General features: G+C 44.1%; 59 protein-coding genes, 6 pseudogenes and 1 riboswitch (1 of these 66 only partly in view). Of the genes and pseudogenes, 19 read left to right on the forward strand and 46 right to left on the reverse strand.

What is annotated here, in order from left to right; all coding sequences use genetic code 11:
* Positions 1-336 precede the first annotated feature (336 nt).
* Together ACZYR9_RS20185 and ACZYR9_RS20190 are read right to left on the reverse strand one after the other, a co-directional pair.
* Positions 337-2,118 (reverse strand): recombinase family protein, encoded by a 1,782-nt coding sequence (locus ACZYR9_RS20185; protein ID WP_488980268.1) that lies wholly within the window; start codon positions 2,116-2,118, stop codon positions 337-339.
* A gap of 71 nt (positions 2,119-2,189) precedes the next feature.
* Positions 2,190-2,336, reverse strand: a complete 147-nt coding sequence (locus tag ACZYR9_RS20190) for a hypothetical protein (RefSeq protein WP_036628241.1) — start codon at positions 2,334-2,336, stop codon at positions 2,190-2,192.
* Here ACZYR9_RS20190 and ACZYR9_RS20195 point away from each other — a divergent pair.
* Entirely contained in the window at positions 2,328-2,633 is a 306-nt protein-coding gene (locus tag ACZYR9_RS20195) for a hypothetical protein (RefSeq protein WP_430031112.1), read from the forward strand. The genes ACZYR9_RS20190 and ACZYR9_RS20195 overlap by 9 nt on opposite strands.
* A 239-nt stretch (positions 2,634-2,872) precedes the next feature.
* On the opposite strand, the gene ACZYR9_RS20200 is transcribed toward ACZYR9_RS20195, so the two are convergent.
* The 3 genes and pseudogenes from ACZYR9_RS20200 to ACZYR9_RS20210 form a co-directional block, all read right to left on the reverse strand.
* Positions 2,873-3,235 (reverse strand): IS66 family transposase, encoded by a 363-nt coding sequence (locus tag ACZYR9_RS20200; protein WP_488980330.1) that lies wholly within the window; start codon positions 3,233-3,235, stop codon positions 2,873-2,875.
* Between the two features lie 61 nt (positions 3,236-3,296).
* Positions 3,297-4,325 carry an Ogr/Delta-like zinc finger protein gene (locus tag ACZYR9_RS20205; protein ID WP_488980269.1) on the reverse strand — a complete coding sequence of 343 codons (1,029 nt, stop codon included), beginning with the start codon at positions 4,323-4,325 and terminating at the stop codon, positions 3,297-3,299.
* A 251-nt stretch (positions 4,326-4,576) separates the two neighbouring features.
* Positions 4,577-5,418 (reverse strand): annotated as a pseudogene (locus ACZYR9_RS20210) (transposase family protein); the annotation flags it as partial.
* A 315-nt stretch (positions 5,419-5,733) separates the two neighbouring features.
* On the opposite strand from ACZYR9_RS20210, the gene ACZYR9_RS20215 reads away from it, so the two are divergent.
* From ACZYR9_RS20215 to ACZYR9_RS20230, 4 genes are all read left to right on the forward strand, one after another.
* Complete coding sequence (locus tag ACZYR9_RS20215; RefSeq protein WP_488980270.1) at positions 5,734-7,269, forward strand: NADH dehydrogenase subunit 5; 1,536 nt, start codon at positions 5,734-5,736, stop codon at positions 7,267-7,269.
* Complete coding sequence (locus ACZYR9_RS20220; protein WP_488980271.1) at positions 7,266-9,914, forward strand: DUF2309 domain-containing protein; 2,649 nt, start codon at positions 7,266-7,268, stop codon at positions 9,912-9,914. Before ACZYR9_RS20215 ends, ACZYR9_RS20220 begins: the two co-directional genes overlap by 4 nt.
* Positions 9,915-9,964: 50 nt before the next feature.
* Positions 9,965-10,330: a Na-translocating system protein MpsC family protein gene (locus tag ACZYR9_RS20225; protein ID WP_488980272.1), complete on the forward strand. Its 366-nt coding sequence runs from the start codon at positions 9,965-9,967 to the stop codon at positions 10,328-10,330.
* Between the two features lie 104 nt (positions 10,331-10,434).
* On the forward strand, positions 10,435-10,944 hold the full coding sequence (locus ACZYR9_RS20230) for a carbonic anhydrase (protein WP_488980273.1): 510 nt from the start codon (positions 10,435-10,437) through the stop codon (positions 10,942-10,944).
* Between the two features lie 270 nt (positions 10,945-11,214).
* Here the strand turns inward: ACZYR9_RS20230 and ACZYR9_RS20235 are convergent, their stop codons facing one another.
* From ACZYR9_RS20235 to ACZYR9_RS20245, 3 genes and pseudogenes are all read right to left on the reverse strand, one after another.
* Positions 11,215-12,432 carry an IS256 family transposase gene (locus ACZYR9_RS20235; protein ID WP_488980274.1) on the reverse strand — a complete coding sequence of 406 codons (1,218 nt, stop codon included), beginning with the start codon at positions 12,430-12,432 and terminating at the stop codon, positions 11,215-11,217.
* Positions 12,433-12,458: 26 nt separating this feature from the next.
* Entirely contained in the window at positions 12,459-12,641 is a 183-nt protein-coding gene (locus tag ACZYR9_RS20240; protein ID WP_488980275.1) for a hypothetical protein, read from the reverse strand.
* A 631-nt stretch (positions 12,642-13,272) separates the two neighbouring features.
* Positions 13,273-14,573, reverse strand: a pseudogene (locus ACZYR9_RS20245) (IS1380 family transposase).
* Between the two features lie 454 nt (positions 14,574-15,027).
* A riboswitch (Fluoride riboswitch) is annotated at positions 15,028-15,090 on the forward strand.
* A gap of 66 nt (positions 15,091-15,156) precedes the next feature.
* On the opposite strand from ACZYR9_RS20245, the gene crcB reads away from it, so the two are divergent.
* From crcB to tnpC, 6 genes are all read left to right on the forward strand, one after another.
* The gene (crcB, locus tag ACZYR9_RS20250) at positions 15,157-15,546 is read left to right on the forward strand and encodes a fluoride efflux transporter CrcB (RefSeq protein ID WP_488980331.1); all 390 of its coding nucleotides are present in this window, start codon (positions 15,157-15,159) and stop codon (positions 15,544-15,546) included.
* 6 nt (positions 15,547-15,552) lie between these two features.
* Entirely contained in the window at positions 15,553-15,912 is a 360-nt protein-coding gene (locus ACZYR9_RS20255) for a fluoride efflux transporter FluC (protein ID WP_488980276.1), read from the forward strand.
* A gap of 24 nt (positions 15,913-15,936) precedes the next feature.
* Positions 15,937-16,131 carry a hypothetical protein gene (locus ACZYR9_RS20260; RefSeq protein ID WP_488980277.1) on the forward strand — a complete coding sequence of 65 codons (195 nt, stop codon included), beginning with the start codon at positions 15,937-15,939 and terminating at the stop codon, positions 16,129-16,131.
* A gap of 103 nt (positions 16,132-16,234) precedes the next feature.
* A complete protein-coding gene (gene tnpA, locus ACZYR9_RS20265; protein ID WP_488980278.1) occupies positions 16,235-16,606 on the forward strand; it encodes an IS66 family insertion sequence element accessory protein TnpA in 372 nt (123 codons plus the stop codon).
* The gene (gene tnpB, locus ACZYR9_RS20270; RefSeq protein WP_488980279.1) at positions 16,596-16,952 is read left to right on the forward strand and encodes an IS66 family insertion sequence element accessory protein TnpB; all 357 of its coding nucleotides are present in this window, start codon (positions 16,596-16,598) and stop codon (positions 16,950-16,952) included. Before tnpA ends, tnpB begins: the two co-directional genes overlap by 11 nt.
* 96 nt (positions 16,953-17,048) lie before the next feature.
* Positions 17,049-18,584 (forward strand): IS66 family transposase, encoded by a 1,536-nt coding sequence (gene tnpC, locus ACZYR9_RS20275; protein ID WP_488980280.1) that lies wholly within the window; start codon positions 17,049-17,051, stop codon positions 18,582-18,584.
* A gap of 638 nt (positions 18,585-19,222) precedes the next feature.
* Here tnpC and ACZYR9_RS20280 read toward each other — a convergent pair.
* On the reverse strand, positions 19,223-20,548 hold the full coding sequence (locus tag ACZYR9_RS20280; protein ID WP_488980281.1) for an IS91 family transposase: 1,326 nt from the start codon (positions 20,546-20,548) through the stop codon (positions 19,223-19,225).
* 274 nt (positions 20,549-20,822) lie between these two features.
* On the opposite strand from ACZYR9_RS20280, the gene ACZYR9_RS20285 reads away from it, so the two are divergent.
* Positions 20,823-22,124: an IS1380 family transposase gene (locus ACZYR9_RS20285; protein ID WP_488980282.1), complete on the forward strand. Its 1,302-nt coding sequence runs from the start codon at positions 20,823-20,825 to the stop codon at positions 22,122-22,124.
* Positions 22,125-22,242: 118 nt separating this feature from the next.
* On the opposite strand, the gene ACZYR9_RS20290 is transcribed toward ACZYR9_RS20285, so the two are convergent.
* The 4 genes from ACZYR9_RS20290 to ACZYR9_RS20305 form a co-directional block, all read right to left on the reverse strand.
* On the reverse strand, positions 22,243-23,664 hold the full coding sequence (locus ACZYR9_RS20290; RefSeq protein ID WP_488980283.1) for a fused MFS/spermidine synthase: 1,422 nt from the start codon (positions 23,662-23,664) through the stop codon (positions 22,243-22,245).
* A gap of 192 nt (positions 23,665-23,856) precedes the next feature.
* Complete coding sequence (locus tag ACZYR9_RS20295; RefSeq protein ID WP_488980284.1) at positions 23,857-24,585, reverse strand: prolipoprotein diacylglyceryl transferase family protein; 729 nt, start codon at positions 24,583-24,585, stop codon at positions 23,857-23,859.
* Positions 24,586-24,607: 22 nt separating this feature from the next.
* Complete coding sequence (locus ACZYR9_RS20300; protein WP_488980285.1) at positions 24,608-25,120, reverse strand: TlpA family protein disulfide reductase; 513 nt, start codon at positions 25,118-25,120, stop codon at positions 24,608-24,610.
* A gap of 20 nt (positions 25,121-25,140) precedes the next feature.
* Entirely contained in the window at positions 25,141-25,881 is a 741-nt protein-coding gene (locus ACZYR9_RS20305; RefSeq protein WP_488980286.1) for an urease accessory protein UreH domain-containing protein, read from the reverse strand.
* A 618-nt stretch (positions 25,882-26,499) separates the two neighbouring features.
* On the opposite strand from ACZYR9_RS20305, the gene ACZYR9_RS20310 reads away from it, so the two are divergent.
* From ACZYR9_RS20310 to ACZYR9_RS20320, 3 genes are all read left to right on the forward strand, one after another.
* Positions 26,500-27,180 carry a C39 family peptidase gene (locus ACZYR9_RS20310; RefSeq protein ID WP_488980287.1) on the forward strand — a complete coding sequence of 227 codons (681 nt, stop codon included), beginning with the start codon at positions 26,500-26,502 and terminating at the stop codon, positions 27,178-27,180.
* Complete coding sequence (locus ACZYR9_RS20315) at positions 27,084-27,338, forward strand: C39 family peptidase (protein WP_488980288.1); 255 nt, start codon at positions 27,084-27,086, stop codon at positions 27,336-27,338. Before ACZYR9_RS20310 ends, ACZYR9_RS20315 begins: the two co-directional genes overlap by 97 nt.
* A gap of 336 nt (positions 27,339-27,674) precedes the next feature.
* The gene (locus ACZYR9_RS20320) at positions 27,675-28,517 is read left to right on the forward strand and encodes a C40 family peptidase (RefSeq protein WP_488980289.1); all 843 of its coding nucleotides are present in this window, start codon (positions 27,675-27,677) and stop codon (positions 28,515-28,517) included.
* Between the two features lie 102 nt (positions 28,518-28,619).
* On the opposite strand, the gene ACZYR9_RS20325 is transcribed toward ACZYR9_RS20320, so the two are convergent.
* The 7 genes from ACZYR9_RS20325 to ACZYR9_RS20355 form a co-directional block, all read right to left on the reverse strand.
* A complete protein-coding gene (locus tag ACZYR9_RS20325) occupies positions 28,620-29,477 on the reverse strand; it encodes a M56 family metallopeptidase (RefSeq protein WP_488980290.1) in 858 nt (285 codons plus the stop codon).
* A complete protein-coding gene (locus ACZYR9_RS20330) occupies positions 29,474-29,908 on the reverse strand; it encodes a BlaI/MecI/CopY family transcriptional regulator (protein ID WP_488980332.1) in 435 nt (144 codons plus the stop codon). The genes ACZYR9_RS20325 and ACZYR9_RS20330 overlap by 4 nt, the downstream gene beginning before the upstream one ends.
* A 147-nt stretch (positions 29,909-30,055) precedes the next feature.
* Positions 30,056-30,625 (reverse strand): TVP38/TMEM64 family protein, encoded by a 570-nt coding sequence (locus tag ACZYR9_RS20335; RefSeq protein ID WP_488980291.1) that lies wholly within the window; start codon positions 30,623-30,625, stop codon positions 30,056-30,058.
* A gap of 4 nt (positions 30,626-30,629) precedes the next feature.
* Positions 30,630-31,997: a peptidoglycan DD-metalloendopeptidase family protein gene (locus ACZYR9_RS20340; RefSeq protein ID WP_488980292.1), complete on the reverse strand. Its 1,368-nt coding sequence runs from the start codon at positions 31,995-31,997 to the stop codon at positions 30,630-30,632.
* 138 nt (positions 31,998-32,135) lie between these two features.
* A complete protein-coding gene (locus ACZYR9_RS20345; RefSeq protein ID WP_488980293.1) occupies positions 32,136-32,843 on the reverse strand; it encodes a cytochrome c biogenesis CcdA family protein in 708 nt (235 codons plus the stop codon).
* A gap of 541 nt (positions 32,844-33,384) precedes the next feature.
* Positions 33,385-34,842, reverse strand: coding sequence for a spermidine synthase family protein (locus ACZYR9_RS20350; RefSeq protein WP_488980294.1), 1,458 nt, complete (start codon positions 34,840-34,842; stop codon positions 33,385-33,387).
* Between the two features lie 569 nt (positions 34,843-35,411).
* Positions 35,412-36,692, reverse strand: a complete 1,281-nt coding sequence (locus tag ACZYR9_RS20355) for a cell wall-binding repeat-containing protein (RefSeq protein WP_488980295.1) — start codon at positions 36,690-36,692, stop codon at positions 35,412-35,414.
* Positions 36,693-37,180: 488 nt separating this feature from the next.
* Here ACZYR9_RS20355 and ACZYR9_RS20360 point away from each other — a divergent pair.
* A pseudogene (locus tag ACZYR9_RS20360) lies at positions 37,181-37,624 on the forward strand (C40 family peptidase); the annotation flags it as partial.
* Positions 37,625-37,734: 110 nt separating this feature from the next.
* Here the strand turns inward: ACZYR9_RS20360 and ACZYR9_RS20365 are convergent.
* Positions 37,735-38,007 (reverse strand): DUF2933 domain-containing protein, encoded by a 273-nt coding sequence (locus ACZYR9_RS20365; RefSeq protein WP_488980296.1) that lies wholly within the window; start codon positions 38,005-38,007, stop codon positions 37,735-37,737.
* Positions 38,008-38,030: 23 nt separating this feature from the next.
* Entirely contained in the window at positions 38,031-38,225 is a 195-nt protein-coding gene (locus tag ACZYR9_RS20370) for a hypothetical protein (RefSeq protein WP_488980297.1), read from the reverse strand.
* 310 nt (positions 38,226-38,535) lie between these two features.
* On the opposite strand from ACZYR9_RS20370, the gene ACZYR9_RS20375 reads away from it, so the two are divergent.
* Positions 38,536-39,162, forward strand: a complete 627-nt coding sequence (locus tag ACZYR9_RS20375) for a TraX family protein (protein ID WP_488980333.1) — start codon at positions 38,536-38,538, stop codon at positions 39,160-39,162.
* Positions 39,163-39,208: 46 nt separating this feature from the next.
* On the opposite strand, the gene ACZYR9_RS20380 is transcribed toward ACZYR9_RS20375, so the two are convergent.
* The 6 genes from ACZYR9_RS20380 to ACZYR9_RS20405 form a co-directional block, all read right to left on the reverse strand.
* On the reverse strand, positions 39,209-39,880 hold the full coding sequence (locus ACZYR9_RS20380; protein WP_488980298.1) for a DedA family protein: 672 nt from the start codon (positions 39,878-39,880) through the stop codon (positions 39,209-39,211).
* A 34-nt stretch (positions 39,881-39,914) separates the two neighbouring features.
* Complete coding sequence (locus ACZYR9_RS20385; protein ID WP_488980299.1) at positions 39,915-40,508, reverse strand: class I SAM-dependent methyltransferase; 594 nt, start codon at positions 40,506-40,508, stop codon at positions 39,915-39,917.
* Between the two features lie 154 nt (positions 40,509-40,662).
* The gene (locus tag ACZYR9_RS20390; RefSeq protein WP_488980300.1) at positions 40,663-41,283 is read right to left on the reverse strand and encodes a hypothetical protein; all 621 of its coding nucleotides are present in this window, start codon (positions 41,281-41,283) and stop codon (positions 40,663-40,665) included.
* Between the two features lie 158 nt (positions 41,284-41,441).
* Positions 41,442-42,656, reverse strand: a complete 1,215-nt coding sequence (locus ACZYR9_RS20395) for an MFS transporter (protein WP_488980334.1) — start codon at positions 42,654-42,656, stop codon at positions 41,442-41,444.
* A gap of 72 nt (positions 42,657-42,728) precedes the next feature.
* On the reverse strand, positions 42,729-43,457 hold the full coding sequence (locus ACZYR9_RS20400) for an MBL fold metallo-hydrolase (protein WP_488980301.1): 729 nt from the start codon (positions 43,455-43,457) through the stop codon (positions 42,729-42,731).
* A gap of 18 nt (positions 43,458-43,475) precedes the next feature.
* Positions 43,476-44,135: an ArsR/SmtB family transcription factor gene (locus tag ACZYR9_RS20405; protein ID WP_488980302.1), complete on the reverse strand. Its 660-nt coding sequence runs from the start codon at positions 44,133-44,135 to the stop codon at positions 43,476-43,478.
* A 188-nt stretch (positions 44,136-44,323) separates the two neighbouring features.
* Between ACZYR9_RS20405 and ACZYR9_RS20410 the strand changes: the two are divergent.
* A pseudogene (locus ACZYR9_RS20410) lies at positions 44,324-44,443 on the forward strand (YnfA family protein); the annotation flags it as partial.
* Here ACZYR9_RS20410 and ACZYR9_RS20415 read toward each other — a convergent pair.
* The 18 genes and pseudogenes from ACZYR9_RS20415 to ACZYR9_RS20500 form a co-directional block, all read right to left on the reverse strand.
* Positions 44,444-44,692, reverse strand: a pseudogene (locus ACZYR9_RS20415) (arsenate reductase/protein-tyrosine-phosphatase family protein); the annotation flags it as partial.
* Between the two features lie 412 nt (positions 44,693-45,104).
* A pseudogene (locus ACZYR9_RS20420) lies at positions 45,105-46,401 on the reverse strand (IS110 family RNA-guided transposase).
* A gap of 219 nt (positions 46,402-46,620) precedes the next feature.
* A complete protein-coding gene (locus tag ACZYR9_RS20425) occupies positions 46,621-47,004 on the reverse strand; it encodes a DUF302 domain-containing protein (RefSeq protein WP_488980303.1) in 384 nt (127 codons plus the stop codon).
* Positions 47,005-47,037: 33 nt separating this feature from the next.
* Positions 47,038-47,607, reverse strand: a complete 570-nt coding sequence (locus ACZYR9_RS20430) for a class I SAM-dependent methyltransferase (RefSeq protein ID WP_488980304.1) — start codon at positions 47,605-47,607, stop codon at positions 47,038-47,040.
* Positions 47,608-47,746: 139 nt separating this feature from the next.
* Positions 47,747-48,133, reverse strand: a complete 387-nt coding sequence (locus tag ACZYR9_RS20435; protein ID WP_488980305.1) for a rhodanese-like domain-containing protein — start codon at positions 48,131-48,133, stop codon at positions 47,747-47,749.
* A 50-nt stretch (positions 48,134-48,183) separates the two neighbouring features.
* Positions 48,184-48,447, reverse strand: coding sequence for a metal-sensitive transcriptional regulator (locus ACZYR9_RS20440; protein ID WP_488980306.1), 264 nt, complete (start codon positions 48,445-48,447; stop codon positions 48,184-48,186).
* Between the two features lie 230 nt (positions 48,448-48,677).
* Entirely contained in the window at positions 48,678-49,157 is a 480-nt protein-coding gene (locus ACZYR9_RS20445) for a DsrE/DsrF/DrsH-like family protein (protein WP_488980307.1), read from the reverse strand.
* A gap of 255 nt (positions 49,158-49,412) precedes the next feature.
* Entirely contained in the window at positions 49,413-49,640 is a 228-nt protein-coding gene (locus ACZYR9_RS20450; protein WP_488980308.1) for a sulfurtransferase TusA family protein, read from the reverse strand.
* Positions 49,641-49,653: 13 nt separating this feature from the next.
* Positions 49,654-50,802 (reverse strand): MBL fold metallo-hydrolase, encoded by a 1,149-nt coding sequence (locus ACZYR9_RS20455; protein ID WP_488980309.1) that lies wholly within the window; start codon positions 50,800-50,802, stop codon positions 49,654-49,656.
* A 19-nt stretch (positions 50,803-50,821) separates the two neighbouring features.
* Positions 50,822-51,217 (reverse strand): DsrE/DsrF/DrsH-like family protein, encoded by a 396-nt coding sequence (locus ACZYR9_RS20460; RefSeq protein ID WP_488980310.1) that lies wholly within the window; start codon positions 51,215-51,217, stop codon positions 50,822-50,824.
* 30 nt (positions 51,218-51,247) lie between these two features.
* Positions 51,248-51,832, reverse strand: a complete 585-nt coding sequence (locus tag ACZYR9_RS20465; protein WP_488980311.1) for a sulfurtransferase TusA family protein — start codon at positions 51,830-51,832, stop codon at positions 51,248-51,250.
* 210 nt (positions 51,833-52,042) lie between these two features.
* A complete protein-coding gene (locus ACZYR9_RS20470; protein ID WP_488980312.1) occupies positions 52,043-52,363 on the reverse strand; it encodes a rhodanese-like domain-containing protein in 321 nt (106 codons plus the stop codon).
* A gap of 16 nt (positions 52,364-52,379) precedes the next feature.
* Entirely contained in the window at positions 52,380-53,165 is a 786-nt protein-coding gene (locus tag ACZYR9_RS20475) for a sulfite exporter TauE/SafE family protein (RefSeq protein WP_488980313.1), read from the reverse strand.
* Positions 53,166-53,245: 80 nt separating this feature from the next.
* Positions 53,246-53,566: a thioredoxin gene (gene trxA, locus ACZYR9_RS20480; RefSeq protein ID WP_488980314.1), complete on the reverse strand. Its 321-nt coding sequence runs from the start codon at positions 53,564-53,566 to the stop codon at positions 53,246-53,248.
* Between the two features lie 128 nt (positions 53,567-53,694).
* On the reverse strand, positions 53,695-54,339 hold the full coding sequence (locus tag ACZYR9_RS20485; protein WP_488980315.1) for a hypothetical protein: 645 nt from the start codon (positions 54,337-54,339) through the stop codon (positions 53,695-53,697).
* Positions 54,340-54,360: 21 nt separating this feature from the next.
* On the reverse strand, positions 54,361-54,921 hold the full coding sequence (locus ACZYR9_RS20490) for a peroxiredoxin family protein (protein WP_488980316.1): 561 nt from the start codon (positions 54,919-54,921) through the stop codon (positions 54,361-54,363).
* Positions 54,922-54,938: 17 nt separating this feature from the next.
* Entirely contained in the window at positions 54,939-55,076 is a 138-nt protein-coding gene (locus ACZYR9_RS20495) for a hypothetical protein (protein ID WP_488980317.1), read from the reverse strand.
* Positions 55,077-55,216: 140 nt separating this feature from the next.
* A complete protein-coding gene (locus ACZYR9_RS20500) occupies positions 55,217-56,047 on the reverse strand; it encodes an IS3 family transposase (RefSeq protein WP_488980318.1) in 831 nt (276 codons plus the stop codon).
* A gap of 279 nt (positions 56,048-56,326) precedes the next feature.
* Here ACZYR9_RS20500 and ACZYR9_RS20505 point away from each other — a divergent pair, with 279 nt between their 5' ends.
* Positions 56,327-56,775, forward strand: partial view of an IS110 family RNA-guided transposase gene (locus tag ACZYR9_RS20505; protein WP_488980319.1) — the start only. Its footprint extends 730 nt past the window's final position; 449 of the gene's 1,179 nt are visible here — the first part of the coding sequence; its start codon is at positions 56,327-56,329; the stop codon falls past the right edge of the window.

The following is a 56,775-nucleotide window of genomic DNA, read 5'->3' on the forward strand; positions in this document are numbered from 1 at the left end:
ATCAAGTGGTCTGAATGTGTTATCTTGAATGCCACCAACAAGCGTAGAACTGACTTGCCTTTTCATTTTATTTCATATGAGGGGGTTTTTCGACTGCATTTTTATCGTAGCACTCCAGCATATAAACTTTCAGTTCCATAACATAAAAAGAGACACCTCCCTAGTCCCCCCTAGTAAGGATGCCTCCATAATTTCAACTTCCTCAAGTAAAAACTTTCGAGTGTAAGGTTAGTGACGATGCTCAGAAAAGCAATTCATTTTCGCAACCATTTTTGTCAACAATCAGTCAACTCTCTTATTTCCTTGCCTCTGTTTCACACTTCCATCCAATCTGTACTACTCCCCAATCCCGCTCCACCAATGCAATCTCAACCATCTGTACCATTCCTCACCAACAAAGCCACAGATTCCACATGTGTTGTTCTCGGAATAGGAAGGCACTCTCCCCCTTTCACTTCGCAAGGGCTTTTTTTGCTTATGCATCTTGCTTTGGATGCTGTTATGAAAGCCGGTTTTATAGACGAAGGTCAGTCTGTACGGCTCGGGACTTTCCTGATTGGAGTTCTCCCCAATAATCACTTTATCGACGATGCTTTCGAATACGTTCCGATCGAATGCGGTGAGTACCTCATTCGTTTGAAGCACTTTGCGAAAATGTTCAAGTCGCTTTCCCAAATCAATTTCATCTTGTGCGGATTGCTCCAGTTGTTCCTTTTCTTCGAGCAATTTAGTGAGCAAAGTATCGAGTTCCGCATACTTCTGTTCGTAGGTAGCCCTGTCTATTTTCTCATCCAGGCACAAATCAATCAGTCTGCAACGTTTTTGCTCCATGGCCTGAATGTCGCTGTTAATTTTGTTAAGTCGCTTTTGATTATTCTGGTCGCTAAACACCGATTCCATTCTTTTCATAAGCTCGTCCAGCACGTCCGAATTATTGCGGCACACCAATTTGTATGATTCGACAAAAGCACCCTCAACCAGCTTTTCCTCCAAGGCTTTACTGTGAGGGCAGTATTTCTTCCCCTTTTTCGTGGCTGTCACGCACTGCCAAATCACCTTCTCGTGCGGGGTTCCGCTGTGCCAGTTCCGCCGCGAGAGATTGCTTCCGCAGAAAGCACATTCCAACTTGCTGCTGAAAGCAAATTTTCTGCTGTACTTGTCCCGCTTGCCTTTTGCGCCGCGGCGGCGATTCTCGCCTCTTCGATGCAATATATCCTGCGCCTTCTCAAATACTTCCTCGCTGACAATCGGCTCATGATGATTTTTGACATAAAACTGATCTTCCTCGCCGTAATTGTCCAGTCTTCTCTTGGAAATGGGATCGACGGTAAATGTCTTTCCTTGCAGCAAATCGCCTTTGTACTTCTCATTCTTTATGATACCAAGAACGGTTGTGTCCTGCCATTCGACTCTTCCGTACTTGGTCTTATGTCCCGCCTCAGTCAGTTCCTTGGCAATAACGTAAGCGCCGATCCCCGATGTATATCGTTCAAAAATATAGCGGACGATTTCGGCTTCTTCTTGATTAACGGTGATCTGTTTCGTATTCACATCGTAATCATAGCCCAAACAACTTTGGAAGCCCACCAGTTCGCCGCGCTTCATTTTCATTTTCAAACCTTTTTTTACGTTGGCGGAGATGTTCTCCACTTCCTGCTGCGCTACGGAGCTTAGAATGACGAGCAACAATTCGCCGTCCATCGTCAGCGTATTGATATTCTCATCTTCAAAAAGTACGGCGATGTTCTTTTCCTTCAGCATACGGACGTATTTCAACGTGTCCAGCGTATTTCTTGCAAACCTGGAGATAGACTTCGTGATGATCATATCAATTTTCCCATCCATACAATCGTTAATCATGCGTTGGAAATCCTCTCGCTTCGTTACCTGAGTCCCGGTAATGGCTTCATCTGCATAAATATCAACCAGCACCCAGTCGCTTCGTTTGCTAACGAGATCGGTGTAATAGGCGACTTGCGACTTGTAGCTGCTCAATTGCTCCTCGGTGTCGGTACTTACGCGGGCATAAGGGGCGACGCGAAGGACATCCGATAACTTTCCGGCGTTGCGATCGGATATTTTCCTACTTGCTTTAATTACTTCTACTTCGAGAGCCATGGTGTTGTCCTCCATTCTTATTTACTTGCCATCAGTTTAATAAGAGATGGGCGGACCGACAAATGTGCGAATCAAGAAGTAAGGTCCGAAATGATGCCGTAATCCCGCATCGTTTTGTTCTTTATCAAATGAAATTCGTTTTCGGTAATCAAAGATAATGCCAGCAATTGTTTTATCATAGCGATTTGCATACTGTACCGGATGAGTTTATGGTTCATAAAAAACCTCCCAATAATCCAGAAAAGCTGAAAAACAGAGATGCGCGACAAACATTACCGCGTGTGCGCATCTCTGTTTCCGCCTCTGTTTTGGTTGCTTCTCTTCCATTAACCCTATCCGGCGGACAGTGGTTAGCCGTCCTCATAGGCTTCAAACCTCTTCCAGGATCGCTGCAAGCCGCCCCCATTGCGCTGAACTGTGGCTGGACGGAAGTATCATTATCCCTCCGCATGGGTCTTCGCCTTAAATGGAACCACCATTTATGGATTGCATGGGCAAAATCGCTCGCTTTCTGACGGTTCCGCTAACCAGACATGCAAAAACAAGAACCGGCAAAATGGTCGTGGCGCGCCTGCAACGCGGCTATCCTTCTAGGCCATGCGGGGAACGTACCGGATAGGGTTGTATTCGGTTTTCAAGGAGCATTGAGGAGTTGAATAATGTTCCTCTAATATTCATTTCATTTTTAGGGCAAAATCGGAACTACTTGCCCAAAAACTACCCTCCGAGGCTTTTTTTTTCTGCGACTGACAAATTAACATACAGTACTTGCTTTCAGTATTTTGAAGATATTTTTCGGGATTGCTTCTAAACCGTCTTCTTCGCCGCTGCGGAGAATATATTCATTCCAACTCCTCAGTCCCGTCATGCGTCGATGGCGGGTCTTCGTTTGGCGGAAAAACCGTTCGTGATCGTTATTGGTTCGCGGAACGTGAGGATGATCGTAGCACGTGAACAGTCCTTTCCAAAATCCTTTGGTATAGCTCATCAAGTTGGCGACCATCGGCTTGTCATGCTCTTCGGTATAAGTTTGTTCGACCCACTGAAGTAAATGCTGTAGATGAAACCGCACCGAATCGCTGCTTTTATCCACTTCGGGATTCAGGATATCAGCCACGTGTTGCAAAGGGATCGCCCAACGCTTGACCTCCTCATAAGCTTGCTGGAACTCGTTAAGTTTACTGAAAATTCGAATAACGTTTTTCAGCAGCGAGATCCCCCTTTTTATCCAGGCATTTTTGCAGGGAGGCCTGAATGGCTTGCGCATTTTCGTAAATTCGAATTCCCGGTAGGTCGAGCGGCGGGTTTCCGTCTTCAAGAAGTAACGAGCGAACAGCCGCAACGTAATCTTTGGCGACTTCGGCCTCGGCCGAATTGTCGTTCTCGATCTTCTTTTCCAATTCCCGAATCCCGCGAAGGCTTTTCTTGATCCCGGTTTTCAGCTTGCGATCCAGATCGACAACGGGTTTGGCGATGTCCTTGAGGTAGTGGTACTGACAGTACTGGTAAGGAACATCCGGCAAGAGCGACTCCATGGCCATCCGGATGGACTGCTGCCCGTCCGTCACGATGCCGATGATCGGAAAGCCCAGTTCGATAATCGGGGTGACGAGCTTCTTCAATTCCTCGGCAGAACCGCTTTTCAGGTTTTGTGCGGCTAGAATGGTACCGCTGAAGATTTCCCGAATGACGTACAGCGTCTCATTACCTTTCTCGGGTTGAACGCCGTCCATGGAGATCATGATGCCCCCGTTGTCTTGAACAACTTGCTTCAGGACGGTTTTTACATGATCCGTCACACTGGCACGGAGTAAAGTTAAATAACGTTCGTACAGTCTTTGGGAATTGCGCTCGGAAGTGGCCACTCCGCGGCGATTCAGCTCCTCGGTAATCTCGCCGATGGTCATATGGTGTTTAAATCTCAACTGGCCGACCAACGCCAGCACATCGAAACCGTAAGAGGTATGTTTCATGCACAGTGAATCGGCTTCGACCGATTTGTAGTAAGTTTTGGGATAAGCGCAGACGTCATTCGGGCACTGATACGCCATGTTCCATACCTCGATGACGCCGCTGAGTGTAATAATATTTTTCTTCCAAGCGGTGTGATGGCGTTTAAGCTTGGTCCCGCAATGAGGGCAATGTTGAAATTCCGTTCGGAAGTAAATTTTCTTTTCGGGCACAACTCGATTTTTAGGCAAAGACATAAATGTAAACCTCCGTCGCAATGGCTATTAAATACTTCGACGGAGATCTTGGAAATCCTTGTTAGTCAATTGGTCGGTCGTAGTTTTTTTTTTTATACAATCAAAGCCTATTCTGAGATAATGTCACTCTAACTCGTCTGAGAAAATAACTTTAGTGATGTCTTCAATTCACTGCCAGATGGCTTGGACGGTCGTTGAATCTGTGTAATTCTGTAACTGCTTTGGATTGCAGGCCTTCCTCCAAGGATGGGGTTATGTTTATAGAGCAGCTTCGGCAGTGCCGCGTTGGCCTCTTCAGTGTTTTCACGCCAAGCTGCCGCAACTCGATGACCAGTCATCCTGAACGTTACCCAGAGCCATTCTACGCGCTCTTAGCCTGCGGGGTGATCGCCTTGATGTACTCGATATGGAGGTCGGACATCGCCTTGCGGCAGTGGGAGAGCGGATTTGACTCACCGGCTAGTTCCTGCTCAACGGCAAGCATCTCGTTAGGGGAAAGGATGATGATATGCCGATCTATAGAGGCCCAGAGGGATGCCGTACTTACGAATGCCCTGCTGCATGACAAGCGAGTACACTTAGTGGCATACTATGGGCCGGAACACGGCACCGGCTACGGTGCGTCGCATCGTCGATAGCAGCATGAAGCGTAAAGGCTGGTGTCCGATCTTCCAGCAAAGCGAAGGCGTCGCGACAATCTGCCAGAGCAACCTAGCTTGCGATTTACGCTGGCGCGGTTGATGGGCCTTCTTTCTACGCCGCTGCTTGGCTTGCTTAATCCCCGTTTCCAGCAGGATGCGGCGAACACTCGACGGGCTCTGTTGTATGGACTTGTGCTCCTCCAGAAGCTCTGCAAAATGACAGTTGTTATTGCCATAGTACTACGCAGAACGCCACCGCCCGTTCTTTCGATAATGCGTGTTGCGGATTTCATTCCCGATTGCGGTGTGCCAGCGCCTGTGATCCCCCTTCGCCTGAACCGAATCACTTGCCAAAGGGTCAACCCAAGTGCCGCTGCTCCTTCAGAATTGGTCAATTGTCCGTCAAGGAACTTCTTCTCCACAATTGCCTTCTTCAGTTCTGCTTTCGTCAATGTCGCTGTCTTCTGTCTCTTGGTGACACTATCTCAGAACAGTTACAAGGTGACATTATCACAGCACAACGAAAGCACGATTCACGGCGTTCCGTTCTTGACAGAACATTAATCAAGTGGTATTATTTTGTTTGAAAAAACAAGGTAGACTTTTCAAAAAACCAATACTGGTTAGTTGATAGTAAACCGACAATTTTCGGAATTTAATGGCGTTAAAAGCGGCCATTAAATTCTGGATTTGTCGGTTTTTTTGTTGAAAAAATTCAAATGTGTGTGATGGAATAAACAGTTTCCTGGATCATTGGAGGAAGTCAGATGTTAACTTTGCTGAATTCTAATTCATTAACGATAACCTTTTTTGTAACCCTTTCGCTTTCATTATTTAGCGCGCTTTTTATGCTGCATCCGCGCGTTCCCTTAAAATTTGTTCGTTTCCATGTTGGCATATATGGATTATCCCCCTTAATGTCGCTGTTGAATCTTGTTACTTTAAAAACGAATAAGATTTATGGTCCATGGCACCTTGATCCCCTGGCTTGGTTGACAGCATTATTTGTCCTCACCATTGGTTTTGTAATACAGCGTTATTCCATCCGTTATTTGCTTGGTGACCGTAATTACAGAAAATATTTTGCGCTCTTCACCTTCACTACAGGTTCTGCCTCAGTCGCCTGGTTAAGCGATGATCTTCGTTGGCTTATGGTTTTCTGGGGATTCACTCTGTTAGGAATCACATGGCTCATAAGTTTAAATAAAAAGTGGCAAGCAGCTAAAACTGCGATCGCGCGTTCCGGGCAATGGTTGACGCTTAGTTGGCTGATGATGTTGTTGGCCATCATCTGGCTCGCACAAGCGACTGGACACTGGCAGCTATCTTTTGTGCTCGCCAAAGACAGTCTAACGAACCTTGGCTCGTGGGAGAAAACCGGCATAAATTTACTGATGGTGTTCGCAGTGGCGATTCCTGCCGCGCAATACCCTTTTCAACGCTGGTTACTGGATTCAGTCGTTGCTCCAACGCCTGTCTCCGCAGTGATGCATGCGGGTATAGTGAATGCCGGTGGAATACTACTGACTCGATTCGCACCGCTATTTAGCGGCGATTTAGCCCAAATCTTTTTGATCGTTCTTTCGGGTTTTTCCGTCTTACTGGGAACAGGAATGATTTTGGTCCAGGTTGACTATAAACGTCAGTTAGTCGGTTCTACGATTGCCCAGATGGGCTTCATGCTGATTCAATGTGCATTAGGTGCTTATTTGGCAGCTATCATTCATGCAGTGTTACATGGCCTATTTAAATCCACCCTTTTTTTGCAGGCAGGTTCAGTTGTTCATCACTATAAGCGAACTAATCCTACAACCCGCCATTCGCCACTTATATGGAATACGGCAGGGGGTCTTTTAGGTCTGGCAGTGGGGTTCTGTTATTGGATAAATGACAATGGAACGGGTCATGACTTAATTAGCGCACTACTTCTGGGATGGTCCGTGTCGATTGCATGGACACAGCTTGTGACTTCGGGGCACGGGCATATTGGGCGAATTGTTGGCTTTTCTCTAATAGCTGGAGTGACAATCGTTTTTAACATCATCCATGCAGCTTTCAAGGATCTATTGCATGGAGCCGTTTCGGAAGTAGTACTTCCGTCTGCAACATTGCTCATTTTGGTTCTATTTATTTTACTATCCGGCAATGCTGTTGTTTTTTGGTCAACTCGCCATCATTCTTCCACCTCTTTTGCTGCGTTGTATCTATGGCTCGTACGATTGAGTGAACCTCATCCCAATTCGGTCGAAAGCCATCCAAAGTTTCTTGTTTTGAGTATGTCTAAAGGAGGGAATAAGAAATGATCGAATCATTAACATTACTCGAACAATCAGAATTGGAAGAGGTAGCGGCAATAACGGATCAATTTGATCAAGGTCTGATTCCCGATTCTAAACCCGCTATTCACGATTTGGTTAAGTCTGCAAGTCGAGTCATCGCACCCTTGGGACCGATCTCAGTATTTGCGGCCCGTCATCCCTGGGCGGGGATGGAAGAGCAATCATTCGAACAGGTCGCACGTTGGTTCAAAGCCGTTTGCGATGTAGATATATATCCTAATGTTTCTATTCTGAAGGACGCGAAGAATCGAGGGGAAATTGATCCGGAATATCTTGAAACAAATTTCCGACATTGGCTTGATTCACAGTCTCTTGATTTGCCAAGAGAAGTCGTTGAGAAATTTTGTCGCGCCGCGCTTCGGTTGGATAATCTGCCTGCCCAAGTTCTAGAAGCACCGGAATTAACGGTCTTGGCGAAGAAACTGAGCCATCTGACATTTCAGTTTTTTGAGGAACAACCGATGCAAACCTTGAGTTTTCATGTGGAACGGCAACAAGGCGTCAATGTGGCCAGCTATCTGGATCACCACGTAATTAAATGGTGTAAATTGTACCTAGACGAGTCTCAGGCAGCCTGGTCCATGCCCAATCGCAAGGAAGGTTTCTTTCGCTCCTGGCGCCGCCTTGTTCAGTACGATCCGGCACTTCGTCCATCGCAACGCAAGCAATTAAGTAAATGTCCGCAAGAGGCACACGAAGCTTTATTGGAGGCTCTGTCGGCGCTTGAAATTTCCCAGCCACTCATACAGAGGTATCTTGAGGCCCATCTGCTTTCTTTACCAGGATGGGCGGGAATGATGCTTTGGCGTTCACAGCAATCTACCGAAGAGAAGTCACTGTTATTGGAATATTTGGCTGTTCGCATTTCCATGGAACAAGCATTCATCAAACCTTATTTGCCTTTAACTCAGCAAAAATCGGAATATGCATTAAGGCTGGTTCCGTTGATCGCGGCGTGGGTTCATTGGGGGGACTTGTCCATTGAAGAATGGTCGGCGTTGTCTTCTTCGGAGCAAAAAGCGCGTCTGAGTCTTGCGTATCGTTTTGATGATATACTCCGAAGACGGATTTGGCTGGAAGCGTGGGAACAAACATACGAGGAGCAACTGAAAGCAAAGATCTCATCGAAACCATGTGTATCAAACGATGTAAAGTCTGTAATGGCACAATTTGCTTTTTGTATTGATACACGTTCAGAGCCTTTTCGGCGCGCACTTGAAAAAGAAGGTCCTTTTGCCACGTATGGAGTTGCCGGTTTTTTCGGATTGCCTATTGAGACGGTTGAACTTGGGAGCAAACATGGCCATTTCTCCTTACCGGTTATTCTCGAACCGCAGTGCAAAGTAAAGGAGCTTGCTTCTGAATTTGAATCCAATCGATATCTACAACGTCTGCAGTCGGTAAACTCACTTAAGCATACGTTTCAAATGATGAAACAAAACCTGCTTACAAGCTTATTGTTGCCGGAGGTAAGCGGTCCATGGCTTAGTCTCCAGATGTTGGGGCGCAGTCTTTTCCCGCGGGAAGCAGGTCGCGTATTCCAACAGATTCGACAAGCATGGCTACGTAAACCTTCTACAGAGCTGTCGTTGGATTATGAGCAATCGGAAACGGAACTCCCGGTTGGTTTTTCTGAAGAAGAGAAGGTGCATTACGCCCGGCAAGCGCTGAAAATGATGGGGCTAACCGATCACTTTGCTCCATTAGTAGTGATTTGCGGTCATGGTAGCCACAGCACCAACAATCCGTATGCTTCCTCGTTAGACTGCGGTGCATGTGGAGGGGCATCGGGCCGTTTTAACGCACGAGTTCTAGCCAGCTTGTGTAACCTTCCAAACGTAAGGAATACCTTGGCACACAACGGGATTGTAATTCCGGAAGAGACAGTATTCGTGGCTGCCGAGCATATCACGACCATTAATGAATTACGTTGGGTATATGTTCCCAAACTCTCAAAAGCGGCCCAACATGCATTTGACCGAATTTGTGCAGTATTGCCAAAGGTTACGGAACGTGTAAATAAAGAGCAATTGTCGAAATTGCCCAATCTCGCGCCTCAATTTGGTAAGGCGACGACCGAGATGCAACGTTTTGCGGAAGATTGGAGTGAACTGCGCCCTGAATGGGGACTCGCACGAAACGCTGCATTTATCATTGGAAGTCGCCGGCTTACTAAGGAGTGCAATTTGGAAGGAAGAGTTTTTCTACACAATTATGACTGGCAGAAGGATCATGATGGTACGCTGCTTGCGAACATTATTGCCGGGCCGGCGACGGTGGCTCAATGGATAAACCTTCAATATTATGCGTCTACCGTAGCGCCGCATTATTATGGTAGTGGAAATAAGGCAACTCAAACCGTCACCGCCGGAATCGGCGTCATGCAAGGAAATGCGAGCGACTTGTTGACTGGACTTCCTTGGCAGTCTGTGATGAAATCGGATCAAGAGTTCTATCATCCTTCTCTGCGTTTGCTGGTTCTCATCGAAGCACCCCAGGAGGATGTGAAGCGGTTGCTGGATCATGATCATACGTTCCGTCAAAAGGTTCAAAACGGATGGGTACGACTTGCAAATTTGGATCCAAAGGGATACTGGAATACTTGGTAATTAAACATGTGATTGCCAATATGTACTTATAGTTAGTGGGGAGAAACGATATGAATAAATCAAAAGGTATGATTGAAGCTGAAGTAAGCAGAGCTTTAACTCATTGGGAAAAAGAGTATCTTGGACGCGGTTCTCTAACGGTTAAATCCGATATTTTACGGGATATGATTATTGTTACTTTGCGCGGGATACTTACCCCGGCAGAATACTCCCTTTGTAAAGATAAAGAAGGGATTTTATCTATAAAAAACACCCGAACAAGTTTGGTTGAATCAGGTATCGAGGATCTTAAAGAGATTATTTTGAATATTACCGGTCTTGAAGTCGTGAATTTTCATACCGACATTAGCACAAGAACCGGAGAACGAATCATGGTCTTTCGGCTCTCGGATGATTTAACAAATAAATTATTATAAAGAATACTGACGGCAATATACAAATCAGGTTCGTTGTACGGCTGGTTCTGTTCAAAATTGTTCTGTTCATTGGTCTAAATCCCCAAAACAAGGGAGGTTATCCTATGAATTCAGTTGAAAACAAGAAAGTATTATTTGTGATCGGAATGGAAGATAATATGGAATTGTTATTACATCAGACGGTCAATATCCATCCGGATAGCATGTTGATCCTACAAATAGATGGGCCAGTTATTTCACAACATTTTTGTGATGCGATGCGAGACATAATAATTGCTGTATATGAAGAAAAAGTTAAGGAAATTTTTGTAGTCGGGAAAAAAGGTGACTCGGTCAATAAAGCAGAAAGACAAGAATTACTTAAAAAAATATATGGAAACGAAGAATTAAAAGAGAAATTACGAACAATCCATTATCATTTTGAACATTGCACGCCAGAATTCCCAGGAATCAAGTTAAGTGAATGGCTAGAGGGCAGCAAAACTTCAACTGAAGGCATACAGAAAAGTGTCAATATGATTCGCCAACATCCGTTGATGCCATCTGATGTTCAAGTTCACGGATTATTGATTGACAAGATGGATGGAAAAGTATCAGAAATTAACATTTCCTAAGACAATAATGTTGTTAAGCTATTAAGAATAACTCGACTCTTGCGCAAAAATCCTGACATGTAGCACCTTGGAGAATTGTTTGACGGGGAGTGTAATTTTTTTTGTGTAAATGGGTTTTACCAAAATCAAAGTAACTCAGGAAGGCTTTACATGGAGGGGCGGGCATGATAGGCTCAATAGCCATGGCGATACGAGTTTAGGAGGTATCGCCCGAGCGCAAGGAATCATGCCCGCAGAGGCTCCATGTCAAGCCTGGCTCAAAAGTGAGCGTTATGCAGACAATTCCGCTTGCAACCGGTCTCCGAAATGGATGGCAAGCTGTGATATACATTCTTTCCAACTTCGAAGCGGCATAGTCCATTTTTTGGATGCATCGATTGTGGCAAGATAGATGATCTTCCGCAAAGCATCGTCTGACGGATAAGCCGTTTTTGTTTTGGTTACCTTTCGAAGTTGACGATGATAACCTTCGATAATATTGGTCGTGTAGATCATTTTTCGTATTTCCGCCGGATAGCTGAAATAAGCCGTTAGTTCAATCCAGTTATTCTCCCAAGAGCGAATAATGATAGGGTACTTCTTGCCCCACTTCTCCTTGAAAGCAGCGAAAGCAGTTTCAGCCTCTTCTAGCGTAAGAGCTTGATACACTTTTTTCAAATCAGCCAAGACTGCACGCTCTTCCTTGAAGGGAACGTATTTCATAGAGTTGCGAATCTGATGAATGACGCACAATTGAATCTGCGTTCGAGGAAATGCAGCATGAATAGCCTCGGAAAAGCCAGCTAGACCATCTTTACAAGCGATAAGTATATCTTCAACGCCGCGGCTTTTTAACTCCGTACATACGTTCAACCAGAAGCTGGCACTCTCATGCTCTCCGATCCAAATGCCAAGAATATCCTTCTGCCCCGCCATATTGATGCCCAGAACGCTGTATGCCGCCTTATTGATGATGCGGTTGTCCTGACGAACCTTGAAATGAATCGCATCTAAAAACACGATAGGATAGACCCTTTCAAGCGGTCTGGACTGCCACTCAGACACCAGTGGCATGATCTTATCGGTAACCTTACTGATCATTGTAGGAGACACATCAATGCCATACAAATCCTTCATGTGGTCCTCAATGTCACGAGTTGACATTCCTTTAGCATACAGACCGATAATCTGTTCCTCTAAGCCGTTAACACTCGTTTCATGTTTTTTAACAATCTGAGGCTCGAACTCACTGTTTCGATCACGGGGGACGTTAAGTTCGGTATTACCAAACTTCGTTTTGATTGTCTTTTTACTGTATCCATTGCGGCTATTTCCCGTATTGTCGCCGTCAGAGCTATGTTTGCTGTAGCCTAAATGATCATCCATCTCCGCTTCAAACAACTGCTGGATCGTATCCTTAAATAAATTCTTCAGCATTTCATGTACATCTTCAACTGTACGGCAATCTTTTGCGAGTTCCTTAATCGTTTTGTCCTTCAAGTCTTGCATAAATGATCATCTCCTTAATGGAAAGTTTAACCATTTACACAAAACTTTTTACGCCCTCTCGAAGCGCCGCATTTCATGGGCAACTTCTTCATCTCCCGCATTGTTTTGTTCTTTATCAAATGAAATTCGTGTTCGGTAATCAAAGATAGTGCCAGCAGTTGTCTTATCATAGCGATTTGCATGCTGTATCGAATGAGTTTATGGTTCATAACTGTCCTCCCATTAATCCAGCAAAGCTGAAAAACAGAGATGCGCAACAAACGTAACCGCGTGTGCGCATCTCTGTTCCCGCCTCTATTTTGGTTGCTTCTCTTCCAACCTTATCCGGCGGACAGTGGTTAACCGTCCTCATAGGCTTCAAGCCTCTTCCAGGATCGCTGCAAGCCGCCCCCATTGCGATGAGCTTTGGCTGGACGGAAGTATCATTATCCCTCCGCATGGGTCTTCGCCTTAAATGGAACCACCATTTATGGATAGCATTGGCGAAATCGCTCGCAGGTTACCGCTTCTGATGAAAAAACATGCGAAAATAAGAATCGGCATATGGTCGTGGCGCGCCTGCAACGCGGCTATCCTTCCAGGCCATGCGGGGAACGTACCGGATAAGATTGTATTCAGTTTTCAAGGAGCAATGAGGGTTTGAATAATGTCCCTCTAATATTGATCCTGAATTTCGAAAGCCCATAAGATCAAGGTCAAGTACTGGAGCAGTGGGATTATGAGATGTAAAAAGAAGGGAGTTGCCCAGGTCCACGAACTGAATTTATGATGCAGCGGATAGTTTTTCCCCCTCCCCACTGAAAGGGCGACCTCATTTTCCATGTGAAATTTTGGAGAATGTCATTCCAGTAAGGCTACTCTTGCTTCGATGCGCTTCCAGGCATAGCGACCGGCGAAGTCTTTCATCAGCTTGAGCACTATGGCGCGACTGTGCCGAATGAGAGTCGCTGCGCAATGAAAGAACTCCAGGCGGAAACGGGAAATCGTATAGCCCTGATGCACGGGCTCGCAGCAGTCCAGCTTGAAGCGTTCAAACAAATTGTAGCGAGCAACTTGATCAACAAATCCAATTCGTTGGCTTTATAATCGCTTGTCGCAATGCGATCGATGGAGAATCCGTTTTTGGCTTCCTTGATGTAATTCTCCATGCAACAACGCTGATTGTAGAAGCGCCACAAATCAATCGGCACCCATTCCAGATTGGTCACGATCGCTTCGTATTGCCAGTCCGTGTCGAACACGATGCAGCCCTGGCCGTCGTCAAACACTTGTGCCTTGCGAATAACCGCCACGCGGCGGGGCTTTTGCCAGGACGTCGCTTTGTAGATCAGGGTTATCCCTTCAATGATCCAGTCCTCGTCGACATAGCGCGTCCAGTAACGGCAGGCTTCAACTTCTGCGGCAAGCCTCCGGGTCCATTTGAGCTTGCCGACATAGCCGATTCCTTTGCTTTCCCACAGGCTGTAAAAGTCCTCGCCGCCGAAGCCTTTGTCAAACCGGGCGTACTTCACTTTGCGCTCGCCGAGAAGTTCGAAGGTTTGCTGCAGGAAGTCGGCAGCGTCGGTAGAAGAGTGCGTGTTGCCGGGGCGAAGCACCGCATTCAGGTTCAAGCGGGTCTGGCCTTCAAAGGCCAGCAACGGATGATAGCTTTTTCGCCCAGGCTTGTGCGGATTCGTGCCTTTGGCTGCGCCGGCCTGATCGCCGTAGACGGTCTCCACCGTGGAATCCAGATCGAGAATGAGGTCGGTCGGCAGGCACGGCCGGATGATTTCCAGATTTAGCATCCGCAGTTCAGCCGGCAGCTGCGGACATGACCGGCCTAGCCGCCCCAGCTCCTTGTACAGCAGGCTGTGGTGCGGACAGCGATCACCGAGAAAGCGGTTCAGCAGCGCGTCATGCTGCAACTTGCGGAAGTGGAAAATCCGTTCGCAGCCGAGCATCCAGCCGATGATGAGATAGAGTACTATGCGATGAATAGGGAAAATGGCGTTGTGCGCTTTGCCGCCAGAGAGGTTCCGCATGGCCTCGGCAAGCTTGATTTTTTCAAGGTAGGCCAGAAAGATTTTGATGCCGCCGAAGCTCGTGGCATTTTGCAACGAAAATTCGGTCTTGATTTTGCTGACGTGTGTGGTAGACTTCACCTAAAAGGTGCTCCTCTCTTTGGGTGATGTTGTTCTGGACAAACACCATTCTACCAAAGATTCGGAGCCCTTTTCACGTTTTCAAAGAGTCGTACTTTCGAAATTCAGGTTGATTTCATTTTTAGAGCAAAATCGGAACTGCTTGCCCAAAAACTACCCTCCGCGGCTTCCTTTTTTTTGATACAATCAAATGCCTATTTGAATGTGATGAATTGTTTACTGGCACATTGAGCGAAGAAGTAATGCTTAAAGTTAAAGTAACGTAGCGAGTCGAGGATACGACGATTTCGAAAATTATACACCTTGTTGAAGAAGCACAAGCTGAACGCACACCGTACCAAGCTTTTGTTGATCGATTTGCGAAATATTATCACTGGCTCCTTATAACTCGTGCCAAATAAAGATGCCAAATAAAGATTGACTTGAACGGGAATTTCAACTAAAATAAATAATATGTTCAAAAGGCGATGGAGTTCGCCATAAACCGCCGGTAACGGCTAATGACTCCTACCAGAATTCTTATTCTGGTAGGAGTTTGTCTTTTTATGTGAATAATTGGAAAGGAGGGGTCGATTTGATTTATGTGTATCTCGGTGTCGGCGGAACGCTCGGCGCTATTAGCCGCTATTCACTTGGCATTTGGATAGGAGAACGTTTTGGACAAGCATTTCCGGTTCACACGCTAACGATTAATTTATTGGGTTGTTTCTTACTTTCTCTCTTCTATACGCTGACCACGACAAGATATTTGGTACATCCGCACTTCCGCTCTTCTTTCGGAACAGGATTTGTTGGGTCGTTCACTACGTTTTCGACCTTTAGTTATGAAAATGTAACATTGCTTCAATCAGCACATTATGGATTAGCATTGCTCTACATTGCAGCAAGCCTGCTCGGCGGTTACCTGTTCACAAGCTTAGGTATACGCCTGGGTAACTATGAGAAAGGCAGAATCCAGCAGGAAAGTGAGTAAACGTTAATGGATATTTTATGGATAGGCATTGGTGGGTTTATTGGGGCGATTAGCCGATTTGCTGTCGTGGATGCGTTTAGTCGAAGATCAATATCATCGATTCCTTTCGGAACGTTGACTGTAAATCTGGCAGGCTCCTTTTTACTCGGCCTTTTGTATGGGCTGACTTTGAATTTACATCTTACCGCCCTTATGGGAACGGGCTTCTTAGGAGCCTTCACAATTTTTTCTACATTCCAGTACGAAATTGTACAGATCCGCCGACTATATAAATGGCGCTCTATTGTCTCTTATGTGTCTATCAGTGTGATTTCTGGAATTGCTTTCTGCGCATTAGGTTATGTACTCGGGCATTTGTGGACCTAGACGAACATCAGGAGGATTGCCGCTATGAATTATGCTATTTTTCAATTTATTAACGATTTGTCAGGACATCTTATTTGGCTCGATTCGATTATGGTACTTGTAAGCAAATACGGTTTGGAGTTATTTGCTATATGGCTTGGATTCGTGTGGGTACTTGGCGATGATCGAAGGAGACATATTGTTGAATCGGTCCCGTTATCCAACGTAAGCGTCAAATAAGAAGGTGTATTCCAATCCCATTTAGATTTTGAGACAATTCCGTTAGAGTAGTCGTTGGAGTTTTTCGACTCTACTCGAAAAACTCTAATGGGAGTGTGTCCAATTGCAAACTTTAGAGATGAGGAATCGTTATAGACTCCAGCAGTGGACCGAGATCATTCGTGACTGCCGTTCCTGTGGCCAGACCGTGGTTCGCTGGTGTGCCGATCATGAAATCAGTGTGAAAAGCTATTACTACTGGCTCCGTAAAATCCGTGAAACTGCTTGTGAATCTCTCCCTGCCTTCTCTTCTCCGAATGAATCAACTCTGGTCCCTGTCCCTTCCTCACTACGGATGAACTCTCCACGTCCCGAAGTGAGTCAGGAGCAAGCGGCCATCATCCTTCGTACGGATGCCGTTACGATTGAAATTCATCCGCATGCGTCTACCGCACTCCTTGAACAGACGCTTCGCATCCTGCAGCATGTTCGGTGACATCTCCAAAGCCGATCAACTGTATATCGCCTGTGGCTATACGGATATGCGAAAGTCCATTGATGGACTCATTCATTTGGTGCAACATCAGCTACAGTTGAACCCGTTTCAGAATCATTTGTTTCTGTTCTGCGGTCGCAAGCGTGATCGGATGAAAGCCTTGTACTGGGAAGGCGATGGATTTGTCCTGTTGTACAAGCGACTGGAATCCGGTCAATACCAGTGGCCCATGGATGCGGAGGCCGTACGCTCGATCACGCCACAGGAGTTTCGATGGTTGCTGGAGGGGCTGTCGATCCATCAGCCGAAAGCGGTTAAAAAGCTGGGCTTCACTCCTTCCATGTAGGTCAAACCAGAGCCGAAAACTCTTGTAAAATCTGGGGTTGTACACAATTCTATGGTATAATGATAGGCATAGAATTCAGTGAAGGAACGGTATCTCATGAGCCCCTTGGAACAGCTACAAAAGATGGAGCATCGCATCGGCGACCTGGAAAAAGAGAATAAACGGCTACAGGAAACCGTACAATTTCTAACGCAGAAGCTGTATGGCAAAAGCTCCGAGAAAACAGCTTCCCTCCCAGTAGGTGTGGAGCAGCTGTCTTTATTTGATGAGGCAGAGAAAGCAGCTTCACGCACTGCACCGGAGCCAACCATCGAGCAGATCCAAGGCTACCAGCGAAAAAAGCAGGTAGGTGAACGAGCGGAGCTGCTTCAGGATCTTCCGCATGAGAAGCAACTATGTCAGGTGCAGGACCGTTGTTGTGACATATGCCATAGCGAGCTTGTCTTGGTGGGCGAAGAGTTTGTGCGTACGGAAGTGGAGTTTATCCCTGCCCGCGTGCAAGCGATTGATATCTACAGAGAAACCCTAGAGTGCCGGACCTGTCGGAAAGAGGACAAGCCTCAGATGAAAAAGGCAACGACGCCAGCGCCGGTCATCCAGCATTCGATGGCCTCCGCTTCCTCTGTGGCATGGGTCATGTACCAGAAGTTTGTGAACAGCATGCCCCTGTACCGTCAGGAGAAGGAATGGAAGAGCATCGGCCTTGATCTGAGTCGGGCCACGATGGCGAACTGGATGATCGCGGCCACGAGAGACTGGCTGAAGCCACTGGTGAATCGACTGCATGAGCTACTTGTGCAAGAGCGATATCTGCATGCGGATGAGACGCCCTTACAGGTGATGAATGAGAAGGGACGGAAGAACACGACCCCCTCCTACATGTGGATCTACAGCGGTGGACAGCATAGTGTGCATCCCATACGGATCTTTGAGTACCAACCAGGACGAGGGGCGAAGTACCCGCAAGCATTCCTGAAAGGGTTCAAGGGATATTTACATAGCGATGCCTACTCGGGATATGCGAAGCTAGCAGGGACGATCTCTTGTCTATGCTGGGCACATCTTCGGCGTAAGTTTGTCCAGGCATTACCACCGGAAGTGAAGCATCCGGAAGAGTCCCTTGCCAACGAAGGCATTGCTTACTGCAACAAACTTTTTGAGCTGGAGGCACAGCTTGCATCACATACCGCTGAAGAACGAAAGGAACAACGTCTGGTGCAGGAAAAGCCTGTACTCGATGCTTTTTGGTCATGGATAGAAATGGCCAAAGGTAAAGTTCTTCCCAAATCCAAGCTGGGCGAAGCGCTGAAGTATGCACGTAACCATAAGCAAGAGTTGATGAATTACTTACAAGATGGAAATTGTGTGATCTCGAATAATCTAGCTGAGAACAGCATTCGTCCCTTTACAGTAGGACGTAAAAACTGGTTATTCAGCGGTAGTCCTCGGGGTGCAACCGCAAGTGCAGCGATCTACAGCATCGTAGAGACAGCGAAGGCAAATGGATTGAACCCTTACAAATATCTAGTCTATCTGTTGCAACAGTTACCAGCGATTGCATTTCGTCAGCAGCCGGAGCTACTTGATGTGTACCTTCCATGGAGTCCGGCTGTTCAACAACGTTGTACATAACGCAGAGCCTGTGGATCTTCATGAACCACGGGCTTTTCTTTTTCAATACACCTTCTTGTTTGACGCTTACGTTAAAAATCGTAGAACAGACACATAAAAAGATCGCGGTTTGACATTGCAAACAACAGGGCGAACATAAATATCAGCTCCATACTCACATGGCAACACCGCTGCGAGAAGAAAGCCAATCTGTTATTATGATGGTGCTGTCATATGAAATTAATGAAGAATATTTATCCTGAATTTCGAAAGTACCTTTCTCTAAAAATATAAGAAAAACCTGGCCGCTGGCCAGGTCCTCTAAAATCCTTGTGCAAACCCATACATTTGAGCGTGGGGAGGGATGGGTATGGGGTTCCAACCGCTCTTGAAATCGTGTTTTATTGAATTGATTAGGCGGAAATAACACGATTTCAAAGGCGGCCCGTAAACTTTCCACCCCATACCCATTCCCTCATCTGATCGACTTCGAACTCTCTTCCACTTCTCTTTTCCTTAACCGATCTTCGATGCGGTATTCATATCCATGAACACCCTTATAGTATTCCGGATACATTTCTCCACCACAGGATTCACAAGCGAATTGTGGCGGAACTTCCGGATCCCCATCGTCCATCATGTCAAAATCTCTGACCACACTAAGCGGTATTTCTTCGCTCTGCGAGCACGTCATACATAGATATTTGACGACCTCTTTGGACTGCAGGTGCTTGCTTAGGCTTAACTGCGTTGGTTTCTTCTTCTTCGCTGGTTTTCGTTTCTTCGATACCGGTGAGATCGTTAATCATCCTTTCTAACACCGCCTTGCTTTTTGCACAAACGGCATGCTTTACGACAAGCTGCCCCTCTTCAAGGCAGACTTCTCCCTTGTACTCATAATAACATTGGCATTTTGGACAAACCATAGGGTCTTTCCCTGTCTGCGCTTTGATCCGTTCTTGCCAGTTCCGCCGACGAATCAGCTTTTGTACCTTCACAATCGTCTTCTTAACCTTCTCCTGCCATGTCTGTACTTTTTCTTTACATTCTTTCTTGATCCGCCGCGCGTATAGTCCATAATGGCGGATCATCTTAAAATGCTCATCTGGAATATGACGAATTAACCGCGAAATAAACTCCTCCGCGGTTACTTTCTCTTCTTTTTCCATATCATCCGTCTTGTCATGGTAGCGAAATACGACATACTCTCCATCGTATTCCTTAATTCGCTCGATCGCTATGGCCGGACGACGGATATAACGTCCAATGTACCCCAGTTGCGTTTTTACGTCCCCTTTCTGTTTTGGGGCATGTACATAGAAGCCTTCCTCATTTTCGGAGTAGGCTTTTTGCAGCAACGGCTGTACCTGTTTCTTCTGCTCTTCCGTTAAGTGACGGCGAATGAGCTTCAGCACCACCGTCTGCCATTGTTTTCGCAGTTTCTTAAACGGAATGTAGTCGTAGGTCTTCCACTCCCCGTTCGCTGTCATACCTCCCATTGTCACAAGCATATGCACGTGCGGGTTAAAATTCAGTTTCGATCCGAAGGTATGTAAGCCTGCAATAATCCCAGGCGTTACTTTATGTTTCTTCTCAAAGTGTTCTTGTACCAGTCGGGCTGCTTCGTCCATGAACTCTTTCAGCATTTCCCGGTATTTCAGAAAAATGTCGCGTAATCCTTCATCGATGGTAAGGATGACATGCCTATGGTTCACTTGAAACACGTCTTCCGCCATCACACGGCTCCACTCTTCTGTTTCTCCGCATGAGCACGTCGTACAGAACCGTCCCTTACAGCGGTAAGGAATTTTTCTCGTGTCATGACACCCTTCACAAACCAGCAACTTAAAGCCGTTCCTGGGATTCCCGCAACCAAGAAATTTCTCGATCTCTTTAACGACAACCAGCCGGATTCGTGTTTTATTCTTTTCATAAAACTGGGGCCAATGCTCCAGAAAGATCCGTTTCAGTACCTTCGTCTCCATGTCCTTAGCATACCGAAAATTTCTTAGAAAGGGTACCCCCTTACGCTTTAGTTCTGTAAAGGACTTAAAGATTCTGATATGTTTAGAAAGGGTACCCCCTTACGCTTTAGTTCTGTAAAGGACTTAAAGATTCTGATATGTTTAGAAAGGGTACCCCCTTACGCTTTAGTTCTGTAAAGGACTTAAAGATTCTGATATGTTAAAAAAGTCTCCAGCCTTTGGTGGAATAGTGTTTGACGAGAACACAATACCCAAAGAGAGGAGCACCCTTTAGGTGAAGTCTACCATACCCGTCAGTAAAATCAAGACCGAATTTTCCCTGCAAAATGCGACCGGCTTCGGAGGCATCAAAATCTTTCTGGAGTACCTCGAAAAAATCAAGCTTTCCCAAGCGTTGCGCAACATCCCCTGCTTCAAAGCGCGCAACTCGCTTTTTCCGCTATACCGCATTCTGCTCTATCTCATCACTGGCTGGATGCTCGGCTGCGAGCGGCTCTTTCATTTTCGCAAATTGCAGCATGACTCGCTTCTGAAGCGTTTCCTCGGTGGTCGTTGCCCGCATCATTCGTTGCTGTACAAAGAATTAGCGCGCTTGAGTACTACTTGCCCCAATCTCGCTTCCGACCTGCGAAGGCTGAATCAGAATATCATTCAGCCCTGCTTGCCGTCATCCCTCATTCTGGATCTGGACTCTACGGTGGAAACCGTATACGGCGATCAAGCGGGAGCTGCGAAAGGTACGAATCCGCACAAGCCCGGCCGCAAAAGCTACCATCCGCTGCTGGCCTTTGAGGGGCAGTCCCATCTGTGCTTGAATGTCGTTCTCCGTCCAGGCAACACGCATTCCTCGACGGATGCTGCTCCTTTCCTTCAAGAAACGTTCGAGCTTCTTGGCGAACGTCCGGTGAAATATGCAAGGTTCGACAAGGGCTTCGGTGGTGAGGAATTCTACAGCTTGTGGGAAGACAGAGAGGTCAGCTATGTCGGCAAGCTGAAATGGACAAAGCGCCTTGCGGAGCAGGTCAAAGCCTGCCGATACTGGAAACGATTCGTTGACGAGGATTGGATCATCGAAGGAATTACGCTGATCTACAAAGCGACATCCTGGAAAAAGCCTCGTCGCGTTGCGATTATTCGTAAGGCGCATGTCATCGATGATGGACAGACCCGATTGGTGTTTGAAACCGATTGGCAGTACGAAGCGATCGTCACCAATCTTGACTGGGAACCAATTGATCTATGGCGCTTCTACAATCAGCGCTGCTGTATGGAAAACTACATCAAGGAAGCGAAGAACGGGTTTTCCATTAATCGAATTGCGACAAGCGATTTCGAGGCGAATGAACTCGATCTGCTCATCAAACTGCTGGCGTACAATCTATTCGAACGATTCAAACGAGATTGCTGTGATTCCGTTCATCAAGGTTACACGATCTCGCGGTTCCGGTTGGAGTTTTTTCATTGTGCCGCTACGATCATTCAGCACAGCAGAACCATAATGCTCAAGTTGGCGAGAGACTTTGCCAACCGACATGCATGGAAGCGTATCGAGGCAAGAGTCGCCCTACTGGAATGATAATTTCCATAATTTAACATGGGAACACCAGCGATTTCGAAATTTAGGTTCATAACTGTTGGTTCAGAACCATACATAATAAGCGTACACGTTTTATTTAACAACAAACGATGATTTACTAATTTAGTTGTATCCATCGGGTTTCCTTATCGGTTATGATCTCCCCTGGGATCATGCTAATTTCCTGACCGTTCTCTATCGATATGGTTGATAATTTTTTTGTACTAGCAACAAAAATTAAATTTTGTTTCGATTCTAATCCAGGTGAGGTCGCGTACACTTTTACATTTTCGTAAATACTTGCAATTGTCCCATACAAACTTTGAACGAGCTTATCCCCTGTTGGCTTCCCAATAACGTTCATTACCACAATCCCATCCGTTCGGAGTTTTTGCCGGGTGATGCGGAAAAATTCCTGAGTAGTCAGATGAAAAGGAATGGTGCCCCCACTGTAGGCATCCAATATGATGACGTCAAGTGAGTCGCTGTCTTTGTTTCGGAGGAGGATACGGCCATCGCCGATACGAACTTCATCGCCGGTATATCCAAAATATTTTCGGCTAACACTTAGCACCTTTTCATCAAGTTCGGCGACCTCAATCGCCTTACCGGAAAAACTTAATTTTTGTGTTAACGTCCCAACGCCGTGCCCAATCATAAATATATTTTCAGACGAAGGATGAAGCTTGTTGACAATCTCTAATATGGCACGCGCATAGGAGAAAAGGACCTGTTCAGGATCTGACATGTTCAAGCCGCCTTGATAGCCCCCTTTATCAAATTGCAGAAAACGAAATGTGCCAGATTTCCCCTTATAATCCGTTTTTTCCGTGACATACAACTCATGATAAGGACTTGACAACTGCTCAATCAGCTTGGCGTCAAAAAACAGCTTCATTTGAGAAGTAAACGGAACCGCACATATTCCCAATAAAGTTAGCGACACAAGCCACTTTTTTCGCAATTGATTTCGGTTAAACGCGATATATGAAACCAGAATCAGAAAAACGAGCAGCGACAACACCCAATTCATATGGAGATTAGGCAGTAAAACAAAAGTGGTTATAAGCGTTCCGACAATGCTTCCGACCGAAGAGCTTATATGAAACAAACTGATTTGTTGCCCGGTGAATCTTTGTGTTAAACCGGTCTTGGTTATACCAGGTATGATGGCGCTGATTAGGGCGTTCGGGACCATGAATAAAGCAAGCGATGCAAAAAGCGTTCCCACCCCGCTTGGGAGCGGCTGAAGAAGAGGCAAAACAAGATTCGACCAATATGGAAGAAAACCAATCACAGTCGCTGATAAAAGCAAATACCTGTTGAGCCAATGATTTGACCCTGCCTTATCCGCGCTCTTCCCCCCCCACCAATACCCCAGTGCGGATCCAAGCAAAAAAACAGAAATAATCGAGCCCCATGTGTACGCGGTATTTCCGAAATATGGCGTGATCATTCTTGCCGCAGTCATCTCAAGCCCCATATATACAAAGCTGACCAGAAATAAAATGACTACAAGCATCATTCTGCTGACCGTCATTTAATGTACATTGCCTCCAGATGAAGGAAGATTGATATTTTGTTGTTTAGGCTGGAGAGTAAAATAAACCATAAGTCCTAGACTATCCCCTGTTGTAAACAAGATGACTTTCATTAGCTCCTTTTCCTCCCTTACTGCAAGTTATAGTCATAGCCATGATGCATTCATGTTATTCATCATTCCTTTCCAACACTAGATGGTTTGGTCATGTTTGCGGTTATTCCGCATAGAGGAGAGAACGAACCCTGAAGCCATCAATATCAAATATATTAACTGCTCCGTAGTGATACCGAAAATCGTGAATAATTTCGGTTTGAATAAGGTAACAAGCATGAGTCCAGCACTGTAATATGTCAAAAAATATAACGTCAATTTACCTGAACCGAGTGAAGAAAGGTTTCTGAAGAACCAAAGCAGCATAGGTATTGTGACGATTAGGACGTATACATTAACCGGGTGGTACTTGTAGTCAGGGTTTTCGATGGAAATTCCCCACGGTAATGAAGTTGATGAACCATACTGCCACCCCAGCAAACTATGCATAAACATCCCCGAAACCATTCCCAAAGCCAACAAATCTGCAAACCATATACGGTCCACTCCTAATTTAGGCAAGGACCGATCTATATACCAAATGGCCACAAAAATACCCAGACCTGCACCGAGCCCCGAACCCGTTATCGTTAGAAGGCTCGCAGGATATCTCCAAAGGATTGATGAAGTAGAGATGAGAGGACTAAATTTCCAAACAAAAAAGACAATTAGGATTCCATTGAAGATTTTGTCAAGAATCGGCTTGGCATCATAACCATTCTTTTTCAATACCACTTGTATAGTCAGGTACCCTGCTAGACCCGATATAGCTAGAAGCAGCCATTCCAGCCTAATCATAAAAGGACCAACCTGCAACACTTCAGGCATAAGTTCACCCCTTCACTCCCCGTTAACGGATGAGTTGTTTGAATTTATTTTCCAGTGTTTGCGGGTCTGCCAGTCCGATCAATTTGTCAACAATGATGCCTTCGGAATTAACGAAGTAGGTAGTTGGAATCGGTTTAATTTGGTATTTTCTAGAAACATCCGCTTTCTCGTCAAGCAACACCGGGAAGGTAAAGCCATATTCCTGAGAAAACGCTTGTGCCCCTTCAATCGAGTCACTAGCTGTCACATTGACAGCATAAATTTCAAGTTGGTCTTTATACTTTGCGTAAAGTTCTACAAGTTCAGGTGCTTCAATTCGACAAGGAGCACACCATGAAGCCCAAAAATTAATGATGACCGGTTTCCCGTTCAGGCTTTCGAAAGAATATGTTTTGCCATCCAGACCCTGCAGAGAAATGAATGGGGCTTTGTAGCCTACTTTTGGCAACTCTTCTTTGTTTGCCGCGGAAGTTTGGTATAACGCAAGCAATCCCAAAAATAATATGGCTGCCAAGATTAACCACTGTTTTCTCAATATAAAGCCCCCCGTTCGAATTAAAGCGTCCAATAAGTTAACGTATCACTAATACCAAATAAGATAAGAAACACTCCCGCCAGCTTTTGTATCCATTGACCCCAGTGTTTCATTCGTTTCACTATGATGCGATCAAGCCCAAAAGCAAACGTCAACCCGACAAACAACAAAAACGGCATCGCTGTTGCTACTGCAAATACGGGCGGCAGCAGCGCTCCGTAAGATGATTGTAGCGATAAAGGCATAAGCGTTCCAAAAAACAATACATACATGGTTGGGCAAAAACCAAGCGAGAAAGCCGCTCCCAGCAGAAAAGCGCCACTGTTTCCACCCGCTCGCTCAGAATATTTTTGCAGCCAAGCTGTCCACTTATAACCGATTTGGAAGGGGAGCCGGACCCAACCAATAAGAATAAACCCTACCAAAATAAGTAGCGGACCCAAAAGTTTTCTTGTAAATGCCAGAAACGGAATAAATTCTTTGCCGATTTGCTGCCCAAATATCCAAAATACGGTGCCTAGTACAATAAACACCGCTATCTTTCCCAACAGATACATCCCTGTTTCCATCCAAGAGAGCTTCTCCTGTACCTGACGGTTTCCAAAATATGTGATAGCAGCCACATTAGCCGAAATTTGACACGGTGCCATGGAACCGACAAAACCGAGAAATAAGGCAGCAATAAGAGCTATATCGGTATTCGCAGCGTTTACGAATGGCTGAGTTACAAATGCACTGATCTCGCTAAAAAATTGATACATGCTTTTTTTTCAACCCCTTGCTCGATAAATAGATTCAAAAACTGCTTGCGTGCGTGACCCCCTTTCTTTTGTTTATTTAAGGAAAATAAAAAACATGATAAGAAATAGCAGGATCGATGTCAAAGTCCCGATTATCGCTCCAAACATCCATGATGCCTTATTTTTCATTAAGAATGATAATAGGGTGTGTATTGTAAATGGAGCAATATAGAAATAAATGCGTGTGCTTGCTTCTAATTTGAATATTAGATCAACAATAAAAATGATTGCTGTCGAAACGAGCAAGAAACTTGCACTCTTAAGAACAATTTTAAAGTTCAAAATCGTATTATAATGAAAAATCATAAAATCGTACTCCTCGCTTTTCTTTAAGTTCGGCTTACTTATCTTGGGCCACGCAAAGCCGGGTCCGGTCGAACGTTATGCCGAAGAATTTTACCCTTAACAATGAGTAACATTGAACATGCATTATTACACCTTTCTTTAATATACAATAAATTTTCAATATTTTAACACTACAAATTGTAGTATAATGTTTTCATCGAAGTCAACCGGAAGTTATTCAGCAGAGATTAAACCTCTTTGTTTATGATTTTATGATGATAGGATTGATAGGTTATGGCTATAACAATCTTAAAAAACACACTAACCGTCCTGTTGGCAGTAGGTCTCGCTTTTTCCAGTGCTTTTTTGGGCTTCCTGCTATATTTTAAACTACCCGCCAAAGATGCTTTAAGTGAACCGTTATCCGGCAAAACATCAAGTTCTACGCCCCCAACTCCTACTCCAACACAAGATTTTACAAACGGACAGTCTCTAGTAACAAGCGGATCTCAAACCAAAAAATCAGCGAATATGATAGAAGCTCCAATTGTCCTTCAAAATCCTGAGCTTCCCTCTGGGTGCGAATTAGTTGCCTTAACGATGCTTTTGCAGTTTTACGGCATAAACAAAAGTAAAATGGAACTGCTACCGGAGATGAAAATAGATCCTACTCCCATTCAATGGAACAGTGATGGAACAATTAAATATTGGGGTAATCCAAATCTTGGCTATGTAGGGGATATTACAGGAAAACAAAAAGGATTCGGTATCTACCATGCAGCATTATTTGAGTTGCTGCAAAAATATATTCCTACAGCGGTAGACCTAACAACAAAACCTTTTGAACAATTGGAGCCCAAATATCGGAGGGCATACCCGTGGTCGTTTGGACAACCATTCCGTTTCGAGTACCGACAGAAAAACAGTGGGTTGTGTGGGACTCTCCTCTTGGACCGATTCGTACAACTTTTATAGAACATGCGGTTCTACTTGTCGGCTACGATGAAAAACATGTTTATGTAAACGACCCCTTAAGCGGCAAAAAAAAATATAAGATTGAAAAAGAACGTTTTGTGTCCACTTGGGAAGCTTTAGGCAGACAAGCTCTTTCTTATCAGAAGCCGGTAAAATAATGAGTTATATCGGGAGGTTGAGAAAACGGGATCTTCAGTTATGGAACAAAATGGTGTTTAAAATCAATTCCTTATATCGTCGTTACTTTATTCGCTTTATTAAAGAAACAGCTAAATTGCCCATTTATTTCGGCTCCAGTATCACTTACTGATATGCCCACATAAACATAATTATAAATCTAATAAAGGGGTAATGAGAGTGATTGTCCAAAAAAAAAAGATAAAGTCAGGTTGGTGTTATTCCAAAGGGACTTTTTCACAAAAAGAAGAAGAGTGTTTAATAAGATTAGCTTAATAAACAGGAATAACATAAATTACCTGCCGCTAAGGGATGTATTGGAAATCCTGGAGTTTGACAATTTTAAAGTCACCCCTCGGACCATCACAGTGACTGACGGATCAGAATTTGTTGTGATTCCCAAAAAAGGAATAACTGCACAAAAAGAAGGAATTTCATTAAATATCGATCGAGTCTTCACTATAAATAATGTACAATTCATTAGTGTTCGTTCCATTAATCGTTTGTTTAATGTGGACTTGACTTATAATGCTCTAAAAAAACAAGTCTGTATACGTCAACCTGGTCGATTTTTCATAGTTCTTCGAGGGGATACGTTGCGTATAATCGCAATGCTATTGAATACTTCGATAAAAGGCGTGTTATCAATAAACAAAAACTTGCGTGAACCGCTTCCAGAAGGTATAAAGGTCAAAATCCCAACGATGGATATTGATACCTTGCCCAAGAACAGAGTCAAATCGAATAAAGCGGCAAAAATAAAGCAACAACCAGAGCTTGCTTCTAAAATTACGGCACTTGGTAGAACTTTAATCGGAATTCCTTATAAGTTTGGTGCCGGACCGTATCCGAGAAGCAAGAGATTTGATTGCTCATCTTACATTCAATACATTTTCGGGAAGAACGGTATTCGGTTGCCTAGAACAAGCAGGGCACAGTCCCGTAGCGGAAGGTCTATTAAACAGAGTGATGTTGAACCTGGCGACCTCATCTTTTTTAGGCGCGATCGATATTCTGACAACCGGATAGGTCACGTTGGGATGGACATCGGAAAGGGCAAAATGTTGAATACCTACCAGTCTCCACCGGGCGTTACCATAACCAGATGGAAAACACCTTATTGGTTAAGAAGATATGTGACTGCAAGAGAAGTTTTGTAGAAAACAGAGTCCTCCATTCACGACCGATACTTTATTTCTTGGTGTTAAAAAATCATCCCCTTCCCCTTATTGTCGCAGTGTAATAAGGGGAAATCAGGCAGGTTACGAGCATCCCCCTGCGGCGATATTAAGTATTATCATTATAATACAAATGGACCATACCACCGACTTCATTTGTACAAACGGAACTTGAACCGGTTGATCCGGGTCTAGCACCTGTTGAATCCGAAAGTTGATGTCTGCATCAGCGAAAGGAACACCCGCAGCAGTCTTCTGTGCGTTTCCCCACTTGGCCAGACGCAAAAGCACATTTCCTAAATAATACTCCGAGCCCATCTGCTTTATTGCAAAGCGGTCAGCCATCAATTCTCTCCACGTATGGTAGTGCTTCGCCGCGGATTTGATAATTGGCACATATCCCATGCCGTCGACGGCAAGCGCAAACAAAAAGGTTTTTAATGGATCGTGATGACGGCAGTGATACTTTTCGTGGAGCAGGACGGCCTCAATTTCTTTCGGTGGTAGCATGCCAAGCATTCCCGTCGATATTATAATTCGAGGCCGGAAAAAACCCATCGTAATGGCGATAAATGCCTCGTCCTCCACGACAAGGAATCGGGTTTTCCAGTGCCGATATTTGACATTCAAGCGTTTGGTCCATATCAGATGCTTTTTTGCTTCAAAGGTCCGGTTCCACTTCTGCGTAAGGTAAATCTGTTTAACCGTTCGCCAGACAATTCGGCTTAACGTATACAGTATGACGAGATTAAATATAATTTTCACAGTGCTGTGACCAACGGTTTGCTCCTCAATCAAAGCCAAGCAATATTGTAAAATGTTCCAGGAAATTTGAACCCCAAACATTTGATGTGCCAAAAACCATCCCATCTGCAGTAGGACCATCGAACCGAATATAAGTACTAATACAAAAGAACCCATCGTTCTCAGAGTTGGATTCATGATCGTTCCCTACTTTTCATCTCGTTTAACTTGTTCTTAAGTCTATCCATCAAATCAGGATCCGTCTCGTTTAACGCATCGATCATATGATTTACTACGAGATCACCATATTCATGAATTAATCCATAAGTGACCATTTTAGTTTGTTCTGCCAAAAACTGCTCCAAGGTCTGAACTGCTTCATAGCAGGTAATTCTGCTCCTGCCTTGTCCCTTGACAAACGACTTTTTCAAGTGCCCTTTCTCAAGCAATCTGTTCATCACAGTCATGACCGTATTAAAAGAAATGGGATTCTCACGGCTTAATCTTTCCTGAACTTCTTTAATCCCCAATCCTTCAGAAGACCATATAATGTCCATAATCTTTGCTTCTAACGGCCCAAAAAATCGATTGAGTCCCTCTTCGTGAATATTAAATTTTTTGATTGTCATCATTGATCACACCCTTACATTATGTGTTTTAGTTGTTTTAGTACATAGTAAAGTTTACGTCAATCATATTTTAACATAATTATTAAAGAGCCTTTCAGAAGCTATCTGAAAGGCCTGGCGTTATTAACTATTTCTTTGGACTCCAGTTTACTCCCTTTTTGGTCTCTTTTTTAATAACATGAAGATCAAACCTGAAAACAACAGCGAAATCAGCAGCCGCGGGAAATTGTCGTTAATCAACATAAGATCATGTCCTACCAATGTTTCCAAGGCAATGGATGGAGCTTTTCCGATCAACGTGACGATGATAAAACCAGAAAAACTCATTTTTGATAACGCAGCCGCGAAGGTAATAACCCCCGACGGTACAAGCGGAGTTAACCTGGCTAATAAAAGAATTGCCATTTGCCTCTTATGGCTTTCTTCATTCAATCTCTTTAGCCAAACCCAGCTTTCGATTCTCATCCGCTTCCATTTGCCAAATCCCCACCGGTATAACCAGAAAGACACCCCAGCTCCGATCACCTCACCAGTCAAGGACACCAGAAATCCAGGCAGCATACCAAAAACCACGGCATTGGCTCCGGATAAAAACAACGTTGGGATGAACCCCGGAACAGCGATCATGACGTTTAATAGAACACTGACCAAAACAGCCCATATTCCAAAGCCTCTCAACCATTCTGCTACGTCTTCAACTTGAAACAGCAAGTCCATCCGGTCACGAACCTTTCAAATAAGGAATCGGATTGACCGTTCTTCCCCCATTCCTCACTTCAAAATGAAGGTGCACCCCCGTGGATTGCCCAGTTGTACCCATGACGGCAATCGAATCTCCTGCGTTTACATAATCCCCATTAGCTACCAGCAGTTCTTTGTTATGCGCGTAGTAAGTAGCTAATCCGTTGCCGTGTGAAATGATAATCAAATTGCCGTAATCGCCTTTCCATCCGGCGAATGCGATTTTTCCGGCTGCGGCGGCTTTGATATCTAATGATCCGGATCTTGCAATATCCAGTCCTTGATGGAATTCATTCCCACGGTAGCCATAGCCGCTGGATATTTTTCTCCCGTCTGTCGGCCAGAGAAAGGCGGCTCCATCTGTCGACTGCTCTTTTATATTGCTTTGTGCGGAAGCGACTTTGACGATAGCTCTTTTGACTTTGATTCTGTCTACAGGTTCTTGAACAACATTTTCTGCTGTAACGGTACGAGCAACTTCCAAACCATTCTCCATGGTAATCAGATAAGAAACTTCCTTAATTCCGGGTTTACCGTCCTGATCCTGAACTTTTTGCGATCCATTATCGGTTTTATAGACCGTTTGAAAGGGGATATCCCTACGCTCAGAATACGTTTTCTCGGAACGGACGTTAAGCACTCGTTTTTCGGGCGACACGATGACGGTTTGTCCTGCTTTCAACACGTCGCCCATTTGCTGATTCATGGTCAGAAGCTCATCAAATGAAACCTTAAGCCTCAAAGATATATCCCATAATGTATCTCCGTCTTCTACTGTATACCTTACCGCAGGCTTTGTCACTCGGGTCAATCGCTCGTAAGCTTTATCCGCAGTAGATACCCTGTCGGCACTAACTTGCACGTTCTTAAATGAGACGTTTTCCACGATCGAGATATTACTCGCACCATCCCCGGATTGTGCCGACTTTAAACGATCGAGCACTTGCTTAGCCACTTGTTCATTCGCTACGGTAACCTCCGGTTTTCCTTCAATTTGCAGTTCCGTTGCGAATACAAGTTCTTTCATTTGGGACTTCAGCTTTTCAACCACTGCTTGAGTCTCGTCCTTTGGAAACCATTTTTGAGCGGATTCAAAGCGCAAAGTTGGCTGATCGACTAACGTTAATTGTTCAGCCCCCTGCTTTAGATTGGCTTTCAGTTCGTCATACTGCTGATTGACTGCAAGAGGATCCAGGACGTCGCCGAGCTTCTGATCATCTGCGAATACAGTATACACTGTCAGGTAATTTGTGCTTAACAAAATCACAGTAACCAGGCCTAACGCAATTAATCCGGCTGTCATCCATAGCCATCGAGGTTGTATTGTATGTAAGAATGGTAAAGTCATGATTCCTCCTCATTATCTGTAACCAAAAAATTTGCAGCTCATTTTTTACCACAATTTGCAGTTAATGAAATACGGCTGGAAATCCTAATCTGTAATCTAACTCACTAAAAATGAATACATAATCGTCACCCCCTAAAATCATGTAAACCCGCCATAAAGATTGATCAGATAAATTGTGATATCTGTCATTTTATCGGTATAAAGCAGTATGCCTGTCATAATCATCATTGCACCGCCAACTTTCATCAGGGCATTTGAATATTTCAACATCCACTGCATCTTTCCGATGAAAAATGCCATTACGAAAAATGGGATAGCGAAGCCGACGGTGTAAGCCACGGTATAAATGATTGCCTGGCTTGGATTGCTTACACCCAATGCAATAACAGCAGCCAGTATCGGTCCAACGCATGGCGTCCAACCCGCCGCATAAGTGATCCCCACCAGTACGGAACCAATATATCCAGCCGGCTTTTTTTTCCACTCAAGTCGTACATTTTTCATCAGTAACTTAGGAGTGAACACTCCAAGCATTACTAGCCCCAATACAGCGACCATTATTCCGCCCAGTTGTCTGATCATATCCTGATTTTCGGAAAACAGATTTCCGACCAAACTGGCCGATAATCCCAATGCGAAAAAAATAATTGAAAATCCAACGATAAAGAACACAGTGTGCAAAAGAGCCTGTTTTTTAAAAAGCCCTTTGCCTTCCTTTAAATCTTTCACCGAAACCCCTGTTATATAAGATAAGTACGATGGATAAAGCGGAAGACAGCAAGGCGATATGAACGATAAAAACCCGGCACCGAATACAATCCATAGCGTTAAATCGGCAGCATTCATTAGATAATTCCCCTTCTTTATTAATCCGCTGAAATATTCCTTACTCATTCTTTTTGTTTTCAAGTCTACACTACAAATTGTAGTATAACAAAAACTAAAAAGTCAATTAGAATCATGATATGTCTGATAATAAGATAGCAATTGGGTGAACAGGTGTTAAATTGTTATTGAACAAAGCTCAGACTAAGCTAAAAGAATTACACTGTGAACCGAAAAACGGGATGTCATCCGTTCTTCGGTTGTATGATCAGTTTAGGTTGCAAGAGATATAGTATTCCATAAATGGCGGCACCGATAATCATCGTGGCGGTAAACCCAAAAGTCAAGGAACTGATAACGGAAATAAGTGAACCAACGACTGTCATTATTCCATTTATAGCCCAGCTAATAGCTGTCTTTCCCTTCGAAATTCGAGTTAATCCAAAAGGAAACGGCATACCCATGAAGAATCCCAATGGGATCAGCAACAACACTACCGCGATCAGCCTATAAACAAGTGGCAAATAAAACGATTGCTCGCTATACCATGTAATACCGTAGTTCACTCCCAACGAAAGGATGGCAACCCATAATAATGGAACGTATCTTTTTGTATGCTTAGCACTCCACTTTTCCGAAAACAAGCTGCCGATCCCACCCGCAACAAGAAGTATTTCCCAAGAACCAGCACAAAAGACAAGGTGGGATGACCTAAAGGCAATATCAATCGCTGTATGAGCGTTAATTCGATGATCATAAAGCCCATTGCGAGACCGGAAAAATAAGCGGCATGTCCGTAAGCATAGTTCGTTCTTCGAATCAATAAAATGGCAATAAACAACACAAAGATGACTAACCGGATGATAGGAAGCGGAGCACGATTTGTTTGGTTATAAAAGAAGGGCTTATCGTCTCGATTCGAAGATAGGCCGGTCTTTGATTCGCTTAACATTTTATTTAATACCAAGAAGCGATCGTATACATAAGGGACATGGATTGGGGCTTGCTTCACGCTATCTGCCTGCGCTTTCATATGTTCGGCAGACCATAATGGAAAAGGCTGCTTGCTTACAATGAGCAGCGGCCGCGTAATTTCGCTTCCTCCCATACCCCAAATCTCATGCCCTAGGTGCTGATATGACCCGATGACAGCGATATGATTCTTCATTTGATCTTGTGGAATTGCTTCATTTCCAAGTGCTTTTTCTACCGCAATTAATACCTTCGCTAATTCCGTCTCGTCATGAAGCAAAAAAGCAAGTCTCCCCCCGGGTTTCAACTTCCCCATATATTCTCCAACAGCTTCTTGTGTAAAAATATAATTTTCGGTTAATGCCAATCCCATATTGTTTTCCGATCCTTTTTTTACCAGAGATAAATAAATAAGATCGTACAAATTCTTGGTCATGCGAATATAGCTCCGTCCATCGGATACAATTGACATAACGTCAGGTTGTTGAAAAATATCCCCCGAAAACCTGGAAAGCGCGTTTACAGCCTTGAAACTCCCGGAATTTATATCTACCGCTTCAATCTGCTGAAAGCCTGCCATTTGGGCCGTCAAAACTTCTTGGCCACCTCCGGCCCCTATAATCAATGCCCGTTCTTTGGCTATACCTTGAAAAGCTAAAAAACTAGTCGTCGTTCGTAAATAATCGACCTGATTCAAATCTCCTGCATACTTTGAAATTGGCGATACGGCTCCACCGTCTATCGTAATATATAGCAGTTCCCCATCTCCTGCGTCGAAAACATCCGTTCGAGAAAAAGAATTCCAATCCGAATAAATAATTTTTGCTTCCTTTTCCGCTATGAATACATTTATCGGACTCGTCAAGTAAGCCCGAAAAGAAATATATTGAGAAAATGGTTGAATCCCATTGAAAAGCAGCGCAGCAACTAACACAGTAAGAATAACTTTCTTTTGGCTCGTAGCCGACCTGAAGCTAAGTGAAAAGCTGACTGTAAACAAAGACGCCGATAAAAGACAGATTGTTTGCATTGGATTGAATACATTCATAAACCAAATTGAGCACACCGCGCCGATTCCCGCTCCAGCCAAATCCGAAAAATATAATATGCGAATCCGCTCGCTTTGACCCTGCAGGACTGCCGCAAGCAGCGACCCTCCCGCCAAAAAAGGGAAAAATGCCGCCGCGGAATACAACCATATTCCTGCATAAGGCAGCACATACATTACAAAAACAGAGACGAGCATCAAAAGTGAAAAAAATCCGAGCCATTCGTTACGGTATTTATAGATAACTCCATCGGAAATAAAAGCCAAATAACCACCAATGCCGATTCCTAACGCAGCCAACGAAATCGCCAACATAACAAAGTTATAATCTAATATCACTGCAAAAAAGCGGGAGAGAAATACTTCATATACAATGAAAGCAAAAGCCGCCGAGAACGTAATCAACATATCTTTTCGATAGTTTAAATTCAACAACACATAATCCCCTTCAAATTAAAATCAATTTAAGGTTTGGCAAATAAATTCGGTGGTTTGTATTACTGGCAAGCGTAAACTAGTCCCCACCTTGTGACAGGATGGGGACACAATCTTAGTCTGCTTTTAAACCATTAATGCTTCATTCCTGGCATATCGCCTGTCATACCATTTTCGGGTTGAGCTGGAGTGCGAGGTGTGGTTCCACTGCCATGACCACCGTGCACCTCACCTGATTCTGAAACAATTTCCAGCATCGCATCGATTTCCCCTTGAGCTGCGACAGTAAGGGAATCTGTACTACCGGTTAACCAAGCATGATTATATGGTCCTTCAGTCGGAGATTCTTTATATTTAGGTTGTACTGACATGATGTAAGTCATAACACTGTCTGGCATTTTTTCTTTATCTGTCCATAGTAAAGGTGAGTGTTTGCCCAGATGAGAAAAAGGTGCAGCAGCAAGAGCTAATTCAGGATTGCTTTTATTAACTAAAGAGAAGTTGTGACCCGAAGTCGTTATTCCCCAGCCGAAACCAGTTGCAGGGTCTTTATACTTTGCAAATGCAATCGCATTGTCATAAGGGTCTTGCCCTGCAATTCGAACCACTTTACCATATTGGCCCAATTGTCTCTGCACTTCGGCGGAAACAACGGATTCAGGGCCTAATATGTAAATATTCGCCATGCCGTTACGAGTTCTTAAAGCGTCTATCGTTTCTTGTGGTATCTCATCTTTTTTGACGTAAAGAAGTGGTTCCGGCATATGAGAGATCCAATTAATGGCTGGTAAAGTATATTCTTGACTATCCATAGAACCTACAATTACCGATTGGGGATTGCTTTGCGAAACTTTTGTATAATAAGCATCAATCGCTTTCGCTATGGCAGCCGGATTGCCCCCAGTTATTTTGTCCGTTTTAAAACCGAGGCTTTTTACTTGAGCTTCAACTTTTTGATCTATGTTGCCAACTATCACCACTTGTGCACCATTGTTCGATCCTGTCGGATTTAAACGCTTCAACTCATTTTGTGTCGCTTCCGGGATACTGTCATTGTTTACGAAAAGAATCGGACCGTTGTTTGGAAAATGAATCAGATCCGCACTAACCAAAGTGGTTTGCCAATCTTGCTGATTAACAAGAACGACTCCGTCAGGCCGGTTCATATCGCTTGTGGACATCCAAAGTGTTTGAGAAACCAGTACAGCTGCTTGGATAGGATCACTTGTGTTAATTCGAGTTGTATTTTTTGACCCTAACCAAAGACTACTTTTAGCAATTCCGCCTGTATCAGTCATTTGTCCCTTATTTCCACCTGTATCTGCTGTCGAATCCGTGTTATTACCATTCAAGCAACCTGACAAAGCTACTGCGATAATTAGCGACAGCAAGAAAATTTTAACTATTTTCTTCATTTTTATACCCATTCCTTTCGTTCCGCTCAAGGCACAAAACGGTATGAAACCGTTTGTGCTTTGAGCATGTTATTTAGCTATATAGCTCAGTACGTTTGGCCTTACGCAGATAAACATAAATAAAACAGGGAGCTGATAAGGCTTATCCCTGTTTTATTATGATCAATATTTAGGAATCTAATCCATTTTATTGTTAAGCCGCCGCCATTAGTTATTAACCAAAGCCACGAATATCAAAACAGAATCATAATTTTTTTTTAGCATTACCGAAAAGGCTAATTACCAAATATTACGCCTACCCACACTACATAGAGTCGTGTTAGCATGATTAACGTAATCATTCCAAACATATTCATAGAAATGGAGGAATTACCGTGAAAAAAATAATTGCAACCGGTCTTGTCTTTTCAACTCTAACTATGGGTGGCCTGATGATTCCAAAAACCACTGATGCAGCCCCGACAATATCACAGTCTCAAACTCAGATTAGTAAAACCAGACAAAACGTGATCCAAAAAGGGATGAAATATATAGGGACACCATATGAGTTTGGTTCAAGCAGAAGCAATACCCGAACTTTTGATTGTTCCGATTTTGTCAGACAAGCCTATAAGGAAGGTGCAGGCATCACCCTGCCATCAAATTCTCGAACACAAGGCGCTTACATTAAACAGAACGGAAATTACACAACAAACTGGAAAGAATTAAAGCCGGGCGACATCATGTTTTTTATGTCCTACAAGGGGAGCAAGGCATCGGATTATCGAGGGGTAAATAAAAATACAGAAAGGATCACCCATAACGGAATATATCTGGGCAACGGTAAAATATTGCACACATATTCCAAACAATCGGGTGGTGTTAGAATTGATTCGATTGAGGGCAAACATTGGGAAAAACGCTTTCTATTTGGCGGCAGCGTGCTTAAATAATAACAACCCCCTGATATTATTTAACCCGCGTCCCTGTTGATTTATTATGTACAGGCCTGAGTCCTGTATTCCAGAGGACTCAGGCCTGTCGATTTAAACACTCCCGTCATCTATTCAGACCAATTGCCGCCGTGGTTTTTTTTTCGCATGATACGCCTCATCATCATGTGAGACAACGGGCAGAGGAGAATCAAAAGAAGAGCAACGCTGTTACCGAACGCCCCTGAGGCATTGTTGGCAAGAAACAAGATGGCCACCAATACAATCGGCAGGATGCAGCAGAGGGCCATCATCCATTTTTGGATTTGGCCCTTTCCGCTTGACTGATGCTTTTGAGGGCCTTGTTGATCATTTTCATGATTTTGGTTTCCACAGCAATTCATGGTACCCCTCCTTAATCGATAATTTATCCATTGCTTTTCAATTCACGCAGTTCTTTTTGCATAAATTCATTTTGTTTCTTGAGCTGTTCCAGTTCTTCCGACAAATTCTTATGATGATCTTTGCCTGATTTCTCCGAATGATTTCCCTTCATCATAAAATACATCATGGGAAGCATCATGAGAGGACACATCAATACCACCAACCAAGTCCAATCCATAATTTTTTCCTCCTTATATTGGTTATCCTGTCTTTCGTGATTTCATTGTAATATATAATTGTGTGAATTTTGTGTAGAAACATATATCGCATGTTTGTTCAACGCTTGTCTTGTTCAATACTTTCAATACGTTGATTCTGTTTCTTCGATAGTTTATACTTTATGGTAAAGCGTCCAGCGAATGAATCATACAGGAGACGCTTTTTTGTTTCCGGGAATAAACTCCAAAGTTTTAATATTTTCATTATTTCATTAAATTATTGAAGTGATTAAAAGCGATTATTAATCTTTTCGAGGGGACTTTAAGGTGATGCATATCATAGCAATGACTACAATGCTCGTTGATCATGTCGGTCTGCTCTTCTTCCCAGAAGCCGATATCTTTCGCATCGTCGGACGAATAGCCTTTCCACTATACAGCTGGTTTTTAGTGCAGGGCTACAAACATACGAAAGACCGTAAGAAGTATATGATAAGGCTTTTCTGGCTAGCGTGCCTCTCTCAGATTCCCTACTCCCTTGCATTACAACAATGGGAATTAAATGTGATTTTTACCCTTTTTTTATCACTAATAGGACTACTTATAATGGATTGCGTTTCATCAGAAAGATTAAAAACGCTGCTAATTATCTTAGTATTCAGCACAGCCATCGTAGTTCCCATGGATTACGGTCTTTACGGGGTTTTGTTAATATTTATATTCCGTTATTTTAACTCATGGAAAATGGTTGGTTTTCATTTACTTTTGGATCTGATTTTTTTTATTTTATATGGATCGGGATACTGGATTCAATTGTTTAGTATAGCAGGAACCCTTCTGATAGCCAGCCATTTTCCTTATCGCTCTGTTTACATTAATAAATGGGTATATCGCAGCTTTTACCCGGTTCATTTAGGTATCTTATTTTTGTTGTATGTTTGGATTCAACGTTTCTGATTAAAAGAGCTTGCAACTGCATATATGGTTAGTTCACCGAGCCATTTTAATGACGAATTATATCTGCTTTAGCTTTTGTTAGACGTAAGTTTTCACTATAATTTGCACTATGACTCTTGACTGCCTTCTGATGCTCCTGTTTCACTTTATTAACCACTATAAATACTAAAACAATTACTAAGAAAATAATAATAGAAATCCATCCATAATTAGTTATAGCTTTACCGATTCGTTCGATATATTGACCGAAATATCTTCCGGCAAAAAACAATATCAATGTCCAGACGAAGCCGGTTGAAAAGGACAATAGCATATATTTGGGAAGAGGCATCTTGTTTATCCCAACAATATAAGGCACAACATGACGAACAACAGGAAAAAAGTAACTAATGATTAAAGAATAAGCACCGTATTGATTGACCAATTGATTTGCTTTTTCTACATATTTCCCCGTTTTTTTGCGAGTAAGATACGCTAATGCAGGGGCGCCGACGGTTCTCCCCAGTCCGTATCCGATGGATAATCCGGAAATAACACCAGCATATGTCAAAAGGAATGCAGGGACAGGTTCTAACAGTCCAAGGGATGTTATAAATCCCCCGCTCATGACGATCACTTCATCCGGAATTGGCATTCCGACAATACCAAGCCACAGCAAGAAAAATAAAGCTGCATAACCGTATTGTTCGACGCCCCCCAAAACGAATTCAAAATTCATCAAGAACACCTTTTTCTGTAGAAATTCGAATTTTTTATTCGAGCGTTTTAACCCTGAATTTTTTGCATGTATAAACAAAAGCTGGAGGAATATTTAAAGGAACAAATCGAATGTCAACTTCCTGAAAATAGCTATGTAACATTTTTTTCATTTGCAATGAGTATTGAAACGCAATGAATATTCCGCCCGGCTTTAGTGCATGAACTACCATGCGGATAATTTTGTTTCGTAATTCAGGAGAAAAATTCGCGAAAGGCAATCCCGAAATAATGCAGTCCACTTCAAGTAAATCCAACTGCTTTAGAATTTCATCCAACATTTCAGCGTCCGAACCATAATGGAATGAAGGATAGGTGGATTTCAATACTTCGAGCATCGATTCATCCTTTTCGATAATAATGGTTTGAGTAGAGGGCAGTTTATGCCGGTTAATGTAATCAGAAAACACACCCGTCCCAGCCCCTAATTCAACAATGGATTCTATCTCTCTCCATGGAATATTTTCCATCATTTTTTTTGTTAGAAATAATGAACTCGGAGCCACACTCCCAATGTTTCTTGGAGATTGAAGGAATTTATAAAAAAATTTGAAGCGATTCATAAAAAGGTAGTTCATGGGATCAATCATAATTGTATGCGTATCCTCACTCTCAAAAAAATGCATTTCATCAGTTCGGTGTAACCCTTATGGTTCAAACGTTCTACAAAGCCATGGTTTTCACCATGATTTAAGAATTCCGTCCCAAGTTACAATTTGACGGAAAATGGGATTGCTCATCGCATCACGAAGCACTTCGCTTTTTTAAGGACTTCATAAATGCCAAAAGCTTTAAGAATAGGACAAGGCACACCAGTAACAAAAAAGGAATCCTGAACCAGTTTGGCGGAACCGGATTTTTATGAAATGACAATGAGTAGTGAATAAAAAGAAAGTATCCGGTATGAATAGCACTCAAATAAAAGATGGTATTTGCGCTATAATGCAGCCACTTCCACGACGTTCCCAATTTTTTTAGTGCACGCTCGGAAGATGTGGCCATCAGCACGGCGGTCCAAAATAGAGCAACCGCTCCAATAATATTCGCCAGGCCGAACCCAGGTTCAAGCCGTACCATACGACCAAGCTGAGGGACAAATTCGTACCCCAAAAGCCGGGATAAGTCCCACCGCGCCCAACCGTTCCATACAAGAAAGGCGTGAATGAGTGCAAGAATGGCAAACCATAAACCGAGATGTTTTCGCCACGCAATCAGTTTGGCAACGGGGGGCCAAAGCCGGACCAAAGGTCCGATGACGAGCGTAATGAACAATAAAATCAACGAAGCGTCTCCAAAAGAACGCCAAAGCCGCATCTCCCATGACCACTCGGGGCGGCTCAACCAGAACAGCCAAACGAAAAACATCCCAACGGATCCAACAATTATGTGTCGGACAAAAAGCGCATTTGTACCGGAGGACAAGTTACCATTTCTCCTTTCGTAAAGCTTACACCTTTAATAATATTACAATGTGTAGTGTCTAACAAGTTACTCTTAGTTCGATTGAACTTGAACTTTCGATATTAACGTTCTGTCATCCGGCTAGCAGTAACAAATCCTGAAACTAAAGGGACTAGCGCTACTAACCCTATTGCCCAATTTACATTCATCAAATCAGCGATAAACCCCGCCATTAAAGCGCCAAATGCATATCCGCTATCACGCCAAAACCGAAAGACCCCCATTGACGTCGCTCTCCAATTCGGATGTGCGACATCGCTAATCGCGGCTATGAGTGTCGGATAAACCATTGCCGTTCCAATTCCCAATAGAGAAGCCCCGATGATCCATAATGTATAGTGATCAACTAGCAATATCCACCATAAGGATAAGGATTGAATCCACATCCCCGACGTGATTAGCAGCTTGCGCCCGAACCGATCGCTTAGAGCTCCCGTAAATAATTGAAAAAGGCCCCACGCTGCCGGATAGACGGCAATAATTGTTCCGATTTGTCCGACTGACAATTCGCGAGAAATGAAAAAAATCGGAAACAGTCCCCATGCCATGCCATCCTTTAAATTGGTCGAAAGTCCTGCGAAACTTATGCTTGATAAGTTTTTATCCTTCCAAGTCGTTCTTTGAAAAACTTCTCTTGCTTCAATGGTTTCTGAATGTTTCTGTTTTTGGCTTTGAGCCTGAAGCTTCAAGTGCCCTCCCGTGTTTTTGACTGCCAAGGAAAGAACGAATCCCACGATAACGATTGCAATCCCCATGTAAAACGGTTCAGGGCGCAAAGAATACGTCGAAGCCACATAGCCTGAGATCACTGCCATTAACGCTACCCCGATGTAGCCTGCAAACTCATTAAGACCAACTGCCAATCCTCGTTGCGTGGATTTGGCCAAATCCATCTTCATGTTTACAGTCATCGACCATGTCAATCCCTGATTTATCCCTAGGAGAACATTGGCGAACACGATGACCCACCATGCTTGCGCATAGATAACGAGCAAAGGTACGAACAGACCGATGAACCAACCCAGTAATAGGACTTGCTTCCTTCCGATTTTGTCGGCTATAGTACCCGCAAAAACATTTACGATCGCTTTTGCGAATCCAAAGCTCGTAATGAATGAGAGCGCCGCGCTTGCTGAAGCAAGACCAAACTGTTCTTCGCCGATAATTGGAAGAATACTTCTTTCCAGCCCAATCATGGAGCCGACAAAGAGGTTAATTACCATTAATAACGAGAACTGAATCACATTCTCCCCGATACCTAATTTATCTGAACTCAATGTTTTTTTCAAATTAATGCGCCTCCCTAAGAAGAGAACCTGATGGACAACCATCAGGTTCATCGTCGAACACTATTTTCCTTGATTTGTTAATCTCATTTGCTGAAAGTTCTCCGGTTGCGGCGGAACCTCTTTAGTCATAAATGTAATAAATTCTGTTTTGTCTGTAATCTTTAAGGCATAGTTAAACCGTTTCTCAAACCCAATAGTCGAAGTTGGTTTGCCGCTTAGCTTGCGCCCGCAAACCGATCCTGAAAACGCTCCGGGGTATAGTTCAACAAGATCGTCAAGCTGTGCCAATTTTTGAAGGCTGTCAAACAGATGGCTTGCCCCTTCTTCCAAAGAAGACGCCAATTCCGTTCTCCCTGCATCCCCGACCATTAAAGTATGTCCTGTTAAAACAAACCACGGTTCTTCTCCTCTTGTTTTATCTGTAACAACGATGGAAATATGCTCAGGTGTATGACCAGGCGTGTGCAGGAATGCTAGCTTCGTATTGCCAGCCATGATTTCGTCTCCGTCTTCCACAGCCGTAAATTCGTAGTCGGTATCGGCCGAACGATGGAGTATATATTTCGCTCCTGTTTTTTCGGCCAATTTGCGTCCGCCTGAAATATGATCTGCATGCAGATGGGTATCGATGACATATTTAATGTTCATGCCAAGTCTTTGGGCTTCCTCGATATAAAGCTCAACCTGTTCACTCAAGGGATCCACAACCACGCCTTGTGATTGGCTCCCGCATCCAAACAGATAAGAAGCGGCTACGGGATTTTGGTGCAGGTATTGGCGAAATAACATACAAACTCCTCCTCAGCTTTAATGAATTTGATTTTCTTGAGCTTTTCTCCATTCGTGCAAACCTGCTTCTAATCTGGATATCTTGTACCCTTTGGATTGCAAAAATTCAACGGCTTGTGTCGCGTATACACAATAAGGTCCACGACAGTATGCAACGATTTGTTGATCTCTTGGCAAGTCCATCAGGTGCTTGTTGAGTTCATGTATAGGCACCGACATAGCCCCCTCAATATGACCAGCCTCATATTCCTCATGCGGTCTAACATCGATAATGACGACGTTGCCGCTATCCATTCGTTCGATCAACTCTTCCAAACTAATGGATTCCAGTTGATCAGGCTTAACAATAAACTCTCTCCGCAATAAATTGAGCTCAGCCAGCTGTTTTTCTGCAATCGCCTTGACCGCTAACAAGAGGTCAACCACATCTTCATCAGCTAATCGATAGATAACAAAGTTTTTTTCTTTGCGAAAGTAGACTAAGCGTGCCTCCAGCAGCGCTTGCAAATGTTTCGATGTATTCGCGACACTCATCTTTGTTTCGATGGCAAGTAACTCAACGGACTTAGGCCCCTGAGAAAGCAAATCCAATAATTCAAGTCGCTTAGGGCTGGACAACACTTTGCCAACTCTCGAGAATTGATTGTAGATGTTATCTTTGTATTCTCTTATGTCCAATAGATCTTCCTCCCACTAATTTATTCAACTATTAAACTTATTAGTTGAATATTAGCACGGAATATTAAAAATGTAAAGTATGCCATTCAATTTTAGGAATGAAGAAAGATTTCGGGAAATGTGGGGAATCACCACCGGACGCAAGACATCATGCTTAATCTGATCAAAAAGGAGTTGTCTTCCCAGGTATGTTCATGTCCATTCTCATATTTATATTGACAGGGTTAGCGGAAATCGGCGGGGGCTATCTAGTTTGGCTGTGGTTAAGGGATTCTAAGCCACTTTGGTATGGTATCATAGGAAGTCTTGCATAGGGTGATGACATAATCGGCACGATTCAAAATGTCCGGATCGATCACATCCGAAGTGTTTTTGCTAATGTCCACGCCAGCTTCCTTCATGACTTGAACCGCATGCGGATTTAGTCCATGCGCTTCAAGACCTGCGCTTTTCACTTCATACTTGTCGCCTCCCAAAGCCTTTAAAAAGCCATCCGCGATTTGACTTCTGCAAGAATTTCCGGTGCACAAAAAGTAAACTAAAGGTTTTTTCTCCATGTGAACAGTCTCCCACTATAAAGTATTGTTTTCTCCTGTTTCCTCACTCATTCTCAGTATTTCAACTTTGACAATTCAAGAGATATTGGTGGAGAATGTAATCTGCACCTCGATTTTCTGTAAAAGCGTAGGCGGGAACAGAGCTTAGGAATGATTTTCTTCCAAAACTGTGGATAATTGGTATGATCGCACAGTGGATCTCCACATTAGCCTTTGGGGTTTACCCTCCCATGTCACACTGGGTCTATGCCCTTACATTCCTTCGTTCTACCTCTCAAGGGGTGGATGCCGATTCTTGCTCCTTTACGGGGTCGTTGCCCTTATTGTGTGTAGTGCTTCGGCTTCTCCGGTGCTTCCATTGTCTAGTTGTAAACATGTGAATAAGTGATCGACAGGCGTTGCTTCCTTGTTTTCAAGCAGCTTCTTGCTGTATCTGGAACCGCATTACCGGACCCATTACATTGATTGCATTGTACTCTCTTTGCTTTGTTCCAGCGTATGCAGGACTCGAATCAGTTTTCCACATAACGCGATGATAGACTGTTTCTTCTTAAGCGGATTCTGGCTCCGCGTCGTGTAGTGCTTATGGAGCGCCTTGAACGCATCGTTCTTCGCTACCATCGGCATTACCGCTCGGAACAGCAGTGCCCGTAAACGTGACCTTCCACGCTTGCTGATTCCTGTCTTACCTTTGCGCTTGCCTGAACTGTTCTCTTTGAGATTCAGCCCGGCGAGTCGAATGATCTGTTGACCGTGATCATAGTTGTTTAGATCACCGACCTCTGCAAGAAATCCGGCAACAGTTATGGCTCCCACTCCTGGAACAGAGAGCATTTCTGCTGCTCCAGGGATGTTCTCAAGGATCTCCAGCACCTCACCCATGATCTCTTCCAATTGGCTGCTGAATAGGTCATATTGACCCAGCAGCGTTCTTAACTCCACGCGTGCCGCAACACTACCCTCGGTTAGCCCGATAGAGGATGTTGCGGCCATTATTAACTTTTCCGCACGCTTGATGCCCACACCGCGTTTCACTTCCGTCTTCCAGTGAGCCAGGACGTCTCTAGCCCCCTTGTTGACGATTTCTGCTGGCAACGGGAACGCCCGCATCGTCATTAGCGATGCCTTGCCCTCCCATTTCTTGAATACGCTAGCGTACTCGGGGAAGAACCGGTCAAACCAATTGCTAATGCGGCCTTTCACTTGCGTCAGACTGGCTGACAGCTTCTCTCACAGATTCATCAGGATTCGCAGTTCCGCGTACTCCTTCGTTGGCAGATTCGGTTCGAGTACTTTCCGTTACGAATGAGATCCGCGATCACCTTTGCATCTTTGTAGTCGCTCTTCGTCTGCGAGTTATCCTCAAGCTCTTTGGTCTTGTTGACTTGATGTGGGTTGACGATGACGACTTGAATGTGTTGTTCCTGCAGGTAGGCAGCTAACGGAAACCAGTAGTGTCCAGTAGGCTCAATGCTAAACACAATGTCCGTCTTTCCTTGTGCTTGCCCAAGTTCCTTCATCCACGTTGTCAGCTTCGACAGCCCTTCCTGATCGTTATGAAATACGCAATCCTTCCCGAGTTCTATCCCTCGGAAATCTACGGCCCGTGCGACGTGAACCTTCTTCGCGATATCCGCACCAACCACCAATGTGGATTCGGTAATTCGTGTAATTCGTTGATTTCGCTTCTGTTTCAGTTTATACTTCATATTGAGCGTCCTCCTTCTAATTAGGGCAGTGAATGTCGACCATTCCAAGACCAGCATATAGGAGGCGCTTTTTGTTTTCAAAGAGCAAATTACTTCATTACAGGAATGGCTCCTTTTGATAAATTTTTTCGTAAAAATAGCCTGCTGAAGTTTTTCAACAGGTTGAAAGACGGATTTGTTGGCCCTTCCGCAAATTTGCAAGTCATTTCGTCAACATCCTTAGCGGCTTTTGTCAATCACGGCAATCAGCCGCTTTTCGATATCCTCCGCGATGCCCATTAGCACTTCATTTTCAACGAGACCGATGAGTGCCGTCGGTTTGGGGAGTCCGATTTTAGTAGTTCCCCCTTCGTCATAGACCGCAATTTTACACGGTAAAAAGTAGCCAACCAGCGAATTCTCGCTCAGTACCCGCTTCGCTTCAACCGGATTGCACACTTCGAGAATGTGGTACGTCTGATCGAAATCGACGCCCTTCTCATTCAATTTTTCCTTCATGTCCAGTTGCCACAAAACCCCGAACTTTTCCTCTTTCAGATTTTCCTGCAATGCGGCGATCGCCTCGTCCGGCAATTTAGCTGTCTCCACCGTATAGTGAAACATACGCTTCATCCTCCCATTATTTTGTTAGTCCATTCATTTTTCACAGAGTATGCTGTAGTGCGAATGCGTCGGAAAATGTACGCGTCGTATGCGTAGTCCGTGCTGCTTTAACGATTTTTTCATGTCATCGGAGGAAATCCGGTGATGAAGCGGCGGCCCTTGTTCCGACGCTTTCTTTTCCCATTCCAGGATGAAACAAAGTCCGCCCGCAGTCATCACCCTTTTCATTTCCGCCAATCCTTGATCGAGTGTTTCGGCCTCGTGCAGAACCAGCGAAGCGATGACACGATCCGCAGTCCCTGAAGCCAATGGAACATTCTCCATGGCACCTTGCAGGTAAGTGATGTTCGTCAGCTTCTCCTCTTCCGCCTTCACCTGGATGATCTGCAGCATTTTCGGCTCCACATCAAGTGCGTATACCGTTCCCTCCGTCATTTTTGCGGCCGGAATCGTGAAGTAGCCACTGCCCGCCCCGATATCGAGAACGGATTTTGCCCCCTTTACGCCCAATTCGGACAGTAAAGGCTGCGGGTCAAACAGCGCTCGGCGCTGCGGGTTATCGAGTTTTTCCAGATGCTCCGGGTTAAAACGGCGTCCGTGCATAGCTTCACTCCTCAGCATATAAATGTTAATATCTTGGAACTCCGGAAAGGTATTTCTGCATCCAATTTATGTTAACCCCGATCCGGCGAGTTTAAACGCTCCTTAGGGACATGAACCGCAGGACGGGGCTCTGCGGGCATCATTTGGAAAGTTTGCCGCTCCACGCCCCAATCCCGCCTTGCAAATGGGCCAGTTTACGATAGCCGCTCCGACCAAGCATCTTCGCGGCATTTTTGCTTCTCATGCCGCTCCTGCAGTACAGGAACACATCCCGCTCTTTCGGAATCTCGTCCATTCTTCGGGATAGCTGGGATAGAGGGATATTTTTCGCCCCCGGAATGAATCCATCTTTATATTCGTGAGGCTCGCGGACGTCAATCAGCAGGCCGTCCTTGCTTTGCTGCACAGCGCTACGGAAATCGGCGTCGTTCAAATTCCTCAGTCCTTTGACCGGCGCAAATCGCGTGTATAAAAACAGAGCCACAAAAACGATAACCACGATGTTGATGATAACCGATGTATCCAAGAATTTACGCCCCTTCCTTGAACTTTCGTTCCTATCTACACTTTCACCTATTATCTGCTTTTTACCAGCATTTCAACGGCTTCCTTAACCAGCTTTCCGGTGTCATTTCCTTTTACTTGTTCCTCTAGAATGCACTGCTCCAAATTGACGGCTACAATGTAGGCCATGGCTTTATCGGCGGCGCTGCGAACAGCTGAGAGCTGTGCAACGACTTCCTTGCAATTTTTGCCTTCTTCCATCATCTTCAAAATACCACGAACTTGTCCTTCCATTCGTTTCAGCCGCCGAACCGTGTTTTCATCATATTTCATCATTCTCATTCCCTCCATTCCATACATGCATGGGTATATTATGTCTGAAAAATGCTTAATGGACAATATACCTTGCGTGACTTGCGTACCGCGTAGAGTTCGAGAAAGCCGTTGTTTTTTAATATACGCGCGGCCCTCATGCTTTTTCGGCGGCTATCGGAGAGGATAAGGACAGGCATGTTCCGCGACGGCTTTAAGCCGCATGCTTCCGGTTGCCGCGGCTGCCGAAGCCATTAAATAAACAGGTTCACTTTCGCGTTAGAGGTATCTCCCAAATAAGCGGCTACCCCTGCATACTCCAAACCATCCATTAACTCCTCTTGTTTCAAACCAAGAAGATCCATTGTCATCGTGCAAGCGACCAGCTTTACACCTTGTTCTTGCGCCAATTCAATAAGTTGCGGCAGGGACAACGCATTGTGTTTTTTCATGACGTGCTTGATCATTTGAGGACCCATTCCGGCAAAATTCATTTTAGACAGTCCTAATTTATTGGCCCCCCTCGGCATCATCCATCCGAAGGCTTTTTCAAGAAAACCCTTCTTAGTTTTCACAAGTTCATTCTTACGAAGTGTATTCAAACCCCAAAAGGTAAAGAAAATCGTCACTTCGTGGTCATAAGCGGCAGCCCCATTAGCAATAATGAATGCCGCGATTGCTTTATCCAAATCCCCGCTAAACAACACAATCGTTGTTTTTTCCTTGGTTCCCATCGTTTCAATCTCCCCTTTATTATTACATATACCCCTGTAGGTATTATACTGTTGGTGACTAAGAAGTACAATAATGGATAACATCCATTATTTTCAATGTGAAATTCATGCAACCTACCTATACGAAACTTGAAAAAGAAGATATAATAAGCATTACCAAGAAGAAACCTATCATACGCTTGGGGAAAAATCGTTTATGACCCTTTAAAATAAGCGAACACCATTTTATGTGTTCGCTTATTTTTCTTATTGCCTTTAAATTTTTTTCACATAAAATTTATAAACACCATTTTCTTCCTCATGTTTAATCAGTTCGTGCTTGGTTTGTTTGACCCAGGCCTGAAAATCATTAATTGAACCTTTATCCGTAGAAAGAACCTCCATGATTTGTCCGGTTTGCAAACCATCCAGCGCTTTTTTAGCCTTCACAATCGGCATCGGGCACGCCATTCCTTTGGTATCAACAATAACATCTGCTTGCATTCGATATTCCTCCTTATTTATCGTGAACCGCGCAGCGGTTTGGACCTATTTCCATTTCACGTTGATCTTCGTCAGTCGGTTGAATTTTACCCATATTGGTTTGACGTATTTCTTGATAAGCATTGGGCTGTGGCGGTAAATTTTCCGTTACTGTACGTCTAAACTGCGCTTCATCCTGGATGTTTAACCCCGGGTTCTTTTGATACAGGTCTCCCAAACGGGCAGATACTTTTCCACCGTCACCGAGTTCGGAAACCTTTCCGAAGTGAGCGGGAAGCACGATTAAATCGTTCGACAATTCTTTATACCGGTTATACAATGTATTGCGAAGATCTCCGACCCAATCATCCGCTTTCCCAGCCAAATCGGGACGACCGATGGATTCGATAAATAAAATATCGCCAGTCAACAGGTATTGATCGTCCACAATCAAAGATGTGCTCCCGATGGTGTGACCCGGTGAGTAAACAGGCTGAATTGTAATTTGGGTATTTCCAACTGTGATCGTTCGACCGTCCTCCAATTTTTCGTAATTGAAAACGACTTCCTCTGCATCTTTCGGAGGCAGCCAGTAGGTTGCTCCAAATTTCTCGGCTAATGTTCTTCCTCCTGAGATATGGTCTGCATGAAGGTGTGTATCAATGGTGTGTTTGATCTGCAGTTGGTTTTCTTTTGCAAAGTTTTCAAACACTTCGGTCATTCTCAGCGTATCCACCATGGCAGCTTCGCCATTGGAAACCACCATATAAGAAAGGCATCCTTTACCGATCCGAACAAACTGGTAAATTGAACCGCCATCTTTTAAATCGCCAATTTTGACGGGTTCCAGATGTTCACTCCAAGACTTCATGCCGCCTTCCAGATAAAAAACATTGTTTCGTCCGGCTGCCACAATCTGTTCAGCAACAAATTTCGATGATCCTTCTTTTGCACAAACAACTAATACTTTTTTGCCATTTGGAATTTTATCGAGAGCGGGATCCACTCCGTCCAACAATTCAAAATAGGGGATATTGATGACTTCAATACGTTCCCCTTCAATTTTCCAGTCGTTAAAATCACTTTCGTTGCGGACATCGAGAATAAATAGTTCTTCCTTATTCAACACGATTCCCGTCAGTTCTTTTGCAGCCATCATCCGCAAATCGGTTCCTGTTGTCATATTACAAATCCTCCTTAAGTTAGAACGTTAGAGAAACATTGGCATTTTTTGCAAAGTCCAAGAAGGTCACAGCGCCTCCGACTTCAATTCCTTCAATAAAATCTTCTTTCTTCAAATTCATAACGTCCATGGTCATTTGGCAGGCGATGATTTTGACACCCATCTCTTGGGCCATATGAACCAGTTCCGGAATGGAGGGAACATTTGCATTTTTAAACCCTTCAACAAAATGTTCTTTTCCCGCGGGCAACATCAATTGTTGATACGCCTGTTTATGAATTAAATTCAATCCTTCAAACGTGAAGAATATGGCGACTTCCGCATCGGTTGCAGCGGATGCTGTTGCGATGTTGAATACCTTATAGGCGTCAAACAATCCACCGTTGCTTGCGATAATAGCGACTTTTGTAGACATAAGTGTAATGACCTCCGTTACGTTTTTGGATTATTGATTTTTCTCAGTCGGACCGGTCCAGCCGGACATACCAGGCACTACGTTTCTAACATGTTTAAAGCCTTTTTCAGCTAACAACTGGCATGCCATATCGCTTCGGGTTCCTGTTCGACATATGACTTGAATTTCATGATCAGGATTCAACTCATTCATACGTTTTTCCAAATCACCCAGCGGAATGGAAATGGCTCCCGGTATACGATGAAAAGCATATTCCGCCGGTTCGCGCACATCCAAAACCGTCAATTTTTCATTTGCTTTCAGCTTTTTCTGTAGCTCCTCATTGGTCAAAGTATGAGGAAAATTCACTTCTTCTTTAACTTCATTCGGATTTGCTTTACGAAGGTAATGTTTCAACACTTCTCCTTCGTGAATCGTCCCTAAATATTGATGACCCGTGTTTTTAGCCCAGCCTTGAATATCTGCCAATGAACCTTTATCTGTAGCTTGAACCTCGATAACTTGCCCGGAATTCAATTGATCCATGGCCTTTTTCGTTTTTACAATGGGCATCGGACAAGCAAGCCCTTTACAATCCAGTGTCAGATCTGCTTGAATCGCTGATGGTGTAGACATTTCCCTTGACCTCCAAGTTCGTTTTTATGTGCCGGCACCTAGTTCCATCCCCCAGCATCTCACCAACCATAACCTTCACTATAGTTTATCCCCATCGAGGAAATTATCTCTCCCACATATACATATACCCCTATTTGTATTAAAGTGGCAAAAATTTTTTCGCTGTAATCAGCGAACTCACAAATCATGTTCAGTAATTTATTCTAATGGTCATTTTCCGAATTCGAAGTCTCCGTTCCATTCCGACATGCCGCCAGCCATATTAACGACCTTGTAACCTAAAGATTCCAGATGTTCACAGGCCAGGCCGCTTCGATTGCCGCTGCGGCATACAACGATAATTTCTTTCTGAGGATCCAGTTCTTTATTCCTTTCACTGATAAATCCCAAAGGGATGTGCTTTGCACCGTGGATATGGCCGGATTCCCATTCATTACTTTCCATAACATCCAGAATATTCAATTTTTCTTCTTGTTCTATTCTTCGTTGTACTTCTACAGGCATAGTCTCTTTTGAATATTTACCTGCCACTTTAAATCACTCCTGTTCATGTCAAAATATTCAACCAAATTTTAGTTACTGTTGCCGTAATCAACCCGGCAAGTATCCATTGGAGTACTTTTACGTTCATTTTTTGTCCGGCTTTAGCTCCTAGCGGGGAAGCAAGAATGCTTGCTACCACCAAAACTATGGATGGAATTAGAAGCATATGGCCACCCATTACTTTACCTACGGTTGATCCGATTGACGAAATAAACGTAATCGCCAAAGAAGAAGCGATGGCTACGCGTGTTGGAATCTTCAATACTACCAACATAATCGGGACAATTATAAAAGCACCGGCAGCACCAATGATTCCTGAAAGAATACCTACGATTGCAGCTGAAATGGAAGCAATAACAACATTAAGCCGAATATTAGAATAATTCTCGTTATTTACCCCTTTCTTGGGCAAAAACATCATAATTGCCGCAATTAATGCGAGAACAGCATACGTTAGATTAATTGCTGAATCAGGAAAAAACTTGGAGCCGTATGCACCGATGAAACTACCAATAACAATGGGAATCCCCATGTAAAGGACTAGTCTTCTGTTAATCATCTTGCCTTTACGGTAAGCGAAGATTCCAGCCAATGTGGCGAAGAAGACTTGCACGGCACTAATTGCAGAAACTTCTTGCGCTGTAAACGCGACAAATCCTAAGACCGGTGGAATATAAAGCAGCATCGGATAATTGATAATCGAGCCTCCGATCCCAACCATTCCCGAAATAAAGGAACCGAGGAACCCAAGAGCAAACAATGTAATAATCCAGCCGAAATCTAACTCCATAAGTCACTCCTTTCCCTGTTAGTATTGCTAAAAACAGTCATTTTTACATACCCAAAAAGATATGTTATTTTCCTAAAAAATTAAGCTGCATATTTCAAAATAACCGTTTTGAGCTTGCTAAGCGGTTGAACTCCAACAAATGTTTCCACCTCTATTCCCTTGTGAAACAGCTTCAAGGTAGGTATTCCTTGAATTTGGTGCTTCATGGCTCCAAGCGGATTCTCATCAACGTTCAGCTTGGCTACAATAACACGATTCCCCAATTCACTTGCTAATTGATCGAGTATCGGAGCAATCATCCGACAGGGACCACACCAAGGCGCCCAGAAATCGACCAACACCAACTGATTGCCCTTAAGAACTTGTTCAAGAGAAGTGTCGGTTACTTGTACTGTGGACATCTTTTTCCCCCTCCATTCTGTGATGAATGTAATACTTATACCCCTATGGGTATTTATAATACGTGATGTTTTGCCTTTTGTCAACCATCTTCCAACCGATCTGACAGATACCTATTTCCCAGTGGATTCTATCTTGTCAGCAATATTAATTCCACCTCGGCAACACCGAAATGAGATAATGTTTTTTTCAGCAACTCCTTCATTCGATCTTTATCAAGATAATTATCCGAACTATCAACATGAAGAACAATCTCGGCATGCTCCTGTTCAAAATGTACCAGCTCCAAAGATGTTGATGACGGAAAGGGGTTTATATAGCCTTTTACCCGGGTCTGAAGTAATTGCTTTATCGCCGTGATTCTCGGTGCCTTCACCGAAGTTTTATTCAAATAGGAGGTTTCCAGAGGAACCACCGTTCCGTTTTGAACTAAATAAATGACGTAAGTTTCCTCGCTTTCCTGATTCTCTTGCCGTTCCCCATGGATCCGCAAAGAGCCGCCATTGATTTGCTCGACGATCTGTATTGTCTCCTCCGTTTCCTTGAATCCTTCGATACGATACAATTCGTTATCGTACAGGTCCATGAATAAAGTGGTAGGGTTGGTTTTAACTCGATAACGGTTGGTGGTATCGGGATCTGCATCCACATGTACCACCTCGAATGCAAGTCCTTCCATGCATCTTCGAACATCGCCAAGTACAGTATTCATCGATCTCCCCAGCGGACAAGCCGACAAGGTAAAGAGCATGACTTTTTTCACAGTTTGGTTCATCTGAGTCGCCTCCATTTAGCATTAATTGATTTTGGAAATCGCTTGTTTCATCATGTCGTAATTGATGGCCCCTTGAAACTTTTCCCGAATGACTCCATTCGAGTCGAGAAGATACGTAGTCGGGTACGCCACGACCTGGTACGTCTGCATGACTGCACCTTCCTCGTCCAGCACGACCGGAAACGTTAAACCGTACTCTTCAACAAATGAAGCAATCGAATCGGCATTTTCCTCCGTTGGCGTTAAATTTACACCCAAAATGACCACCCCTTTTTTATTGTAATCTTCATAAATTTTCTGCATATGGGGCATTTCCACACGGCACGGCGGACACCAGGTAGCCCAAAAATTGATCATCACTTTTTTTCCATTGAAGTCGGAGAGCTTGACGGAATGGCCTTGTAAATCTTTCAACTCAAAATCCGGCGCCCGCTGCCCTTTCTGGATGCCCTGCTGAATGTTTCCTGCTCCTGCTTCTTCCGTTGGAGATGTCGTTTCGGATGATCCCTTGCCATAGTAGTCGTAAACGCCGTAAACAACGAGTCCAATCAATACGATGATCGCGAACATGCTTTTTTTCATATTTTCACCTCCTGTCGTTAAAAATTGATATTCCAAAACGTATATTTGGCGAGCCATGCGCTTAATTTTTGCAACTGCCCGGTAAACAGAAGCGCTCCCAAACCGATCAGAATCCAGCCATTGATTGCGGAGAGAAGGGGCATCCATTTTGTCATCTTTTTGATGACTCCCATGGAGTACGTTAGCAGCAAGGAGATAAGCAAAAACGGGACGCCCAATCTGTAATGCTCCCCATTGTCAAGACACGATTTTTTGAGGAATAAGTTATGTCCTCCAATCTCGTAATCTATTTAAATTAGGATGCGATTTTTTCGACATTTTGGGCATAAAATTGACAGGGCTTATCCCCATTAAGAGACTGATGGGGACGATCCTGATTGTAAAACTGGACATAGCGAGCTATCCCTTTGCGCAGCGCGCGAGGGTCTTCAAATTCATTGAGGAAGATACATTCGTATTTGAGCGACCGAAAGTAACGCTCCGTGCGGCTGTTGTCCGTTGCCCGGCCCTTACCGTCCATCGATACTTTGACGCCTTCCTTTTCTAACAGATCCAGATAATCCGCATTAGTAAAATGCGAACCTTGATCGCTGTTCATGATCTCCGGCTTGCAGCGGCTGAATGCGCGTTTAAGGCATCTCATAACAAAGCCCTTTTCGAGCGTACTGGACAGCTCATAATCAATCACCTTGCGGCTGTACCAATCAATGATGTTGAACAAGTACATAAATCCTTTGCCCATCCTTAGATAGGTGATATCGATTCCCCAGACCTGATTGGGCCTGTCGATCGTTAAGCCGCGAAGTAGATAAGGACGCGTGTACTTGGCATGGAGGCGTTTGCTCAAGTTTGGCTTCGGATAGATCGCCTCCAGACCCATGAGCTGCATCAGACGGCGTACGCGCTTACGATTGATCTCGGAGCCCTGGTCCCGAAGAAAATTTGTCATGCGTCGGTAACCGAAGTAAGGGTGCTTCATATAGATCTCATCGATTCGATGCATGAGCTGCACATTCTCTTCGCTTTCTTGTTGCTCCTTGCTCGGACGGTATACGCTCGTTCTGTTCACACTCAGCAGGTTTGCCTGACGCTTCACTGTGATCTCGGTATGGTCGCGCTCTACCATCGCTTTCCGGGCTTCCAGCGGTTCATTTGAGGCCAGATTTTCGTATTATTAGGTCAACCAGAGTTTTCTGGTTGGCCTTTCTTTATGGTCGTTTTACGATGGTGGTAGCCGGGAGAACGCGCCAGATTTAGGGACAATGATCCCGTAAAAAAAACTGTTCTCCCACTATCTCCAATGACCATGTTTGAGCTGGTAGAGGCAAAGACCTCGCATCACAAGCGAAGCTATGGGTTTGGAACCATCGTGGGAATGCCGGCAATACTTAATCGGGAGGTTGTTATGGAGCCAGTTGTGGGAGTGGATGTAGCGAAGGGTTCTAGTGTTGTACAAGCGTTTTTGAAGCGGAACGAGCCGTACGGGAAGATGGAGAGCATCTCGCACGGGGATGGCGGATTTGAACGATTAGGGGAGCTTTTAGCTGAGTTGCAGGCGGAAACAATGATTAATCCAATTATTGTCCTGGAAGCGACAGGACACTACCATCGCAGTCTTGTCGCCTATCTTGAGCGCAGCGGATGGACGTATATCATCGTTAATCCATTACAGTCTAAACGAGCCAAAGGAACACAATTACGTAAGGTGAAAACAGACGCCGCGGATGCTTGGCATTTAGCGGATATGTATTATCGAGGAGATGTCACACTGCATCGTACATGGGGTGAGTCATTTATGGAGCTTCAACACGTGACCAGACAGCATGAGTTTGTAACGGGGATGTTCGTACAGGC

Source organism: Paenibacillus sp. F024 (assembly GCF_057814255.1).

What these genes read in the sequence shown, in the direction of transcription:
- ACZYR9_RS20185 (WP_488980268.1), bottom strand. Translation starts at nt 2,118, where the DNA reads ATGGCTCTCGAAGTAGAAGTAATTAAAGCAAGTAGGAAAATATCCGAT.
- ACZYR9_RS20195 (WP_430031112.1), top strand. Translation starts at nt 2,328, where the DNA reads ATGGTTCATAAAAAACCTCCCAATAATCCAGAAAAGCTGAAAAACAGA.
- ACZYR9_RS20190 (WP_036628241.1), bottom strand. Translation starts at nt 2,336, where the DNA reads ATGAACCATAAACTCATCCGGTACAGTATGCAAATCGCTATGATAAAA.
- ACZYR9_RS20205 (WP_488980269.1), bottom strand. Translation starts at nt 4,325, where the DNA reads ATGTCTTTGCCTAAAAATCGAGTTGTGCCCGAAAAGAAAATTTACTTC.
- ACZYR9_RS20215 (WP_488980270.1), top strand. Translation starts at nt 5,734, where the DNA reads ATGTTAACTTTGCTGAATTCTAATTCATTAACGATAACCTTTTTTGTA.
- ACZYR9_RS20220 (WP_488980271.1), top strand. Translation starts at nt 7,266, where the DNA reads ATGATCGAATCATTAACATTACTCGAACAATCAGAATTGGAAGAGGTA.
- ACZYR9_RS20225 (WP_488980272.1), top strand. Translation starts at nt 9,965, where the DNA reads ATGAATAAATCAAAAGGTATGATTGAAGCTGAAGTAAGCAGAGCTTTA.
- ACZYR9_RS20230 (WP_488980273.1), top strand. Translation starts at nt 10,435, where the DNA reads ATGAATTCAGTTGAAAACAAGAAAGTATTATTTGTGATCGGAATGGAA.
- ACZYR9_RS20235 (WP_488980274.1), bottom strand. Translation starts at nt 12,432, where the DNA reads ATGCAAGACTTGAAGGACAAAACGATTAAGGAACTCGCAAAAGATTGC.
- ACZYR9_RS20240 (WP_488980275.1), bottom strand. Translation starts at nt 12,641, where the DNA reads ATGAACCATAAACTCATTCGATACAGCATGCAAATCGCTATGATAAGA.
- ACZYR9_RS20255 (WP_488980276.1), top strand. Translation starts at nt 15,553, where the DNA reads ATGGATATTTTATGGATAGGCATTGGTGGGTTTATTGGGGCGATTAGC.
- ACZYR9_RS20260 (WP_488980277.1), top strand. Translation starts at nt 15,937, where the DNA reads ATGAATTATGCTATTTTTCAATTTATTAACGATTTGTCAGGACATCTT.
- tnpB (WP_488980279.1), top strand. Translation starts at nt 16,596, where the DNA reads ATGTTCGGTGACATCTCCAAAGCCGATCAACTGTATATCGCCTGTGGC.
- tnpC (WP_488980280.1), top strand. Translation starts at nt 17,049, where the DNA reads ATGAGCCCCTTGGAACAGCTACAAAAGATGGAGCATCGCATCGGCGAC.
- ACZYR9_RS20280 (WP_488980281.1), bottom strand. Translation starts at nt 20,548, where the DNA reads ATGGAGACGAAGGTACTGAAACGGATCTTTCTGGAGCATTGGCCCCAG.
- ACZYR9_RS20290 (WP_488980283.1), bottom strand. Translation starts at nt 23,664, where the DNA reads ATGACGGTCAGCAGAATGATGCTTGTAGTCATTTTATTTCTGGTCAGC.
- ACZYR9_RS20295 (WP_488980284.1), bottom strand. Translation starts at nt 24,585, where the DNA reads ATGCCTGAAGTGTTGCAGGTTGGTCCTTTTATGATTAGGCTGGAATGG.
- ACZYR9_RS20305 (WP_488980286.1), bottom strand. Translation starts at nt 25,881, where the DNA reads ATGTATCAATTTTTTAGCGAGATCAGTGCATTTGTAACTCAGCCATTC.
- ACZYR9_RS20310 (WP_488980287.1), top strand. Translation starts at nt 26,500, where the DNA reads ATGGCTATAACAATCTTAAAAAACACACTAACCGTCCTGTTGGCAGTA.
- ACZYR9_RS20325 (WP_488980290.1), bottom strand. Translation starts at nt 29,477, where the DNA reads ATGAATCCAACTCTGAGAACGATGGGTTCTTTTGTATTAGTACTTATA.
- ACZYR9_RS20330 (WP_488980332.1), bottom strand. Translation starts at nt 29,908, where the DNA reads ATGACAATCAAAAAATTTAATATTCACGAAGAGGGACTCAATCGATTT.
- ACZYR9_RS20335 (WP_488980291.1), bottom strand. Translation starts at nt 30,625, where the DNA reads ATGGACTTGCTGTTTCAAGTTGAAGACGTAGCAGAATGGTTGAGAGGC.
- ACZYR9_RS20340 (WP_488980292.1), bottom strand. Translation starts at nt 31,997, where the DNA reads ATGACTTTACCATTCTTACATACAATACAACCTCGATGGCTATGGATG.
- ACZYR9_RS20345 (WP_488980293.1), bottom strand. Translation starts at nt 32,843, where the DNA reads ATGAATGCTGCCGATTTAACGCTATGGATTGTATTCGGTGCCGGGTTT.
- ACZYR9_RS20350 (WP_488980294.1), bottom strand. Translation starts at nt 34,842, where the DNA reads ATGAATGTATTCAATCCAATGCAAACAATCTGTCTTTTATCGGCGTCT.
- ACZYR9_RS20355 (WP_488980295.1), bottom strand. Translation starts at nt 36,692, where the DNA reads ATGAAGAAAATAGTTAAAATTTTCTTGCTGTCGCTAATTATCGCAGTA.
- ACZYR9_RS20365 (WP_488980296.1), bottom strand. Translation starts at nt 38,007, where the DNA reads ATGAATTGCTGTGGAAACCAAAATCATGAAAATGATCAACAAGGCCCT.
- ACZYR9_RS20370 (WP_488980297.1), bottom strand. Translation starts at nt 38,225, where the DNA reads ATGGATTGGACTTGGTTGGTGGTATTGATGTGTCCTCTCATGATGCTT.
- ACZYR9_RS20375 (WP_488980333.1), top strand. Translation starts at nt 38,536, where the DNA reads ATGCATATCATAGCAATGACTACAATGCTCGTTGATCATGTCGGTCTG.
- ACZYR9_RS20380 (WP_488980298.1), bottom strand. Translation starts at nt 39,880, where the DNA reads ATGAATTTTGAATTCGTTTTGGGGGGCGTCGAACAATACGGTTATGCA.
- ACZYR9_RS20385 (WP_488980299.1), bottom strand. Translation starts at nt 40,508, where the DNA reads ATGATTGATCCCATGAACTACCTTTTTATGAATCGCTTCAAATTTTTT.
- ACZYR9_RS20390 (WP_488980300.1), bottom strand. Translation starts at nt 41,283, where the DNA reads ATGTTTTTCGTTTGGCTGTTCTGGTTGAGCCGCCCCGAGTGGTCATGG.
- ACZYR9_RS20400 (WP_488980301.1), bottom strand. Translation starts at nt 43,457, where the DNA reads ATGTTATTTCGCCAATACCTGCACCAAAATCCCGTAGCCGCTTCTTAT.
- ACZYR9_RS20425 (WP_488980303.1), bottom strand. Translation starts at nt 47,004, where the DNA reads ATGTTTCACTATACGGTGGAGACAGCTAAATTGCCGGACGAGGCGATC.
- ACZYR9_RS20430 (WP_488980304.1), bottom strand. Translation starts at nt 47,607, where the DNA reads ATGCACGGACGCCGTTTTAACCCGGAGCATCTGGAAAAACTCGATAAC.
- ACZYR9_RS20440 (WP_488980306.1), bottom strand. Translation starts at nt 48,447, where the DNA reads ATGATGAAATATGATGAAAACACGGTTCGGCGGCTGAAACGAATGGAA.
- ACZYR9_RS20445 (WP_488980307.1), bottom strand. Translation starts at nt 49,157, where the DNA reads ATGGGAACCAAGGAAAAAACAACGATTGTGTTGTTTAGCGGGGATTTG.
- ACZYR9_RS20450 (WP_488980308.1), bottom strand. Translation starts at nt 49,640, where the DNA reads ATGCAAGCAGATGTTATTGTTGATACCAAAGGAATGGCGTGCCCGATG.
- ACZYR9_RS20455 (WP_488980309.1), bottom strand. Translation starts at nt 50,802, where the DNA reads ATGACAACAGGAACCGATTTGCGGATGATGGCTGCAAAAGAACTGACG.
- ACZYR9_RS20460 (WP_488980310.1), bottom strand. Translation starts at nt 51,217, where the DNA reads ATGTCTACAAAAGTCGCTATTATCGCAAGCAACGGTGGATTGTTTGAC.
- ACZYR9_RS20465 (WP_488980311.1), bottom strand. Translation starts at nt 51,832, where the DNA reads ATGTCTACACCATCAGCGATTCAAGCAGATCTGACACTGGATTGTAAA.
- ACZYR9_RS20475 (WP_488980313.1), bottom strand. Translation starts at nt 53,165, where the DNA reads ATGGAGTTAGATTTCGGCTGGATTATTACATTGTTTGCTCTTGGGTTC.
- trxA (WP_488980314.1), bottom strand. Translation starts at nt 53,566, where the DNA reads ATGTCCACAGTACAAGTAACCGACACTTCTCTTGAACAAGTTCTTAAG.
- ACZYR9_RS20485 (WP_488980315.1), bottom strand. Translation starts at nt 54,339, where the DNA reads ATGAACCAAACTGTGAAAAAAGTCATGCTCTTTACCTTGTCGGCTTGT.
- ACZYR9_RS20490 (WP_488980316.1), bottom strand. Translation starts at nt 54,921, where the DNA reads ATGAAAAAAAGCATGTTCGCGATCATCGTATTGATTGGACTCGTTGTT.
- ACZYR9_RS20495 (WP_488980317.1), bottom strand. Translation starts at nt 55,076, where the DNA reads ATGACAAAATGGATGCCCCTTCTCTCCGCAATCAATGGCTGGATTCTG.
- ACZYR9_RS20500 (WP_488980318.1), bottom strand. Translation starts at nt 56,047, where the DNA reads ATGGTAGAGCGCGACCATACCGAGATCACAGTGAAGCGTCAGGCAAAC.